Below are 57,671 nucleotides of genomic sequence, written 5' to 3' on the forward strand. Positions count from 1 at the left end.
ACGACGTGCACACACCCAAGGAAGCACCGCCAACGCAACGGCAAAAGAAGAAGACAACCACCCCAAAGCCCCGCCGCACACGTTAAAGATCAAGTCAGGCGTCTGGCCGTACGACTCCGAGGATGGGCATCGCGCCGGCACCCGAGACCGTCACCGTACGGCCGGGACGCGGGGCCTGGATGATCTGGCCGTCGCCGGCGTACATCGCGACATGACTGGCGTCGTGGAAGTAGATGATGAGGTCGCCGGGGCGCATGTCCTTGATGTCGACGTGCCTGAGCTCCTTCCACTGCTCCTGCGAGGTGCGCGGAATGGGATGACCGGCCGCCGCCCAGGCCTGGGAGGTCAAGCCGGAGCAGTCGAAGGAGTCCGGACCCTCGGCACCCCACACATACGGCTTCCCCAACTGGGCCGTGGCGAACTGCACTGCCAGCTTGCCTTGTGCGGAGGCCTTGCCGTCGATCTCCTTGAGGATTCCGGTGCCCAGCCAGGCTGTCTGCGCCCGGCGAGCAGCCTCCTGTTCCAACTGGGCCAACCGATCCTGCTCCCTCTTCTCCAGTCGGGACTCGAGCTTCTTGGCCTCGTCGATCTGCTGCTGAATCTTCTTCCTGGCCGCAGCCTTGGTCCTGCGGTCGTCCTCCAGCTTGTTCCGCTGCGCGGAGGCGTCCTCGGCGTACTGCTTCAAGTCCTCTTGCGTGCGTGTCATTTCGACGATCAGCTTGCTCGTCGCCCGCTGTCCCTGCAGCATCGCCCCGGCTCCGTCCAGGAATTGCTGCGGATCGTCGCTGAACAGGAACTGGGCGGTGGGCGGCAGCCCGCCAGTGCGGTACTGGGCGCGGGCCGCAGCACCGGCCGCGTTCTTCAAACCAGCCAGTTTCTGCTGCGCCTGGACGATTTCCTTGGACAACGCGTCGATGCGCGCTGACTGCCTCTTGTAAGCCTCCTGTGCGGCGTTGTAGGCATCCGTGGCGACGGCCGCGTCGTGGTAGAGCTGGTCGAGCTTCTTGCGGACAGCCCCCGGGTCCATGTTCTGTGGGGAGATGGCAGAGGAAATGGGCGCGGGCGACGCCGGCGTCGGTCCCGGACTCGTGAAAGCCGTGCCAGACGCCGCCACCACGGTGGCCACGCAGATCACGGTCACAGCCGTTGCGAAAATGCCACGCTCGCCCGGTCGCATGCCCCTCTGCCTCACATCCGGTTACTTTCAGTTACCTTATAGATGTGCACCAAGTGGGCCTATGACGGAACGTAATATGGCAGGGGTAGTCGGATGTCAGATTTCCCGCTTGGCCGGGGGAAGAGGCCGCGCTTGTGCGATGCCGCCCAACTGCGTTGAGGATCCTTCCCTACAGGGCCCCGACCGGAGAGACTGGGTTGTAGGCGCCATGCAGATCGGAGAGGCCGTATTGATCGCGGCCAAGCAACGCGTTGATGATGGTTGCGCTGCGCCAGGCCGCTAGGCCCAGGTTGAAGACGCCCGGCCCGGGAATGTCAATTTCCGCCTTGTGCACGAACAACGAACCGCTGATCTGCGGTGTGAGAGCGACTCGGAAGTGGGAGTCAACTGCATAGCGGCCGGGGGAATCCCACTCGATGAAAGAAACCAGAGGATCAAGGAAGGCGGGAGAGGTAGGCATGTCGCCTCTTTCGAGGACAATGCGGTCGATGGCGCAGCTGTCGTAGATCTCGGTAATCGTTTCATCGAATCCGCTGCTCTTGCCGTGCCGCCATTGCTCAGGGATGGGGACATTTCCGCCCTTTTGAGGCTGGGCGTTATCAGCGTTCACGTGGTGCGGCGAATCGCGCTCCGGCCTCTCCCATGAGCGCTTGAGGAAAACGTCGGCTGTGGCTGCGCCCTGTCCAGACGGCGGAGTCGCCACAGGCGCGGCCCCCGCACCGAGCACGACGTTAGCCGCGCGCTCCACGGTTTTTCGTCCGCACGAATCCATGTGCTCGACGTGAAAGAGCCGGTCCTCCGCGTCCCACCGAACAGACTGGACTGACCGGCCGAACACGCAAGGCGGCAAAGAGCCGACGACCCACCGACAATAGTGTTCGTACTCCTGACGAGAGATATGAGTCCGCCTCAATGAAAGAAAAGGAAATAGGAGATTGTTCGCCCTCAAGTACGAGACGAAAGACCATCGGCTGGTGGGATCCACAAGAGTCACCAGATCGCCGAGCAGGGGGATACAAGCCCGCACTTCCTCGGTGCGCAGGCCTACGTTCCAGGCGAGTCTGGATTTCGCCTCCAGAAAGAGGACACGCAGGTCGGACAGGGGTTCGGCAAGAGCGGCCAGGCTCGCATTGAACGAGTCGATCCCCACGCCAATCAGATCATACGGTTCGGCCGGCTCACTCATTTCATTCCTTACGCTTTTGCGATGTTTCAATTTAGTGCGGGCGACCGGGTTCAGTAAGCAGTAATGTACACAGAAGGGGACCTCTGGATACCCGCGGGATATGTCTCACATCTCAACCTTTGAGTCAGGGAGGCTTCTTGAGTGTGCCTGGTCCCAGGCGCCGCCCCGCGATGCAGCTGTCCACCTGTGAGGGTGACCGCCAGAGCGGGACACTCGCATGTGACCGGGCTCACCGTCACAGCCTCCGTCGCGTCGCGTCCAACCCATAAGAGGCACACCGCAGGCCGCCTTCACGAGAGGACCCTGCATGAGCCTCGGCCCGGGTGGCGCAACTGGTAGACGCAACCGCCTTAAAAGCGGCACAAGTGCGGGTTCGAATCCCGCTCCGGGCACCCACCACCACAGCCGGTGATGCCGTTTGCCAGGCATGCGGCAAGAGACCCGCTTGCGTACGGCGGCCGGGGCTTGCCGCAGGTGAGCCGCGATCAGTTCATACTCTCCCTCGAGGAATTCACGGTACGGCCTTCGGGGAAGGAACATCGTTGGTGGAACTGATCGAGCGCGTCGATCAACTCGCTGAGCTGGAACACTTGGCCCGCCGCGCACGGGGCGGAACAAGTGGCGTGGTTCTCATCGAAGGCTCTCCCGGCTTGGGGAAGACGGCACTGCTCCACGCATGGACCGCTCAGGAGCGCCTTCGCGGCGTCCAGGTTCTGGGAGCACGTTGTTCCGCTGACGAGCGACACTTGCCCTTCGGAGTCGTACGGCAGCTCTTCGAGGGGACGCCGGGAGCCGAACATGTCCCCCTGGCCGGAGCCGCACCGGCGCCGCCCATGCTGTTTGAGGTTTTCAATGGCCTGCACCAGACGATCCGGGGGCTGGGCGGGGACCAGGCGATGGTGATCGCCGTGGACGATCTCGAGCTGTGCGACGAGCAGTCCATCCAGTGGCTCGGCTACCTCACTCGCCGCCTCGACAGCGTACGCGCTCTCCTCGCGGTCACCTCTACCGTGGCCGGGACGACCACACCTGCCCCTGGGGGGTGGTTCGGTCACGAGGTGCTGAACCACCCTCGATGCCGGCGAATAGAACTGCCTGCGCTGTCCGTCGGGGGGATCGACCGGCTCCTCGGGCGGAGTATCGGCACGCAGCCCCACGACGGCCCGCCTGACTCGTACCGGGGCGACACCCGCCTCGCCGACGCATTTCAGGCCGCCACCGGCGGCAACCCTCGGCTGGTGCACGAACTACTGAGTGCCATGCGCCGTCCGCAGCCGAGCAGCAGGGGCTGCTCGCTGAGTGAACTCGCCGAGTTAGCAGGGCAATTGCGCGTCCGGATGACACTTGCCCGGATTCGCCGGGAGTCGGCGGAGACTGCGGCGCTGGCCCGATTGGCGGCCGTTGTCGGCGAGGCTGCCGACGCGCGCCTCGTCGCCGCTCTTGCGGGCTTCGACGAGCGAGCCGCGGCTGTAGCCCTCCAAGGTCTGGAGCGCATAGGAGTGGTGCTGCCCAGCGCCCCCGGCCTGATCTTCACCGACCCGGCCCTGCGCGCAGCGCTGGAAGACGAGGTCACCATGGCCGAGCGGTCCGCACTCCGGCTCCGCGCCGCCCAGCTGAGCCACGACGCCGGCGCCGGCAACGAGCAGGTGGCCGAGCATGTGCTGCGTGCTGCACAGCCGATTGCCGAGCCATGGGTGGTTCCCGCCTTGCGCGCCGCCGCGGGAGACGCCCTCCGCCGTTGTGCCCCGGACGATGCCGCGGCGTACTTGCGCCGCGCGCTACGCCAACCAGTCTGCCGGAAGGAGCGCGAACACCTGCTTTCCGACCTCGGCCGCGTACTTCTCTACCGGGATCCTGCCGTTGCCTGCAGGTACCTCAGCGAGGCCGTGGCCACCGCGGACGATCCCAACCGGCGTGGCCGACTGGCCGCTTTGCTGTCCACTGCTCACTTGCTTTGCGGGAGACTCGGCGCCGCCGTCGACGTCCTTGTCGACACCGGGGCCAGCCTCTGGTCCACGGTCGCCACTGACGAGGCGCCCGACAACGCTCCGCTTGTATGGCAGGAGATCGAGGCACTGTTACGTGTTCAGTGCACGCTGGCCCGGGCCACCGGGGCGCAGTACCGCCTGCCCATCCCTGCAAGCTCGCCGGACGCGACCGTCACGAAGGCCCCGCCTCGAGAGTTCGCGGCGGGTGCCGAAGCTCTGCGACTGGGTGTCCAAGCCCTGGAGGCGGCGCTGACCGGACGCTCGTCGTCACATACCCGGGCGTTGGCCACCCAGGCGTTCCGGTCCGGCCTCATGGTCCGTGAGGGCTGTTCCGAACTCGCCTACTTCGTGGCACTCGGCTTGGTTTGTACGGACAATCTGTCCGACGCGGAAAGGGTCTTCAACGACATCGGAACCGGAGCGGGACGCACCGGCGCACGCATCTTGCAGGCAGCGGCCGCGCTGGGCCGCTCCATGGTGCATCAGCGCCGAGGCGAGCTACGAGAGGCACTGGCCACTGTTGCCCCGGCGGTCGACGAGCTCTTTGCGCTGCCATCCAGCTGCTTCCGCACCAGTGCGGCCGCTCACATGATCAGCGTACTGCTGGACTGCGGCCGGACGGAGGAGGCGGCGGCTCTTGTCCACGCGACAGCCGGGTACCAGGGCGACGGCGACATGGACGGCTGGGAGGACGCCGTGCTCAGCCTCGCCGGTGGTCGGCTGCGGGCGGCATCCGGAGACCTGCAGGGAGCGCTCACCCAAGTACTGGAATGCGGGCGCCGGCTGCAGCGGCACGGGCTTGCGAACCCGGCACTGCTGACGTGGCGGTCCGACGCTGCAATCTTGCTCGCCATGTTGGGCGAGCGAGAACCGGCCCGCCGCCTGGTTGAGGAGGAGCTGCAGCTCGCCGAGCGGTGGGGCACCCCCCGGGTGGTCGGGCGGGCGCTGTGGGCGCTGGGCGTCGTCATAGGCGGCGAGGAGGGCCGGCGCGCGCTGGCGGCTGCGGTCGCGCGCCAGGAGGAGGCGAGCGCCAAGCTTGACCTGGTCCGTAGTCTGATCGACTACGGCGTGGCTGAAATAGCCCTCGGCGATCTCGTCCCCGGACGGGCGCACCTGCGCCGCGCGGTCGACGTGGCGCAGCAGTGCGGGGCGGTCAGATTGGTCGAGCGAGCACGTGCTGAGCTGACCAACTCGGGCGCCCGGCCCCGCAGTTTGGGCGGCGATCGCTGGTCCACGCTCACATCGAGCGAGCTCCGGGTGGTCCGTATGGCCGCCGCCGGCGCCCGGAACCGGGAGATCGCGGCAAAGCTGCACGTCACCGCGCGCGCCGTGGAGCGCCATCTGACCAGCGCCTACCGCAAACTCGGGGTATCTGGCCGGGCAGATCTCGGCGAGGTCTTCGACCGTGTCTGACTGGGAGCTGCCTCCGGCGTTGTGACGTTGTCCGCCTACGGACCTTATGGCCGAGTTGTGCTGTGACCGTGGTCTCCAGGGCCTTCGGCGTACGCTCCGGCGTTTTGTTGTTCGGTGACCGAACGGCCACGTGCCGGGGTGCCACACCATTTTCGGCGTAACTTGCTCGTGTCATTATCGGCATGGTTTCGTTCCCCCGCGACGCGTCACCCCGTTTCACTGCGTTACTTTCGAAGGGACGACCATGAGTTCGGCCTTGCCAACGTCACTGACGGCATATCAGCGAGACATATGGACCGCTAGTTCTCACATTCCCGATATGCCCAGTTTCAATATCGGCGGGGCCTTACGGATTTCCGGTGAGGCAGATTTCGGTGTCCTGAAGGCGTGCTGCCGGAGAGCCATACATCGTAACGATGCGTTCAGGCTGCGCTTCACAGAGCGCGAGGGAACCCCCGTGCAGTGGCTTGAGGACGACGTGCCCGAGATTCGGATTGTCGATCTGTCGGCGCAAGACAACCCACAGGCCGCTTGCCGGGCCTGGATGGAAAGCGCGGCCCGCCGCCCCTTCGATCTGGATGGTGGACGGCCGTTCGACATCGCGTTGCTCCGCGAGAGCGAGTCCGTCGGGTACCTCTTCTTGATGGCGCACCACATCATCGTCGACGGCTGGGGCATGGACCAGTTCATGCGGCAGATCCTCTCGGACTATGCGCACGTCATTCGCACCGGGTCCGCTCTGGAGATCACGCCACCCTCATATCTCACTTATGCCGAAGACGAGTCCCTTTACCGCAGTTCGGCCGAGTGGCAGCACGACCGTGACTTCTGTCAGGAGACCTTCGCGGACTTCTCCGCTCCGCTCTTTCCCACCAAGAGCCCGGACCGCACCTCGGGTGGTGTCCGCCGCAGCGTCCGCCACACCTTCCTGCTCGAGCGGAAGCTCATCGACCGGATCCGCGAACGGGATGGATCCTTTTTCGCGTTCGTCACTGCGACGTTCGCGACGTATCTCTCCCGGTTGCATCGCTGCGAGGAGGTCGGCCTCGGGATTCCGTTGCTCAATCGCCGCGGGATGGCGGCGAAGCAGACCGTCGGCCATTTCGCCAGCGTGCTTCCGCTCCGTGTCTCCGCGCACAGCGGACTGTCGATGCACGACATCGCCGACCAGGTCGAGACGTCTTCGTTCATGATGAAGCGCCGTGAGCGGTTGGCCATCGGGGATCTGTTGCGTGCTCTGCCGTCGCACGACACCGGTCCCCGGCGCCTCTTCGACGTGACCATCTCCTATCTGCGGCTGCCCGGCCCCGAGACCATTCCAGGGCTTTCGGTCGAAAGAGTCGCCCTGTCGAACGGTCTCACCCAGGACGCGCTGACCGTCTACGTCCGCGAGTTCGACGACGTCGGCGACGTCCAGGTCGACCTCGACTACGCACTTGACGTCTTCGACGCGGACTTCCCGATCGAGGCGGCGGCCCGGCACATCAAGACGTTGCTCAAGCAGGCGGTGGAACAGCCCGACGAGCCGGTGGCGAATCTGCCGATGCTCACCCCCGAGGAGCACGACGATCTCGTCCGTGCCCGGAACTCGACCGAGGCCCCGTACCCGAGTGACAAGACACTTCATGGCCTCTTCGAGGAGCAGGTCGCCCGCACGCCCGATCGGATCGCTGTCGTCGCGACCGCTGCGCATCCGGCGTTGACCTATGCCGAACTCGACGCACGTGCCAATCAGGTCGCCTGGAGACTGCGCGCCGAGGGAGTACGCCCCGATGACCGGGTGGCCGTACTCGTGGAGCGCGGCCCCGAGCTGCTGATGGCGCTGCTCGGGGTACTGAAAGCCGGTGGCGCCTATGTGCCCGTCGACCCGGCCTACCCGGCAGACCGCGTCCGCTTCCTGCTGAACGACAGCGGTGCCAAGGCCGTCCTGACCACCGGCCGGGTCACTCGTGGCGAGGGCGGATCGGCACTGTCGTCTGTCGTTACCGGTACTCGCGTGATCACTCTGGACGGTCTGCGGCGGGGTCCGGACAGCCCGCTCGAACCGGTGGCGGGACCGCGCAACCTCGCCTACGTCATCTACACCTCTGGTTCCACCGGTCGGCCCAAGGGCGTGATGGTCGAGCACCACTCGGTGGTCAACCGTCTGGCCTGGATGCAAAAGCGCTATCCGCTGGGTGACGGCGATGTGCTGCTGCAGAAGACGCCCAGCTCGTTCGACGTCTCCGTGTGGGAGCTGTTCTGGTGGGCCATCGCGGGGGCGCGCGTGGCCCTTCTGCCGACGGGCCAGGAGAAGGAACCGCAGGCCATCCTGCGTACGATCGCCGAACAGGGCGTCACCGTAGCGCATTTCGTGCCGTCCATGTTCGGCCCCTTCCTCGACTTGCTGGAGAACGACCCCGCTCTGCCGGCCACTGCCGAGCATCTGCGTTTCGTCTTCTGCAGCGGCGAAGCCCTGCCACCTGACCTCGTCGAACGGTTCCACCGGCTGTTCGCCGAGGCTGGCACGGCGGCCCCGCGGCTGGTCAACCTCTACGGTCCGACCGAGGCCACGGTCGACGTGTCGTACTTCGATCTCGCTCCCGGCCCCGAGGCCCCGTGGGCCACCGAGGTGGCCGAGGCCGTCAGCAGGGTGCCGATCGGCCGGCCGATCGACAACATCCGGCTCTATGCGTTGGGCCGGGACGACGAACCGCAGCCCGTCGGCGCACCGGGCGAACTCTGCATCGCGGGCGTCGGTCTGGCCCGTGGATACCTCGGCCGTCCGGAGCTGACCCATGAGAAATTCGTGGCGGATCCCTTCCATCCCGGGGAGCGCATGTACCGAACGGGCGATCTCGCCCGGTGGCTGGCGGACGGCACCCTGGAGTTCCTCGGCCGGATCGACGAGCAGGTGAAGATCCGCGGCCACCGCGTGGAGCTCGGCGAGGTGCAGAGCCGGCTGGCGGCCTGTCCCGGTGTGCGGAGCGCGGTGGTCGACGCCCGGACGTCCCGCGCCCGCGGCGTACACCTTGTCGGCTACTACGTCGCCGACAAGGACACCGACCCTGCGCTGTTGCGCTCCCATCTCGGCGCCACGCTGCCGGAGTTCATGATCCCGACGCATTTCGTACGCATCGACCGGATTCCGCTGACCCCGAACGGCAAGGCCGACCGTCAGGCGCTTCCTGCGCCGCCGCGTACCCGTGCCCTGGCGGATGCACGACCGCGGGATGCGGTGGAGACGACTCTCGCCGCTGTCTGGCGTGAGGTGCTGGATGTGGGTTCTGTGGGGATCCACGACAACTACTACGCGCTCGGCGGGGACTCGATCCTGATGCTCAGGATCCGTGCGGAGGCTGAGAGGCAGGGGCTGCACTTCACGCTCAGCGACATGCACCGCTACCCGACCGTCGCTGGGCTGGCCGCTCACGTGTCGACGGCGCCGGCCACCGCGGAGACGGCCGACCCCTGGCCGAAGCCGTTCGATCTCGTGCTCAGCGTGGACATGGCCGGGCTGGCGGAGGCCGAGGACGCCTACCCAGCCACGCGGCTCCAGCTCGGAATGCTGTACCACAGCCGCGAGCACGAGGAGACGGCCGTCTACCACGACGTCTTCCGCTACACCCTCCGAATGGACTGGGACGAATCCGCGTTCCGGCGGGCACACGAGCGGCTCGTGACCCGCCACCCGGTTCTGCGCTCCTCGTTCCGCCTGTCCGGCTTCTCCCAGGCGCTGCAGATCGTGCACCGCCAGGCCGACGCCGGAGAAAGCCTGCAGGTCGCCGATCTCCGCTCGCACTCCCCCGAGACGGCCGAGGCCGAGGTACGGGCGCACATCGAGCAGCGGCGCCATCACCGGTATGTGTTCGACAAGCCCCCGCTGTGCCTGTTCCGCGTGCACGTCCTACCGTCCGGCGCGGTGGACCTGGTCCTCAGTTTCCACCATGCGCTTCTGGACGGGTGGAGCGTGGCGAATGTGCTGTGTGAGCTGCTCCAGGACTACCTGTGCGCCCTCGGCAAGGACATAGCACCAGTGCCCGAAGCCCTGCTGCCGTCGTTCGCAGCCCATGCGCTCGACGAGCGACGCGCCCTGGCCTCCGAGGAGAGCCGACAGTTCTGGCACGATTCGCTCGGCGAAGCATCGCTCGCGTGCCTGGACACCTTCCAGCCGCACGAACCTCCCGGTGAGAGCGGTCTGGTCGTACGGCATATCGCCCTGCCCGACCAGCTCACGGCAGAGGTGCACCGTTTCGCACATACTCATGAAATGCCCGTCAAGTCCGTGTTGTTCGCCGCACACTGCCTCACACTGAAGCTGCTTCAAGGTTCGGACGGGGTCGTCACGGGACTGGTCACCCATGGACGCCCGGAGCACGCCGGGGCGGAGCGGACCGCCGGACTGTTCCTCAACACGCTCCCGGTGCGACTCAGCGGCACCGCGCGGACATGGCTCGAAGCCGCGCGCGAAGTGCAGAGCAGCGAGCGCGACAGCCAACCGCACCGGCGCTATCCGCTCAGCGCCATCCAGGCGGGTCACAACGGCGACGCCATGCTGCGGACCGCGTTCAACTACGTCAACTTCCATGTCCTCGGGCCATTGCTGCGCTCGGCGTACCTGCGCCTGGAGGGTCTCGAAGTCTGGGAGCAGACGGACCTCCCGCTCCTGGTCAACGCGATCACCGACCCCCGGGACGGGCACCTGGAGCTGCGGATCGACTGCGACGGCAGCGTGTTCACCGCGTCCCAGGCCGACCTGTTCGGCCGCCGGTACGCCGAGATCCTGCAACGGATCGTGCAGCACCCGTACGAAGAGGCCGGCTTCGGCTTCCTCACCGAGGAACCCGGTGACGTCGTGCGCCGGTTCGAGCGCCAGGTCCTGCGCACCCCGCGTGCGGTCGCCGTCTCCATGGCCGAAGAGCGGTGGACATACGAGGAGCTGGATCAGGCCGCCGACCGAGTAGCGCGACGACTGCTCTCCCTCGGTACGCCGCCCGGGGCCCGTATCGGCATCGCCATGGACCGCTCACCGGCGATGATCACCGCGGTCCTGGGCATCGCAAAGGCGGGTGCCGCCTGCGTACCGCTGGACGTCAGCTACCCCCAGGAGCGGATCGCCGCCATGCTCGCGCAGACACGGCCGTTCCGCGTCATCGCGCACGCCGGTCACGCCCATCTGGTGCCAATGGAATCGGACGTACTGCCCGTCGAGTCGCTCCTTGCGGGCGCAGGGCGCGGCACGCACACGAGCGAGCCGCCGTTGCCGCCCATCGCGCCGCGGAGCACCGCGTACGTGCTCTTCACCTCCGGCTCCACGGGCCACCCGAAGGGCGTGGCCATGCCGCACAGCGCCCTGGCCAACCTCGTGGCATGGCAGAACCGGGCACCGAGCGGCGCCGTCGGCGCCACCACACTCCAGTTCGCACCCCTCGGCTTCGATGTCTCATTCCAGGAAATCTTCTCCACGCTGTGCGGTGGCGGCACCCTCCTGCTGGTCCCCGACGAGCTGCGCCGCGACATGCCCGAGTTGCTGCGCCTCCTCGATCGGGAGGGCGTGGAGCGGGTCTTCTTCCCCTATGTCGCGCTGCAACAACTCGCCGAGGCCGCCGATATGCTGGGCCTGCATCCACGCCGCCTGCGGGTCCTGGTCTCCTCCGGCGAGCAGCTCCGCGTGACGGAGGAGATCCGCAGGCTGTGCGCCGCGCTGCCCGGCTGCCTGCTGGAGAACCAGTACGGGCCCACGGAGACACATGTGGCGACGAGTTACCCGATGTCGGGGGACCCGGCCCGTTTCCCGGCTCTTCCCCCCATCGGACGGGCCATCGACGGTGTTGAAGTGCGGGTGCTGGACGACCAATTACATCCGGTGCCCGAGGGCGGTAAAGGCGAGATCTACCTCGGTGGTGACTGCCTCGCCGAGGGCTACGAAGGACAGCCCCAGCTGACCCGGGAGCGCTTCATCCCGCATCCTCAGGGACCGGCCGCTGCCCGGCTCTACCGCACCGGCGACCTCGGTCGGGTGCTGCCCGGCGGCGCCGTCGTATGCCTGGAGCGGGCTGATGCACAGGTGAAGATCCGCGGCTTCCGCGTCGAACCCGGCGAAGTGGAGCTGGCCGTCAAGAAGCTCGCCGGATACCAGTCGGTCCTGCGCGAGGTCGCGGTCGTGTCCCGCTGCCCGAAGGGCGCCCCAGCCTTCCTCACCGCATTCCTGGTCGGCGACGAAGCCTCACTCGATCTCGGCGACCTCAGGCGGCGGCTGTGCACCGCACTGCCCGACTACATGGTGCCCTCGCGGTTCATCTGGCTGCCGAGCCTGCCACTGACACCGAACGGCAAGCGGGACGACGCCGCGCTGCGCGCCGTGCCCTTGGCGCCGGCGGCCGCGTCCGCGGAGCACGTCCCACCACGCGACGGATACGAAAGCAGCCTGGCCGAGATGCTCTCCGAGCTGCTGCACACGCCGACGCCGGGGGTGTACGACGATTTCTTCGAGCTCGGCGGGACCTCATTGACGGCCATGCGGCTCGTCACGATGATCGAGGAACGATACGGAGTGAACGTCCCGCTGTCCGCCTTCATCGAGGCACCGACAGTCGATGCGCTCGCCGACCGGCTGCGCTGCAGCAGCGCGGTGCGGAAGTTCGACCCCCTCGTGCCGGTGCGCAGATCCGGCACACGGCCGCCCCTGTTCTTCGTCCACCCCATCGGCGGCAACGTCCTGTGCTACGCCCGCCTGACGCGGCACCTTCCCGACGACCAGCCCGTCTACGCCCTTCAGGCGGCAGGAGCCGAACCGGGAACGGAACCGCTTCGCAGCATCCCCGACCTCGCCCGCAGCTATCTCGACGCGATCCGGAAGGTGCAGCCCGAGGGCCCGTACACGCTGGGCGGCTGGTCGTTCGGCGGCTTCGTGGCCTATGAGATGGCACGTCGGCTGAAGTCCACCGGGGCGGCTGTCGAACGCCTCGTGCTCCTCGATTCGATCACTCCGGGGACGTTCCGGAGCGTGTCCGAGGAGCAGCTGTCCGAGTGGTTCCTGTGGGAACTCCTCCGGCTGGACGGCGGAGGCGACGCTCCGGTGCCTGCCCTTCCCGCGGGGCTGAGCGAGCAGGAGCGGTTCGACCACATCCTGCGACGCGCGGTGGAAAGGGGTGCCCTGCCGCACGGCGCATCGACCGCCCTGGTACGCCGCCTGTTCCGAGTGTTCCGGGCCAACTGGCAGGCGCTGCTCGACTACCGTCCGGGCCTCTGCGACCAGGAGCTCACCCTCCTGCGTGCGACCGCGCCGCTGCCGTCGGTACTTGAGCGGGCGCACAACGCCGTCGGCAGCGCGCACCGCGACCCGGCAAACGGCTGGAGGACGTGGACCAGCGGCCATGTCGACGTCGTCGACGTCCCCGGTGACCACCTCCAGCTCATGGAGGAACCGTATGTCTCCATCGTCGCGGAACGCATCCGTGAGGTGACCAGGCGACCCGAGCGGGGACCGGAAGGAGAAACGACAGCATGAAGCGGGGGCGGACACCCAAGGCGCTTGTCATCGGCGCGGGGATCGGCGGCCTCACCACCGCTGTCGCCCTGCGCCGGGTCGGAATCGAGGTCGAAGTGTACGAGCGGGCCAGTGACCTCTGGCCGGCCGGCACCGGACTGTCGCTCATGAGCAACGCACTGACCGCCCTGCGCTCCATCGGCATCGACCTCGGGCTGGAGCGGCGCGGACGGGCCATCGAAACCTTCCTCTTCCTCGATGCCGCTGGACGCCTGGTCAGGAAACTGCCCCTCAAGGAGATCGGCGACCGGCTCGGAGTGCCGAGTGTCAACATTCACCGGGCCGCCCTGCAGCAGGCTCTCCTTGAGGAGCTGAGCGACAGGTCCGTACGCCTCGGCGCCTCCGCGGTGGACTACACATCCACGGCGCACGGTGTCCGGGTGCGGTTCACGGACGGTCACGAGGCACAGGGGGATGTGCTGATCGGCGCCGACGGCATTCGTTCCGCCATACGCCGTCAGCTGGCCGGGCCCGAGGAACCACGCGAACCCGGGTACGTCTGCTGGCTCGCGACAGCGCCTTTCTCGCACCGACGGTTCACCGAAGGCTGTGTCCGTCACTACTGGGGTTCCGGGCAGCGCTTCGGGCTCATCGACATCGGCCACGGGCACGCGTACTGGTGGGGCACGAAGAACATGCCGCCGGCGACCGCACGCGCGTGGAACGGCGGCAAGGGCGAGATCGCCCGGGCCTATCTGGGATGGGCGGATGAGGTGCAGGAGGCGATCCGGGTCACGCCCGAGCACGCGATCATCAGCGTGCCTGCCCAGGACCGTCCCTTTCTCGAGCGGTGGGGCGAGGGACCCGTCACGCTTCTCGGAGACGCGGCCCACCCCATGCTGACAAGTCTCGGTCAGGGTGCGGGCACGGCGGTGGAGGACGCCGTCATCCTGGCCCGCAGCCTCGCTTCGGCAACCGACCCCATACAGGGGCTGCGCACCTACGAGTCGATGCGCCGCGCCCGTGCCCGGCGCATGGTCCACCTCTCCCGCAGACTCAGCATGATCGAGCAGTACGAGCGCCCTCTGCCGCGCATGCTGCGCGACGCGTACCTCCGCTGGGTACCGGCGCCCGTTCTCTACCGTCAGAACGCGTCCCTGTTGACCTTCGCTCACGCCTGATGAGGCCAAGGTGGCTTTGGGTCAGCCCCGTCAGGTGCCCGGCTTTCGGCCGTACACGTATACGTCGTCACCCTTCTTGAGCAGCGCCCAGTACCGCCTGGCATCTTTGCGGGTCATGTTGACGCAGCCGTGCGAGCCCGGCGGGTTCCACATGCTCAGGTTGACCGAGTGAAAGGCCTGTCCGCCGTCGAAGAACTGGCTGTAGGGCATCGGCACGTTGTAGAGGGTCGAGTAGTGGTCGATGTCCCGCCAGTAGATCCTTTTCAGCCCAGTACGGGTCTCGTAGCCCTCTCGGCCGGTGCGCACGGGCACCGGCCCGTAGACGAGCCTGCCGCCGTCCTGGATCCAGCTCAGCTGGAAGGTGAGGTTGAGGCAGGCGATCCGGCCCTTGTTCACCGGGCACTTGCCGTCCTTGTTGGGGCTTTTCTCGACGGCCTTCTGCTTGTTCATCAGGTCCATCACGCCCCAGGTGACAGGCCCCGCATAGCCGATGTCGGGGGTGATTCCGTGTTTGTCCTGGAAGGCCTGGACGGCCTTGCAGTCGGCGGCGGACTGCCTGCCGTCGACCGGCCGGCCTAAGAACTTCTCCGCCTGCTTCTGGTACGGCCCCGGCATGACTGTACAGCTCACGGCCATCGCTGGTACGGAGCCGAGCGCGAGGGCAGGCGGTGCCATCAGTCCGGCGATCCCGAGAACGACGGCGCCTTTTCCCTGTATGCCACTCATGGCTGATCTCGCCTTTCGCGTGCACTGTTCACGTCTGTGGTCGTCCCTCACATATTAGATAGGGCAATGAGTGATCAAATACAGACAAAGGTCAGCGCTGCCGGGAAACCAGCTGTCTGCGGGCCAAGCGGAAGACAGCCTTGAGCAACTGCACGACGACCATGGTCAGTCCGGCAATCGGCAGAATCAGCAACACGATCTGAAGGGCGGACGCCCCCGCAACGACGTAGTCTCCGGAGGCAGCGGCGCCGGCCACCAGCACTCGGATCCTCTGCCAATCGACCCGAATGAGACCAGGCAACTGCAGGAGGACATATCCCAGCTGCAGGGCGAGTGCCGGAACAACACAGACCACCCACAAGGTCACCATCGCCTGGGGCCACCGTTTGAGGGCTCGCAGCCGCTCGTCCGGCGGCTGCCGGAACAGTACTCGCCTGATGATGGGGCCGATGTACTTGAACAGATCCGGAATGCCGACCAGATCAGCGATGATGTAGTAGCCGTCGAACCGGAGTGTGGGCAGAAGCTGTTGGAAGATTTCCAGGTTGACGGAGAGGATCGCCACGAGAAGGGGCTGGAACCCCGTCGCCACATAGGCCAGCACCAGGACGTTGACGAAGATGGCGTTGAAGTAGACGCCGCCCAGGTCGGCACGGATACGCCCACCGCGTCCCAGCCGGTAGGAGTTGGTGATGTCTGTATAGAAGGCCGGCCACACCAGGTAGATGCCGCACCCCATGGCACCGGGCCGTACCCCGCCGTACCGGCAGGCCGAGGCATGGCCCATCTCATGGAACACGCAGGAGACAATGGCCAGGAGCACCACGAGCAGAAAATTGGCCGGAGAGAAGAGAACACCCTGAAGTGCCCCTGCGGTGTCCTGCGCCCAGAACCAGACTTCACCCCCGAAGAAAGCCGGGATCAGCAGAAGGACCGCCACCGGGCGATGCAGCCACGCGAACAGCCCGGAGAGGAACCAAGTGACGCTCTCCGAAAGTACCTCCATCCGGAACCGGAACGCGAGGAATGGGTCGGCCTTGGTGCGGGGTGGAGGCGGTGAGCCGTCGCAGTACGTGGTGATTCCGAGGGGCGCGAGTTTCTGGTCGACGAGGAAGGTCACGTGCTCGGCGGTGTAACGCCGCCCGGATTCCCGGCTGAGCTCATCGGCGATCTCAGTCACGGTGGGACGGCCGGCGCCGTGCGGTTCGCCGTTGGGAGCGAGATGGCAGCCGCCCAGCATCTTTGCAATGGAGTACAACAGCGCGGGAAGGCGCACGAGTTGTCCATCAGAGCGCGATACTAACTGTGGAGGCTCACGATAACCCGAGCCGTCGAACTCACCGACCAGTTCCGTTCCTTCGACCAGGGCGGGCCTGGCTGTGCCGTTCATTCCAGACGGCTTCTCTTCGGGAGAGAGGGCGCCATTGGCGGCAGAGGTCAGTGGCCATTGGCTCATGGAACTCTCCAAAACGAGGCGTTGAGACATGGCGACGGCAGAACCAGCGAACACCTTCAATACTGCTTCCAGTCATCGCCGCTTGGTCTCCCGCACACTGCCCTGCGCGTACCGACGGTGGTCCAGAGCCACGGTCGGGCGGGGACCGGGTGCTGGCACGGAAGATGGAGCACTCCCGGCAGACGGCGGGGGCGGCCCTGACAAGACTTCCTCGGGTTCCACTTGCCGCAGACCGCGGCGACCGGGCGTCTGCCGAGCACGGCTCAACAGAAGTGTGGGCATCTTCCGCCCGCCCGTGCGCCTGTATCCAGACGTGACTGAGCACGAGGGCCGCGGATCCCGCGCCGGTGAAGCGGCGAGCCGAAGGAGCACGCAATCGCCGGCACGTATAGCGACATTGAAGTCGAAACCGAGCCTGCGCCCGATGTGCCACGATTCACGGCCGCCATGCCCCTCGTTGCCGGCAAGCCGTCGGACCTGGGCGTCCAGGACGCTGGTGAGGTGGCAGAGGAAGGACTTCCCCCTGATCACGGCGCCTTCCCCTTCTCCGTTTCCGGCGCTCCCCGAGAGAGAAGCAGTACACTTCCGGCACATCGACGCCGCAACGATGGCTGATGGCGTGAAGCCTCCAGCTCCCTCAATACCGCCCCCAGCAACATGTCGCTGGGGCGGTCGGCATCCCCGCATCACGCAACGGCATGACGCGGGGTGGCTTTCGAAGGGCTGCGGAGAACCGGGGAAGGACGGAATTCCAGACCTCCCCCGGCCCGTCGCCGATGCGAGGGAGCTAGCGGCTCAGGATCAGTAGCTCCTGACCGTCGCCGGCATACAGGTGAGGCTGGGCACCGTGCTCTGACCCTGGCCGATGGACTGGCAGGTCGATTGAACCGTGTCGCTGTGCTGGCTACCGCCGAACAGGCCGCCGAACATGCCACCGCCGAAGCCGCCGGCACCGCCACCACCGGCGGCAGCGGCGCTGGAGCTGCTCCCGCCGGCGTCAGCGTCAGCAGACTGATGGCCGTGGCCACCACCGAAGGCTAACGGGAGCATCACGTTACCCATGACAGTTCGCTCGGGCAGCACCTCACCCACGAGCAGGTCCAGTTCCTCAAAGCGGATTTCAGTTTCCATAGTTTCCTCTTCTTCTCGCGTTTTTACGCTTGCCCCCATTCTTAAGATACATCTGCGGCCAGATTTCGCCGCTATTGAAGTGCGAGGGCAAGTAAATCATCCGGTTGGACGGCACGGCTACTCCATTCGGGCCTTATCTCCGTCAGTAGCTGTGCGGCCACCCGGCGAGTCTGCGGCCTCCCTCACCGTTGTCGACTCAGCAATACCACCAGCTCGGCGGAAAGGCGAAGTCCCCGGGGTCACTCTGAGATGTGATCGCCGTGGCAATGCTGCACAGGTCTTTCGCTGCCGTGTTCGGGTCGACCTCACGGGTCTTTTGCTCGAATCGTGTGATGTCCGCACCAGTCCTGGAAATAAGTCCCAACGGTTCCGTACCCGGGCCCGACAGGCCTTGCATGCACTTCTGAGAGGTGGGGGGGCAGGCACTGATGGCCTGTTTGCCGCCTGCAGCGGCAGCACACGCCGGAGGAGCCGCGTGGCCCTTGGGCGGGCTACAGGGATCGTCGGCGTAGGCGATCGTCGTGGCAGGAACGGTAAGCGCGGCCAGTCCAACGGCAGCAGCCAGCATGCCGCGGGCGAGTGCAGATCGATACATCAATACTCCCAACGTGTCCAAGAGTGGTCTTGTGAAATTGCGGTAGCCGTTGCTGGCGGGGGTATCCGCGGTGACCGCGAGATGCCGTCGGATCGGAACCGCGGGAGATTTCCGCTTCGCCGGCACGAGATCACCACCGACAGGATGTGGCCACGCAAGGGGGCGTGAGCCCGTCACACCCTGGGCTGGTGCCCCCACCGCACGGCGAAGAAGATCGATCACTTTTTCCTGGAACGCACGGCACTTGATTTTTTCGGCTTCGTTGCGCGGAGCGGCGCGGAGCGTGCTGCAGGCCCCGCCCCGGCAGCGGGTCGGGTATCGAGGCAGGCACCCATTGGAGCAGTATAGGTTTGCGCTACAAAGGAGCTTGATTGGAGGATTGACGGCTCGTCAACCACGACGTTCTTGATGTACTTGCTTGTGCCGAGTGCCTTCAGCGTTCCTTTAACCCGGTGACCCATCTCCTGGTAACCCCAGATGAGCACATCGCCCGCCGGAGCGGTCGCTTCAACCTCGGTATCACTCCTGACACTATTGTCCCAGGTTCTGCTGTCAGTGCGACCCGCAGAATTCTCATATTCCTGATCAGACTCTTTACTGCCCGTACTCTCACTGGAAATTGAGCCGCTGAGCGTTCCCCGGGTCTCACTCTCGGTGCTGTTGGAAGAGGTCGCTTTTTGCATTTCCTCATTGTAGGACCTGAAATTTTTCCGGATGGTTTGACTTCCCTCCGCCGTACCAGAAAGCTCGACCTGCGAGGAGTTTGAAACCCTTCCTGTATCAGTCGCCCTGCCGTTGATTTCACCTTCAATGTTGTCCGTGATTCTCGGCCAGAGCGTAACGCGCCGTTGAACGCTGACGTCCTCGTCGGTGCAATTCAGGAAAGCGTTACCCACCGAAATAACGCCGCCTCGGTACTCCCGCACTGCATCAACGATGAATCGGCAGCCCTTACCTTGCTTGCAGAGGTCCGTGACCTCTTTAAGGGAAGACAGGGGCTTCTTGCCGTCAAAAGCCTGCGCCTTCGGCATGGCGCGGTCGTGCTTGTCCGCAGCACTCGAGGGTGCGGCAGCGAGAGATACTACGCTCATGGACATCAATGGGACCAGTAGCGTGTACAGAGCCTGAATCCGGAGCGGTGAAGTACCTCGCGACCGTAGTGTGCCGTTCAACCTGTTCTCCTTGCCATTCGCCTTGCTTGAATTCACTGCCACTGATGGCTAGCGGTCCTTCAGCTTCAGCAGGAAGCTTCTGGTCGCCTTCATCTCTGATTGCGGAGGCACAGCTACGGGCGCACTCCTCAGGTCTGGCGTAATGGCTGTCGGCCGGTCTGAAGTACACATGGCAAATTCGGCATCCGTCATGGGGCCTGTGCGCTGGTACCAGCGATCGGAGAGTGTTTCGGACGGGACATCGAACGTCGAGAACAGTCTGTAAGCGTTACGAGGGCTGGTGAAGTAGCCCACGACTCGCTGTCGGGCAGGCTCGAGCTCGACCCAGCTTGCTTCCCCGGGCTGAATCCGGGGAGCCACGGTCCTCTTCACATCTCTCTTCCAAGTCCACGGCGAATTGGTGGCTTGCTCAAACCCGCGATCGACCTGACTCGCCAACTTCGGCTTTCCCTGCGAAATGTCATCCGGGGGAATCATCGCAAGGTCGTTCTGTGCGTAGTACCGAGAGATACTATCGAAAGGTTTCTCCGAGTAATCCACTTCGCGCTCGTCGTCGAACGAATTCCTGCCGCAGTTAAGGTGCACCTCCCCGACCACCCTGGCCTTGTCATAGTATTTATAAGAGGATTGCGGATCCATTGTGAAAGAACATTGAGTGTCGCTGCCGCTGCAATAGTCCACCGCCGATTGAACCGAGAGAGGCTCATTCTCGTTGTAGGCTTGGGGAGCAGGGAGCGCCACCTTGGGGATCTGGGTGTCCGGGGGGGCTGGCAGTCGAACTGCACGCACGTTTGCCAACATGGGGCCGCAAGAGCCGCTTCCCTGCGGCATTTGCGAAGAGAACGTTACTTGCGTGTTGTCCTTGGCCGCGGTGAATGTGTATGTCTTGTCCAATTCCCAGTTCTGGGTACCAACCGCGGACGTGCCCTTTGTAGTCACTTCCTGGCTGTGCTGGCCGTCATCAATCGTGAACTTCTGGCCGTCCTTTACCTGAGCGAGAGTGCAACCCGTGTATCTGCTGGGGCTGTCGTCGAACGTAAGGGTGACTTTGTCACCAGCATGGACTCCCCACAGATTCGTATACAACTTGGCGGGGCCACCGCCGTAGTTGAGGTTCGCAGCCTGAAGCTGTTGGGGATGTTTGGCCGCATCCACAGAGATCGTTGTGCCATTCCCACCCCAGTGGGCCGGCGGCGCGAAATTCCAGTTTGTTCCGATGACATGCGGGGAGGAGAAATCGCCATTGGGTACCGGTACGGCTACCGATGACTGGGCCGAGGCGGGAGGCGCTGTACAGGGGAGTGCGAAAGCCAGGGCTGCACCCGCGCACGTCCCGCCCCGCAACCAAGTCGAAAGTTTCATGATCATCTTCCTATGAATAAGTAATCGGTACGGGCACACCCATCCGATCGATGACAGAAATTGACCCAAAGTGACGAAAGCCGTCCGGTCGCAGGAAATTCCTCGACAGACCCACGGATACACATAAGCGATACATATCGTGCCGTGGTATTCGGACGGCCTTAGCTCTTGCTCGAAGCCTGGATATCGGCACACCGCTGGCAATGAGTTGCGAAGGCGATGCACTCGCGCTCGCCCTGCTCTTCCACACAAAGAGAACCATCCGCCCACCCGCATCATGTGCCGACCGCCTCATGCACCGCGCGTCGACGACCGACCCATTCGAAGGATTCCTCTCTTGTACGCAGAGCGCCGCCAGGCCAGACAGCGATGGAGGCATGGGACGACGTCATTTGCCAACCTCTTGAACTGGCATATAGATGAGGGTGTGTGCGATGCGAGGCTGACGTGCTGCTCATCCGGTTGGACGCGCTACTCATCCGGTTGGCGGAGCGACGGTCTCGTCCCTATGACCACCTACGCGCGGTGTTACTTCGGCGACCAACGACCATAGGCCCTTGAGTACTTCCGCATACATGGTGCGAGCTCGTCCCAAGCTGCCGGGAATGGTCAGCAGGTAATTGCCAGACCTGATCAGCGGTCGCTGGGCCGGGTGCTTTCGCCTTCCGCCCGGCGTGCACACGAACAGGACCCCGGACAACACCTCCCGCGCGTTCGGCGCCCCGGGCCGGGCAGCCCTCGACCGGCTGGGTGCCGACTCCGGCTGCAACGGCTTGACCAGCCGGCTGCAGTTCGTCAGGGACGAACCACGTCCGAGACCGCTGCTTCCCCACGAGCAGACCAATGACCAGACAAGCCAACGGTCACATGATCAACGGCCTTTGTCAGCGCCAGCCAGTCACCGGCCGGACCTCGAGTGTTCGGCCCCCAGGATGCTATGGGCCCCAAGGAACCGGCAGACCGACGTGCCATACTCAGGAAACACCCGTACGGCAGACATCGGGATGACCCGCTTTCCCGTTGACTCAACTATGAGCCATCTCCTGCCTGACGCTCCTACCCCGATCTACGACGCCCTGTACGCCCAGTGGCAAGCGAACTTCCGTACGGTCCCTGGAGAACGAGGACCGGATGACCACTGGTTCCTGCCTTCCTTCCGAAACAGCACACCAGCTGAACTCCCGCCGCCGACTCCGGCGCGAGGCCTCCTTCCGGCGATGCCTTGGCAAAGGGCCAGCTACGGCGCTCGCACGGCCATCCCGGTGCCCGTTGCTCCGCTTGCGCTCCCAGCCGCCGGCTGGTGACGCGGAGCGTCTGACGAGCGATCGGAGACAGAAACGGTTCTCCTTCGAAGCCACTCCTCGTACACGCACTCCGGGGCCGGTTACAGCCTGGTCTTTGACCGGTCAGTGGATTTCCGTACACACGCCCGTCCGGCTCCGACCGCGGGCTTCCTCAGAAGCCCTGTCTGCGTACATCTGCCCTTCGTCGGCGTATTCGGCATGTGCATTCTGGGCGAGTTCAAGGGCAAGCGCCTGGTGGACGGTGCGGGTCTGCCCCAGATCCACGGTCGGGCGCGGGCGTTGAGCTGGGCTGTGGCCACTTCGGTGGCGTGGGTGATGTGGTCACGGTCGCCGAAGGAGCGTCCGGCCAGGGCGGTCTTGCGGAAGATGCGCCACCAGCCCTCCTGGAGGTTGAGCCAGCAGGCGCCGACCGGGATGAACACGTGCCTGATGCGGGGATGGTCCTCGAGCCAGGTCCGGGTCGGCACGCTGTTGTGCGAGGACAGATTGTCGGTGATCAGGTAGATGTCTCCGACGGGGTTGGCGTCCTCTACCAGCTGAAGGAGCTGCTGGTAGAAGGCGCTGTTGCGGGAGGTGGCGGTCATCGTGACCGCTTGACCGTCGCGGACGCGCAAGGCGCCGTAGACCCAGGTTTTCTCCGGTCCGCGGGAGTAGTCGATCTCGTTCTTGATGCGGTGCCCGTCCGGTGACCAGCCCGGCGCCGGCGGGAAAGCGCGGGAGATCACCGGCCCGAGCTCGTCGGCGCAGACCGTCGCCCCGGCGGACGGACTGGTGTAGAGCTCGACGATCCGTGTCCTTTTCCCTCGAAGTCCGCATCTCTCGAGCGCGTCCATGAGCGCGTGCGCCGCCAGCGCACGCCCTCGGCCAGCAGGATCCGGCGCACCTGAGAGCGGCTGACCTCGATGCCCAGGTCCCGGGCCGCGGCGGCCAGCGCGTCCAAGGTCCACTCCGAGGGACCTGCCTCGTCCGCGGCCCACATCTCGTTCGACGGCTGCACCTCCAGCCGACCTGGCGGCGTCAGCTTGACCAGGCCGACGATCCTCGAGCGTTCGGCTTCGGTGATCCTTCGCTTGCGGCCCTGCCCGCCCAGATCCTCCAGGCCCTCCAGCCCCAAGCGGTTGAAGCGGTGCAGCCAGCGGCGCACCGTCTTCTGACTGCACCGCAGTTCGTCGGCGATCTGCGGGACCAGCCACCCGTCCCAGCTCAGCTCCACCATCCGGCAGCGCTCCACCACATCCTTCGGCGCCCTTCTGGCCGACGCCAGGCGGTGGACCACCGCTTGCTCACTCTCGTCACGGCCTGGCCGTGCCCTCAGCACCATGACCCAGCACCCGCCCCCGAGCACCCGTAACCACCCGCTACCGGCAGCTTTACCCACCGAAAGGCGAATCCAGCACTAGGAATGGCTCGCTCCGCCCGACCAAGAAGGTAGGACGGTCCAAGTCCTGGCGGATCCTGCACCGAGCAGGCTGCTCCACCCGCCGCATCAGCCGCACCGTCCAAGCCATCCACACCCTCTTGAACTGCGACTATGCAGGATGAATGGCCATCCGCAAGGAACTCCTCGTCGTGCACGGTCAGAAGGCATCCGTACCAGGCCCGTCAGGGGGCTTTGGGTCCGGTCACCACCGGGCCGTTCTCGGCGTCCATGGGAGCCGTCACCGGTAGCGACGTGGCACCCGCGAGCAGTGCGCAACAGACGGCGAGGACGGGCAGAAGGACACGCGGACGGAGGTCGCGGGCCCTGATCGGCTGCTCGACCAGGGCATAGCTCAGCGTCGCCAGAGCGAGGGCCGCGGTGAACCCGGTTGCGGCGCGGGCGGTGTGGGAAAGTTCGGGGAATTCGATCCCGAGGAAAATCCAGACGGGCCAGTGCCACAGATAGATCGCGTAACTGCGCAAGCCCACCCATTGCAGGGGAGCTGCGCATAGCAAGCGGGAGAGCGCACCGGGAGTGGTGTGTGCGAGGGCATTGACGACTACGGCCGCGGCGAGGCCGGCGACCGGAAGCTGCCACATGTACAGATCCGCCGAGTCAATGTCGGCTGTGGCCCACTGAACCCCCAACACCGCGACGGAGACGGCGGTGAGCGCAGCGGTCAGGAAAACGGGAGGGCGGACCGGGCGGAGCGCGACGACGGCACCGAGCAGGAGAGCACCAGCCCGGGTGTCCGTACCGAGATACGCGCGCTCGGGAGCGCCTGGGACGTACCAGTGAAGGGCGAGGGTGTAGCTGGCGCCTGCGCCGATGACCGCGGCCACGGCGAGAGCACGGCGAGAGACCCTCACAGGGAGGAAGGTGAGTGCGGCGGCCAGGGCAAGTGGCCACACCAAGTAGAACTGCTCCTCGACGGCAAGAGACCACAGGTGGTTGAGAGGAGCGGCATCCAGACCCACGGACCAGTACCCGATGTGGGCCGTGATCGCATACCAATTGGAAAGGTAGGTGAGGGCTGCAAGGGTCTGTCCGTTGACTGTGGGCCGCAGGCCGGGAGGGTCCTGGATCAGCATCCACGCCTGTACGGCCGCCACCACGAGCAACATCGCGGGCAGGAGGCGTTTGGCACGGCGGTACCAGAAGTCGAGTCGTGCGGGGCGCAGATCCTTCTCCCGCTGGGTGACCAGCAGTCTGGTGATCACGAACCCGGAGATCACGAAAAACAGGTCTACGCCCAAGAACCCGCCCAATAGGGGCAGTTGGAAGTGGTAGGCGACGACGCCGAGAACAGCAAGCGCTCGCAGGCCGTCGATCGACGGGATACGGGAGGAGCCCTGGAGATCCGTCAGCGCATCGCGGGTGAACTTCCCCGAACGCACTCCCAGTTCCGTCAGCGGGGCGCCGGTTCGTGCCGACGCCGTCTTCATGGCGAACCTCATGCCACCGGCTCAGCTTTCAGCTCCGGGGAAGACGGTGTTCAGCGCCCAGGTGGCGATCCGGTCGCGGGCCTTGGAGGTCAGGTGCCGGGTCGGGTCGTACACCGAGATGCCGTCGATCACCTTCGGACATGAGGACTCGTTGCACAGCTGTCCCGCTACGTCGAGAATCTTGACGTGCACGCGGTTCTGGTCAACTTGCCGCAGTACCTGGTTCATCACCCGGGCGGACTCCCGGTAGGGGGAGTCGGCGACCAGTGGCGAGGTCATCAGGTAAACAGGCTTGCCGGATCCGGTGAGCAGGTCCACTGCCTGGTCGAGGCGCTTGGCAAAGGCTGCGCGAGCCGCCGGCGAGGTGAGGTCCTTGGGATTCTCGTGCGCATTCACGCGCTGCGGCTCGACGTCCCAGTAGCCGACCATGAGTACGGTGGCATCGGGCCGGAACGTCCTCAGATACGACGGCCATTTCTTCGGCCATTCACGGCATCGGGCAGGGGTCTCGTTGCCTTTGGGAAGTCGGATGCCGCAACCGCCCAGGCCTGCGTTGACGACGCTGGTGTGCTGGGAGGCGACGGCGCTCATGCCCTGGGCGAGGTTCGCGGCCCAAGAATCTCCGACCACCATGATTCTCTTGCCGCCTGTACCGGGGCCGAGGTGCCCGGGGGCTGTACCGAGCGGAGGCGTGCCCCGTCCGGAATGGGAACCGGCGGCCCGTTCTTCGGCCCGAGTGGTCGTTTGCATGGACTGCTGGCTCGAACAGCCCGCGACCGCGAAGCCCACCAGGCAAAGAGTCGCGGCGAGCACGCGGCCGGGACGGTGAAGAGTGCGGCTCATCAGTCGAACTTCACGTAACTGGTGACGTTGCCGGACATGTTCGGGGTCAGCGTGCCCACCTCGCCGGAACAGCCCCGTGAACGGTAGTAGTGCATGGTGCGGTTGGTGACGTTGATCGCGTAGTACGGGGGTTTATTGCCTCGCAGGAAGTAGCAGTGGCTGGACTGCGGATTCTCTAAGGAGGCGGACTGCACGGCACCGCCGGCCGGGCTCCAGTAGAGGCCGCCGGTGCCGGCCACGGCGTCGGTAGGCAGCAGGGCGGCGACGCCCATCGCGGCTACAGCAGCAAAAGCCTTGAGTTTCACGTCGGATACCTTTCGGCAAGGGAGATCTACATGAAGAGAAAGGAGCAGTGGTTTCTCAAGATTGATAGCGGGGCTGGAACATCTGGTTGAGAATCCAGGCGCCGAGCCGCGTCTCTGCTCCGTGGGTGGTGTGCCAGGTCCGGTCATACACCGGGATGCCGTGGATCGGGGACGGGCAGGCATTGGCATCGCACAGTTGATCACGAAGGTTCAGCACATGTACATTCGCATGGGCACGGGCAACGTTCTCGATCAGATCGTCCGCCACCCGCGCCGAGGCGTCGATGCGCGGGGCATTCATGACATAGACGGGGGTATTGCGCGCGGAGAGAATATCGACAGCACGGTTGAGATTCTGCGTGAAGCGCTCTCGCTGATCGGGGTCGGTCAGGTCCCGAGGTGGAGCGTCCCAGGTGACCTTCCGGGGCTGCGAGTCCCACTGCGCGACCATCAGGAGCACGGCATCAGGGTGGTACTTGTCCATCAGCTGCGGCCACAGAGTGGGCCATTGGTTGCAGGTGGAGCCCTCGTTGTCGGCCGTGAAGCGGATCCCGCAGCCGCCGCGGCCATTTCCGTAGACGATCGTTCCGGGTGAGGCCGCTCGCATGCCGGTCTCCATGTGAACCGCCCAGGAGTCCCCGACCGAGAGCACCTTCTTTCTCGCGGCGAGCGGGGTCACGTGGGCCGCGCCCAAGGGTGGCTCGGCGTGGATCCCGATCCGCGCCGCGCTCGCGCCCGGCAGGTGGCCTTCTACCGGCGTAGCCGAAGCGATGGACGCAAGTGCCGGCCAAAGGGCCAGACCGGAAGTAGCCAGCGCGATTCCCAGTCTGAACCTGTTCAGCTTCATGCCCTCATCCTTGGCTCTTCAGCGCCGAATTCTTCCTCGTAAAGTTAGTCAGCTGAAAGCAGGACTGCTCGCTTCGAGCAATACGCTGACTGCAGCAGACCGTCGCGTCGCCCGTCGGAATCTTGCGTGCACGATTCCGACGGGCGAAAACCCACGCTATAGACCCGCCGGGCGACTGCTGAGCGAGACACACCACGGATTCCGGTGAAAACGATCGTTGTCGTCGAGTATCAGACCAGGCCGGTGACGGTGACCGTGACGCGATGCCGCCCCCTGCTTCCGGGCGGGATGGGCACCACCCGTTCCACAGCGGCGCGTACCGCTCGTGTCACGTCAAGAGCGCGCTGACCGCGCCAGAGGACGACGCTGACGTCGACGGCCAAGGTCCCGGCGGCATCCCCGCGTCGGACGCGCACGGCGGACCTCGCGGTTTCCCCGTCGAACTTTCCGTCGCCCTTCGCCTGGTCCGTCACACGGCCCAGGACCGAGCCGCGCAGCAGCCCGGCGAGTCCGGGCCGCAGGAACGCGACACCGGGTACGTCGACGACAGCCCGCGCGATCCGTTCCGTCAACTCCGCGGGATTCCCGGCCGCCGTCACCTCGGTCCTCCGTACTGCGGGACCTCGTCGTAGACGTCAGCAACGGCCACGTCCACCGAGTCGACTTCCATGCCGAGCGCTCGTTCCGCGGTAGCCCGTACCCGCTCGCGCACCTGCTCCGCGGCCCGCTGGAGGTCGGCGGTCACGGCGACCACCACCTCGACGCTCACCGTCACCGGGCCACGTGCGCGCTGGGAAGCCGCGACGCCCGGACCAGTCGGCAAGACCCGGCAGCTGCCTGCACGGACGTCCGGCAGGGAGTCGACTGCCGCACGGAACACCTTGGCGGCCGCCGCCTCCACGATCCAGTGGTCCTCCGCGGGTGTACCCAACGGCAGTGTCCTGCCAGGGCGCAGTTCGAGACGTACGACGTCCATCACTCGCTCCACGAGCCTGCGGGCGTCGGCCTCGGGGGGATCCTCCGTCTTTGCCTGGCGCACGACATTCTTGAGCTGGTCGAGTTCACGCAGTGCGCCTGAGCAGTACGGGCATGTGCGTGTGTGCGCGTCTTCCAGTGCATCCTCCCACTGACGCCACACGTCGGCCAGTTCCCGGCCGCAGGGCAGCCGCTCATCATCGGAGCATTCGTCGCCGTCCATCCCGTTGGCCGAGTCGGAGTTCGGTTCGTTCATCGCCATGCGACCATCGCCTCCGTCAGTTGGCGCCGCGCGCGGAAGACGCGTCCACGGACCGCCTCCTGACTGATTCCAACGATGTCCGCCACCGCCTCGTACGACAACCCGTTCAGCTCCCTGAGCACCCAGCACACTCTCTGTTCGGGAGAGAGAACCGTCATGGCCTGCGCGAGGGCTTCAACGGCGGCCTGGCCCTCTACCGCGCGCGCCGGGGAAACCTGGTGATCGGGAGCAAGGGGCTCGGCCACGGCTTCCAGAGCGGCAGCCGGCCGCCGAGCGCGCAACAGGTTCAGGCACTTGTTGGTCACGATCCGGTACATCCACGTGCCGAATGCGGACTCCCCTCGGAACTCCGGTAATTTACGCCATGCACTGACGAAGGCCTCCTGCACCGCGTCCTCCGCCTCGGTCCTGTCGCCGAGCAGTCGTGCGGCCGTCTGTAACAGCATGGGTCCGTGATGGCGCACCAATGCTTCAAAAGCCTCCTCGTCTCCCTCTCCTGCGCGCACAGCCAGCAGGGTGTCCTCGTGCCCTTCACCCTCCGTGGCGTCAGGCGGTCTGTCCCACTGCCCTGGCACTGATGATCTCCTCTCGCTCACCCCGGCTCCGCCGGTCTTGTGTCCGACCCGGCGGACGGCCGGGCGTGGACCGGGGCAGCGGCACGTTATCCACGGAGTGGAAAAACCCAGCATCGCGTAATGAAGCAGTGGAAAACGTGTCGAAATAGGTGACCGCGTGCAAAGCCATTTATCCAGGAGGCACACCGATGAAGACACCGGAGCCGAACCCGGCGACGACGGCCGGCGGCGGCCGGGTGGCGGTGCCTGAGGGCACGGCCGTGCCCGGAGGATCCCGCAATGCCACGGAGACCGCAGACGCGCGGGGCAGGACGACCATCGCTGACGTGGTCGTCGTGAAGATTGCCGGCATGGCGGCCCGGGAGATCTCCGGGGTGTACGACATGGGCGGCGGCCTCTCCCGCACGATCGGCGCGGTGCGTGAGCGGGTGCCGGGCGGACGGCCGAATGTGGGGCGCGGGGTGAAGGTCGAGGTCGGCGAGCGACAGGCTGCCGTCGACCTCGACCTGGTGGTCGAGTACGGAGTACCGATTCCCGAGATCGCGCGTGCCGTGCGAGAGAACGTGATCTCCGCTGTGGAACGGATCACCGGCCTCGAAGTCGTCGAAGTGAACGTCAACGTCGACGACGTACGCCTCCCGGAGGACGAGACGGGCGCCGCGGTGGACTCGCGCGTGGAGTAGGGCGTACAGGCGTTGAACAACATATGGCCGGCGATCAGGAGAGACACGGCCGATCTACCGGAGACGATTGAGAAGAAGTGAGGAGACCGGTGAGCAGAGCCGAAACAGGTCTGCTGGTGGGCATGTCCCTGGGGTATGCGGGCTGGTTCGGCGGCTTCACGGCGTTCCTGCTGGTGGCCGCGTTGGGGGCGGTTGGCTGGACCGTGGGCCGTCTTGTCGACGGTGGAGCGAGTCCGTGGGAGTACTTCGGGCCCCGCGACGGTCGGCGTGACGAGTCGCGCGGCGACGCTGGTACCGGGCGGCTGCCGTGAGCACGGCCGAGGCCGGAGCAGGGGCGGTGGCGGCCGCCGAGCGAGGCCGGACCATCGTCGCCGACCGGGTGGTGCGCCGCATCGCTGAGCGGGCCGCCGCGGAGGCTCTGCCGCCGGGAGACGTCGGCGCCATCAGCGCGAAGGTGGCAACGGGCGGCGGCCGGGCAGAGCTGGCTATCGATCTCACGCTGCCCTATCGGGCTGCGTTGGGGAGGGCCGGCGACCAGGTCCACCACTATGTGGCCCGGCGTACGGCGATGCTCACCGGCCTCAAGGTCTTCCCTGCGCGCATCCGGGTGCATGGTCTGACGCTTCGCGTCGAGCCCGGTTCCGGTGCGGCGACTCCGGTCGTGTCCTCGCCCATCCAGGACATGTCGGGACGGCCGCCCAAGCGGATATGGTCGGAGCGCTGTCTACCCGCCACGCTGGCGGCGATCCTGGGCGCAGCGGTCTGTGGGGCGGCGCTGTACGAGGTCGTGTCCGTGCACGTCGCGGGGGATGCGCCCCTTTCCCTGTGGTCCCGATTGCTGTCTTGGCTGTCCACTCACGGCCCTGGCGACTCCACGCTGGCGCTGGGCGCGGTCACGCTGCTGCTCGGCCTTGAGCTGATTCTGCTTGCGCTCACGCCCGGGCGGCGCCGCTCACTCACGATGAGGACGCCGGACCGGCACATGCGCGCGGCCCTCAACCGAGCAACGGCCGAGTCCCTGGTGCGTCACGCGGTGGCGGACGTGTCCGGGATCTCCCACGCCCGGGTGCGCGTCAGAGGACACCGGGCAAGGGTTCGGGCCACTGTGGGCTTCGGGGATCGCGATACCGCGCACGAGGCGGTGACGACGGCGGCTCACGAAGCCCTTGCCACCTGCGGACTGAAGCACACGCCCCGCCTGCGGGTCAGCCTGCGTACCGCGGCGGGTTGGCAGCCCGTCGAGCCGCAGGACAGTTCGCCGCAGAGCCCCACGACAGAAGGGGAATAGCCATGAACCGACTGCGCGGAGGCATCAACAGAGCCGCTCTGGCCTGCACCGGCATCCCTCTCGCGACAACGGGCGTCGTACTCGGGGCCGCCGATGTCGTCGGCCCCGACCGATTACCGCCCTGGTGGCCTACGTTCGCTCCCGGCTCGGTCTGGGTGGATCGCGGAAGGCTGGCCCTCTGGCGCGACCACGGCTGGTCGACACCGGCGGTGGTGACCGTGCTTGGCATCGTCCTTCTGCTGTGCCTGGCCTGGTGCGCACTCCAGGTTCGCCGCGGCCGGCTGCACATCCTGACGCTCGGCGTCGCCGGCGTCACCCTCTCCGGCTTCGCCCTCTCCGACGCCGTGGAACGCAGGACGCGGAACCTGCCCGGCGTCACGCAGGCACGCGTGCACCTCCTCGGCCGCCCGGACCGACTACGACTCCGGGTCCATGTCGTCCTGGCACCGGGTGCCTCACCCTCGGCCGTCCTTTCACACTTCAGCGCACGCGTCCTGGCTGAGGCGCGCGAGGTGGCCGCACGGCGCATTGACGCGGAGGTGCTCCTACGGACACGCCGACACGAATTTCGCCGCGTCCACTGACGGAGGCTCGTACGGCCACGGCCACGACATGGCGAAAGCAGTACCGCGCGGAGGCACCGGTGATCGAATATCCGCCAACGGCACACCACAGCAATCGTTCGACAGGTAATAACACCGATTTGTTCCCTCGAAAGCCTGATGTCTTACTGTGCGTGACACTCGTTAGGTGACCGTGGCTTGGAACAAAACGGCTCCGACCGAGAAACAAGCGTTCATCTCACACCGGACAGAATCCGATACTCAGGAAGCGGGGCTGCTTGAGTCGACCGCGCCCAACCTTTCTGGCAATGCGGTAACTTGGCTCGACCTTGCCGGGGGGCGAGCGTGCATTCAGCATTGTGCAGATCTACTTGACGACGTCCTCGAGGAACTCCGCCACGCCGAGGCCGAGCACACGCACACGGAGGATCTATCCCGTGACAAAATGGGAGGAGTCGAGCATGGATGAATTCTTCCTGAGCAGGCGCGATCCATATGACTCACAATTCATCGAGGGCGCAGGATACGACGCACCGCAGCGCCATCACTGCGCTGAGTGCAGCGCATATCAGAGACACCATTGCTGGCACAGCCTGGATGCAACAATGGTAGGAGGTGGATGGGATCCGGATGAGGAATTGGCCCAGTTGTTGAATATGGACCCCAGCATGAATTACACCTATTCACCCCCTGTCGGACAGGGCGTGCACAGGCCTCCAGTAGACCAACGACAGTCCCTGCCGCGATACCGCAGCCATGCAAGCAAACGGCGAATTAGACCGACCGCTATCCTGATCGTGGCCATCATCGCATGCTCCGCGGTCATGCTTGGCTGGTCAATTTCCTATTCGTACGATCAGCTTCGCGCCGTCGCCGCGTTGTTCATGCCAGAGAAGCTGGCTCGTTGGTGGCCCTGGATGCTGTACGGGCCGTGGCTCGCAGCGGGCATGTCCATCATGCGCGCTTCCCTCCAGCATCGGACTGCTCGATGGTCCTGGACCGTCATCGTGACCGCTTCCGTGGGGGCAGTCGCCCTGTGCGTCGGGAATTCTTCAAAATCTCTTCTGATGATGACTGTCTCCGGAATTCCTCCCATCACCGCCCTGGCCTGCTTCCAGGAGCTCGTCACACAGTTCTCAGATCGCTACCGCCCCCAGCACGCCATGCATAGCCCAAAGCGATCCGCACAGTCATAGAAGGGTCGCCGACGCACAATGCGAGCGGGACCCAGCCCCGACCAAAGGGAACAGCGGAACAACGGGAACGTACCAGGTCAGACCGGCAACGTTCCGAACCGTCCCACCCACTCATGCGTGACACCGATGGGGAACGACACCGACTGAGCGACTCACAACCCTCAAGACGGTGACTGCCGGCGGCTGCCCAGCAGCCACGACGGCCACTCCACAGTTAGCGGAACACGCACAGTATGAAGCGGCACAGATTCATATATGTTCAAGTTTTTGCGCAACGTAAGGCTCCACCGACCCGCCGGAAAGCATCAGCGATACACTCGCCCGCATTGGGAAGGGCACGGGTCCAGTACGGACGGCGGAACGATCAGCCAGGCCACCCGGGTCAGGCTGACCGCCGCGTTTAACCAGCAGATCTCGGTCCCCGTGATCCTGCGTTACAGCTCCACCGACCCGCTGGCGGTCCACGTCGATTTCCCTGCGCTTGTCTCCAGCGACGGTACCGACATGACCTGGTCCTTCGACCGCGGGTTGCTGGCAAACGGCCTTTGCCGCCCCACTGGCATCGGGGACGTCCGTATCTGGCCCTCCGGCCGCGTCTATACGATCATTGAATTCCGCAGTTCCGAAGGCAGAGCCTTCGCCAAGTTTGACACAGCCGCCCTGATTCGTTTTCTCCTGCGTTCATACGTATTGGTCGAGCATGGCAAAGAAGATATGGGCCCAGCCATCGAAGGGGGGCTGGCCACCCTGCTGGACGAGGTCTGAGGACGTCATGGCCACCTTCGCTGCACCCGGACGTCCCGAATCAGGCCTGAATCTCTCGTTCCCGTCCTTTGTGGCAGGAGGAGCCGATGAGCGTCCCAGCCCCTCACGGCCTGAGCTCGTGTGTTCCCGTTGTTCCACTGTTCCCTTCGATCGATGCGGGCGCCTCTACCGAAATACGCACGCAGTCGACACAGCCATGTGAAAGTCACAGCATCTGCATAGCCCGGTGGCCCGGAGACATGGATGTCTCCGGGCCACCGCCTGCGGAACGATGCCACTGCCGAGGAATCAGGGCAACCGCTCCTCTTCCCTGACACAGCCCCTTCCCAAACGCCGAGCCAGGAAACCCATCCGACTGATTCTCCCTTCACAGATTGCACCCACAAAATGCCACGCATTTCATGGGTCCTGCGCAATCATAGCCCGGGAACCGAGCCCAGACTACCAGCGTCAAGCAGGAATCCGAGCAATACCCGAAAGGTTCTTGTAAGATGGTCGGATAGAATCGCAAATTCGATTGATCTCCAGTAAAGCTACCTCCGCCTCAGGCGATCAGTTGCCAATAGTCTTGCTTTGATCGGGACGCCTTTCCATACGGTGGCCTGGGTGCCCCTGACTCAAGTCCCTACTGAACACCTTCGTTGCGGAAAACTAATATCCGAGTACCCAAGAACCGCAGGACCGTGGCCAGCGCCATGCCGATTAAGGATCCGGATAAGGTGTCTGCACGCTGGGAGGTGAACCCGAGGCCATAATGGCTGATGGCGAGACAGAGAAGTTGAACCAGGGCTCCGGCGATGCTCACTACGACGTACGCGACGTAAGGGCGCATGCCACTGGCCTGCACGTGACCGTACGTGTATCGCGCATTCCCCGCGTAGGCCAGCGTGCATCCCGCCACGAACGCTACGGTCTTGGAGGTCAAGGGGTCGAGGCCGGCCGGGCCTCGCAAGTAGGTGAAGGCAGCCAGGTCGATGGCGTAGCCGAGGAAGCCCACTGCGGCGAACGAAAACAGCTCTCGTGGCATTGAGGTTCTCACTGGTGGGCCACCGCCAGCCCGTACATCGTCACCCACAGCACACCGATGACAGCGAGGACGCGGTCGCGCAGGACGACGTCCTCGGGTTCGCCGGCGGTACCACGGTCGGCGAAGACGGCGTATCGGAGGATCGCAAGGATGAACGCGACCATGGATAACTGTCGCCAGGGCAGCACATTGGTGTGCGGAACGCCCGTGTCCTCCAGCGTCCACAGACAGTAGGCGAGGACGGCGACTCCGGCTGCCATCTGCCACACGAAACGCAGGTAGCCGACGGTGTACTCGGTCAGCAACGCGCGCGTGGCGCCCGCTTCCCCGGCCATCTGCACGGCTTCGGAGTAACGCTTGGCCGATACCATGAACAGCGCCCCGAACCCGGCCGTGATCAAGAACCAACGCGACAACGGGATGCCAAGGGCGAATCCGCCGATCACCGCGCGCATCAGGAAGCCGCTCGTGACGACGACGAGATCGACGACCAACACATGTTTGAGCCGCACGCAGTACGCCAGTTGCACACCGAGGTACACGATCAGTACAGCGGCAACGAGGGGCGGAACCAGGAGCGCTGCGGCGACGAGAGCTAGAACGGCGAGGCCGCCACCGACTGCGTACGCGACAGCCACGGGAACCTCTCCCGCCGCCACCGGACGGTGGCACTTGGTGGGATGTGCGCGGTCGGCCTCGGCGTCACGGGCATCGTTGACCAGGTACACGGCTGCTGCGCAGGCGGTGAAGAGGACGAAGACCAGCGCGAGATGGGTGAGCGCCGACACCGATAACAGCCGGCCTGCGGCGGCGGGAGCGGCAACGACCAGGACGTTCTTGATCCATTGTTTGGGACGCGCGGCTCTGAAAAGCCCGCCTAAGAGACCGCCTCTCCGTTGAGGTGCAGATTGTGGAGCGTACGCCGCCTCCTCGAGCCTGATCAGATCAGTCACTGAGAGCTCCCCTCATCCAGCGCACGCCGACGCCCGGCGTAGCCACCCCGAGGACCGCGCCCGCTGCCACGTCCGAGGGATAGTGCACACCCACGACCAGACGCGAGAGACACATCGCGGCAGCGAGCGGCGGGACGGCGTATGCCCCCAGCCCGCCGTAGAGAACGGCGGCGGCCGCAGCAGAGGCCGCATGGGAGCTCGGGAAGGAGTGCCGACCGGCCGTGCGCACCCGGGGTGCGATATGCGCGGGGCGCGGACGGCGCACCACCCTTTTCACGCCCATACTGAAAAGGTGCGCGCCAGCGGTGAGCACTGTGCCCCGCAACCATGCGCCGCGCCGCGAACTGTCTACGGCGGCCCCCGCAAGGCCTGCCATCAACCACACTGCGCCGTGCTCGCCGGCCCGGGAAAGCGCGCGTGCCACACCGGCCACGCGCGGGTCGCCGCCGCGGGCGTAGACCGCGAAGAGCAGGCGGCGGTCGACAGCCCACGCGCTTCCGCCCATCTCACCAGGGTTGTGGTTGCCGGAGTTGAGGTCTAAGTGGTCCATGTCGACACACTGTTCACGTCAGCACCAGCAGAGCTCTGGTAATACTCACCGAAATCGCGCTAATCACCCGTTCTGTGCATCAAAGCAATGTTTAGCCGCTAAATACTTGTCTCTGGACGATACGGTCATCCGTATGTCCGCCGAGACCGTGTCCGTCATCGGACGGGACCGCAGCGCCTCCACCCCCGTCCACCTCATCCGGCTGACGGGCTACCCTCACCGGCTGACGAACGCGATGCAGCCGCTCGGCCGCTGCAACCCGGCATCGACCTGGCACGCGATACGCGACTGCCGGCAGATGGTTTTTTTGATGGGCCTCATAGGATGATGCGATCTTTCATCGCCTCAAAGAGATCAACCTTCCACCGAATGCGTGGTGTGGATTAGCGCCACGTAGAGCCCCAGGCTTTATAAAGGGGGTTGCAGTCCTTCACGCGTTCATTGGAGCCCTACGCTGATGCCCTGGACCGACGTGTCCCTTCTTCCAGGCGTGCTACTGGGCTCCCATAGCCATATGGAGCAGTCCACTTCCTCGCACGACCCTTTCCAGGAGCATCACACTGAAGTCTGCTCGGGCCACTCCCTATCTAATCATGTGTTGAAAGCTTATGAAGCGCGGTGCCGCCTACAGGTATGCCCTGGGCCCTACATACACCCGGGTTTACGTCGTTCCTGCCGTTTCCTGAATATGCGAAGCGCCTGAAGAACACGAATTAGCCTACATACAGGAGCCGTCTTGTCTTCATCGACCAGGCATCACACAACACCCGCCGCCCAGCCAGATAGGCAGGATGCTGGTCCTGCGACGGCACAAATCAGCGATCAAGAATTGACTCAATTAGTAAGGAACGGTGACACCGAAGCCTTCGCTGAACTCTTCAATCGTCACCGGGGTGCAGCCATCCGATTGGCCACAATGCATGCAAACGACGCATACGCGGCACAGGATTTTGTCGCCGAAGCTTTCGTCCGTGTACTCCAGGCACTCAAATCTGGCGGCGGTCCTTCCGCCTCCTTTCGGAGCTATCTGCTGAGGGTCTTGCGTAATCTGGTGACGGAATCGGCGAGGAGCACGGGACGCCAGGTTTCCGTGCCGGATGTGGGAGTTTACGAAGAGGAATACGCGGCCCCTGCAGGGAACGAGGCGCTCAAAAAATACGATCAGGGATTGGCCTGGGAGGCGCTTTCCTCTTTGTCAGAGCGATGGCGAACCATCCTGTGGTACACGATCGTGCACTCACAGCAACCGGCCGCCATTGCCGACGTGATGGGAATCAGCCCGAACAGCGTCGCGGCTTTGTCCTACAGAGCCAAAGAGGGTCTGCGGCAGGCTTATCTCGCTGTGCACCTGAACCAGAAAAACTATTCTGTCCACTGTTCTTATTATGTGGGCCGCCTCGCCGCGTACTCCCGGGGGCGACTTGGTAAATACGGATCAGAGGAGATGACGCTACATCTCAAGGAATGTGACATCTGTTCCATCCTCTATCGGGAGATCAACGAACTGAATCAGCTCCTTCCAGCCTGAGTCCATCCATCACCGGCGAGGTGTCCCTTATTTGTTCATCGGCCTGCAAGAAAATCTATGAGTTTGATCCACCTGGCGATCCGTCAAGCCCTCAAGTCGGAATGCCGCCACAAAGTGGGAGCTGTACTTGCCGCAGGCAGCCGCGTCGTCGCTGCGAGTCCCAACAAATACCGGAACTCGCCACTCATCGATCACCGCAACAGCACGTTCCATGCGGAGGACGCCGCACTCCGCCGCGCCCGGGGGGCTCCGGTGAGTATGGTGTTCGTGGCTCGCGTAAACGCAGCGCGTGTGCCCATGCTGGCACGGCCTTGCCCCCGCTGTATCGTCAAGCTCGCTCGGGCTGGAGTCATGAGAGCCTATTACACCGCCGGCCCCACCATCATCGAGGTGTTGGAGATCCCGCCGATGTATCACCTGACCGGATGATCCCAGCCGGCGCTCTCCCGCACCTTGTGCATGCCGGAGAGCTCCCCGCGCGGCGTACTGGGTGACACTGGATATCTGCCGGGGCCGTCATGGCTCAGGAGTACCGACACTGTGGTCAGCGCACCCTGACGCCAGTACCGTATCGGCCACGCCTCGAAGCGACCGCAGCGGACTCACCTGACCGGGATGACGGTGGAGGCCAGCGCACAGCCGCACGAACACGAGAGTGAGGCCAGTCACCACAAGAGCTCTATGCCGAGTTCTTGCATCGCCGGTGAGGGAGGGCCGCCCTCGGAGCGCTGCGTCTTTCGGCCTTTGTCCCTGGGAGCGAGGGTGCGCGGGTCGATGGCCTCTGCGGGAGCGCTGCTGGCATAGAGGCCACCGGGGACGCTGTCCCGGTCATGGGGCAGCAGCCAGAAGACACGGCGCCGGAAGGTCCCGGAGGAGCGCGAAGGTCTTGCCCTCGGACCGAGTTGGGCATACCCGACCATACGGCCGTCCCTGTAGTAGGCGGGCCTACCCCGACGCGTGGGAAGCCTGTCGAGGCTTTGGCGCACATAGTCGAGGCCGTTGACGTCCTCGAGCCAGACGAGCTCTGTTTCGTGGCTGATCTCGTCGTCGTCGATCAGTGAACTCATGTCTTCACCTCATCGGCGAGTAATCCGATGCCCGGGTAGTACTTACGCGAGTTGGACAGGATCATCTCCTTGGGTGAGGCAAGTCCGGCTAGCTCACGGGCTCGTTGAGCGAAGGCCCGGGACGAGATGGCCGTGGCTCCTTCATGAACGCACCAAGTCCTGTAGGCCGCATACAAACTGGCTTGTTCGACCCGATGGTCGGGCCCGAGGATGCAGCACTCGTCGAAGAACCTCCCTGCGTGGTCTTCGGTCTCGGCGTACGCCGTGGTCGCGATGCGGACTCGTTCGGGACCGGTCAGGTCTCTGTCACCACCAAGGTAGCGGCGAGCACCGTCAATGAGCCAGCCGAGGATGCCTGGCCCCTCCTCGGTGACAAGGATGTCGGCCAGATTATCGATTTTTCGATCGTCGGAGACAACACGCTCGAACGGGATCAGACGCATCCGGCGCCAGAAGGCGAAGCCGCCGGTCCCGACTTCCGGCCGATGGTTGCCCAACAGCCATAGTTTGTGCGTGGGTTCGAAGCTGAAGAAATCCTGACGCATGCGGCGTGCCTTGATCCGGTCACCGCCGGTGAGGAGTTTGACACGGGCTTCGTCGAACCTGTCGCCGGGCTTCACCTCGGAGCAGACGATGACGCGCCTGCCATGCAACTCGGCCAGGTCGGTGGGGTGGCCTTCGTAAGGACGTGCCATCAGAAAGCCGGGTGGTGCTGCGTCGGCGTAGTCCCCCAGCAGTTTCATGAGCACATCGAGCAGGACGGACTTACCGTTTTTGCCCGCACCGAACAGGAAGGGCATGACCTGGCCACCGACGTCACCAGTGACGGAATAGCCCAGCAGCAACTGGAGGAAGTGAATCATCTCCTGGCCTTCGTCGTCATCACCGAAGGTGTCGGCCAGGAAGCGCTGCCAGCGCGGAGTGGGCACCTGCTGGGGACCCACAGTCGTGGAGCGGGAATGAAAATCCTTGTTCGGATCAGGTCTCTTCACGGCGCCAGTACGCAGATCGACGATGCCGACCGGCGTGCACAGGGCATAGGGGTCGGCGTCCAGAAGAGCGGCGTTCAGCACCATGCCAGGGGCGGATTTTGCTTGGGTGAGCATGGCATTGATGCCGGAAGTGGACAGCGCTCGGCGACGGTGCTGTTGGAGCGCTTGAGTGGTGTGGAGGCCGCGGGGATCGGTGACGGCGATGTTCTCGGCGAGGTCTCCGGCAGCCCACAGGACGGTGTCGTCCTCGTCGGCTTGCCAACGAGTACCGTCCCATCGGTACCAGCCCAGTCCGGGTACGTGTTGGTAGTCGCCGGCATAGAGCTTGACGAAGAGCTTTGCCATGCCGCGATCGGTGAGCGTGTCGGGGAGCAGGCCATTGCCGGTCACCTGGCCGGCGGTGGGCTGGTGATCGGCAACCGGCAGGGTGGCCAGGGAAGTCGGTTTCTGCGCAAGGATCTGGGCGGCGACCGCCTGGGGATCGAAGCCGAACAGGACGTTTTCGTTGCCGGGAACTGTCACGAGCGCCTCCCGACGTAGAGAGGACGCTGAACTCCGGCGGACAGGCCGTGGCGAATGATCCCTTCTGCGCGCCGTTCCTGACCGGGGCGGGCGGTGGCTGCCACGTCACGCAAGACCTGCTCCGCTTCACTCCAGGACAGGTTTCCGCCAGCCACCAGTCCTCCGATGGTGTAGGCAGCACGGTTGAGCGTGCTAGAGAAGCCGGCGCCTTCGCTGACCCTGCCACACGCTGCTACATCATTCAGTACCGATCCGAGCAGGCCTCGCAGACGGTCGCGTCCTCCGTCGGCAGTCATGACGGCCTGTTGGGCACGCGGCGGTACGGAGCGGGACGCGCTGATCTGTCGAGGGGTACCCACATGACCGGTACGTTCCAGTTCCTGAGCAAGCCAGGCCGGCAGTGGCGCGGGATCGCGGGCGCCTTCAAGCGGGGTATAGACACCCGCGCGGGTGCTCGTACCCGGGGCGACGATGTAGCCCCCGTGGGCGCGGACGTCGACTTGCCAGGCCAGGGCACGCCCCCCGCTGGAACCGGCGGAGCACAGCCAGCGGCGTGTGTCGGCGACCCTGTACCAAATGTGGAGACCTCCGGAAGGGGTACGCACGCGTAGAGTGCCGGCGTCGTCGGCCGGGGTCGGCTGATTGCGCAGGGCTGCCAGCACAGCCAGCGTGTGGAAACCGTTCCGCAAGCCGGTGAGATTGACCTGGCTGCCGATCTGGATGCCGGGCAGCAGCCGGTCGCGGGCGGGAGCCTGCGTGGGGTGGGCATCCACGTCGATAACCACGAGGCGGGCCGGCCCGCAGGCCACTCCGACCCCGAACTCCGGGTGCGCGCCCCACCAGTTGTCGATGCGTCGGAGGTCCAGGGTGGCGGCGTGGAAACCGTGGCACCAAAGGCCGGCGGCAAGGCAGGCACATCGTGCTGCTGTATGCCCTGGCTCTCGGCAGGCGGTGCAGTTGGCAGCCGGTGTCTTGCGTCCGGGAGCAAGGGGGTGGACGGGCCAGCCCTGATGGACACACCATCGAGCGACCGTCAGCGGATGGCGGGCGGCGACTAAGGCCCGCGCGGGCTCCTGCCTCGAGTCGCTCGGGGGAAAAGGCAGCTCACCAGGCATGTAATCCCTCTATCAGCGACCGAAGCGACTCAACGACGGACGCAGATTAGCGAAACCGGGGTGAAAGTGGCGCGGACCGGGTACAACGGAGCCGCCACGTCGATAGTATGATCAACGGTCGACTTTTTCAGCTACTGAAACCGGATGCAGTGACCCACACTCCCTCGGTCACTGCATCCGGTGCCGAGGAGAATGCCCAGATCAGAGCATGCGTTTGGGCCGCAGCAGCGACTGAAGCGACTGAAGCTCCCTATATATGAACGCGCGCGCGCACAAGCGATGTCTTCATATACTGAAACTCCAGTCGCTTCAGTCGCTGTCAGAGAATCGACCTCCCTTGTGACCTGCGAGTTTCCTGTCTCGCAGGGCCAGCTACCGAGCGCTCCGCCCGGTAGCTGGCCTTCGGTTCCTGCGTGAAGCAGCGCCCCATAGGTCAGGGACCGAAGTCCGCCGACCCTTGCATCGCTTAACCGCATGGATGACGAAGACCACTCCATAGGGCCAAGGTCGAATGGCTGTACTCGTACTGGCACATGGTGCTCGTCTCCTGCAGTTGGTACGGCCACGCGGGGACTGTGCTGGACGACCACGGACGACCTCTACTCAGGGCACTGTTCCACTGGTCAGGGCCTCTGACACCATCTCAGCGAACCTCACCCTGGGCAAGGATCGACTCCCCCGTCGGCCGCTGCAGCAGTTCCGGCTTTGCCGCTACCCTTCGCCGTCGCTCTGAAGCCACTCAGTTGACCTGGCTGTATCGACGACACGCGCGTGTGCCGGGCGTCGGCTTACTCGGCTCGGCCACTCGAATCACTCTTCGCCCCACATGAAGGCAGTGCAACACTGGATAAGGATCACCAGATGGATCGAGTGGCTGTTCCCGTTCCCGTTCCCGTTCCCGTCCCGGTAGGGTGATGAGCTGGCCACTCCCATTCAGGCCGTTTCTTGAGTTCCTCCGCCGCAAGTCGCAAGCATATGGCCAGCTCCCCCGCTTATCAGATGCTCGATACTCGTGTACTGCAGAGTTATTCCTGGACTGCGGACGTCTCTTCACCTCTGCCGCAGCGGTGAAGGCAGCAGGTAGACGTGGCCTTCTCCTCCGGACTGCTCTATGTCGAGGGTTGGGCTTTTGATGCCAGGCGTCCGGTGATCCGTTCTTGGAGCGCAATCGCCGGTGGCCTGGCCCAGGACGTGACCTGCCGCCGCCTGACACGCGCCTATCTTGGGCTCCCCCTCAAGGTTGAGGCCATGGTGACGCTTATGCTGCAGCAGAACGTTCCCTTGGTACACGGGAACGGGATACTCACCCCTACGGCGCTGCAATGGCTGCGCAACGGCGTACCGGCAGGCGCACTGGCGGGTGTCGGTCGGCGTGTGCCGGGCGGTGCTGAAGCTCTTTGTGATTGAGGCCGGGGGCTGATCACGGCAGAGGTCCACGGGATGACATCCCAGGGACCTCTGCCGCTTCTGCACTAAAGCGGTGACACTTGACACGACGAAGTTGTTTGCTGAATTACCGCCGTTTCTCCTATAGAGGCCGCGTATGTTGGGTAATCCTCTTCTCCCTGCTCGTTGGAGCCTTCTATGTTCGGCATCCACCCTCAATCGTGGTGCGCTGAGCGGTGTTCGTCGCATTCACGCGCCGTCGGAGTGCTAACAGTCGCGCGGCATCCGACGAACCCCGACACGAGTTACCCGGCTACTGCTTCCTTACGAGAGATGTCATGCCGCCGCGCGGCCGGCGCACCGAACGGCAGACCAGACTTAACGCCGAACGCCCGGACCGGAGGACAGAGATGACGACTTCTCCCCCGGCCGGAGAGACCGAACAGGTATCGCAACCCGCGAGGGACGAGTCGTTTGGCGCTGGAATGGCCTTCGGCTTTCTGCGCACACCGGTGGAACCGGGCGCGACTCCCGCGCCCAGGGACCTTGCGCAGGTCGGCGAGGTCCGGCGTATCTGCGACGCGAAGTTACGGGGTTGGGGGCTCCCCCAGCACTGCATCGACCCCGCCCTGTTGCTGCTGACTGAACTGGTCACCAACGCGATCTGGCACGGCTCCGGGCACACGATTGGCGTGCGTCTGTCCTGCACGGCTAGTGAGGTGAGGATCCAGGCGTGGGGTGGGCCGGTGAGCGCGCTGACGGCCCGCGCACCGGGCTCCCTTGACGAGCACGGCCGTGGCTTGTTACTCGTCGACACGATCGCGGATGCCTGGGGCGTCAACGATGCCGGATGGGTCTGGTGCAGCATCATGATTAATTCCGCAGTGAACTGACGAGGCCCAAGGCCCTACGAACCCCCCAGGAACTCTTCCCAGTACCAGCCGTTTGCCCCCCTTGACCTTCTCCCACAAAGTCGGCAGTTCATGAGGCGTCACCTGTTCAGATGACCCGTTCGTCACGCTAAAGGGACAACGTGCTCGTAAACGCAGATATCCCTTTAGAACAGACAGGTGAGGCAAGACAGATGAACAGGCAACTCACCAAGCGACTGCTGCTGGTAGGGCTCACACTCTCGGTCGGCGGTGTGGTTGAGGCCGCGCTGGGGCTGGTGGGCGCTCCGCAGGCCATGGTGACGGCTCCGGATGGATTCGCGTGTGACGGGCAGATCTTCCAGCCCGCTGGGTCCACCGCCGCGGTCAGGCTCTACCAGGGCACAGAAAGGCCAGGAATCATCGCCTTCTCCAAGCTCGGGCCAGCCGGCCCCGGCTATAACGCGAGCGGCGTGGATCCCAAAACCCGGTACATCTTCGCAATCAACCGCAACACCGATCACCTGCTGCGGATCAACAAAGCCGGTTCAGTCACCGATCTCGGTGCCATCGCCGGCCTGCCCAGCGGGCCGAACTACCACATCGGCGCGTTCGACGCCAAGGGACACTTCTACGTCGCGGGAAGCAAGACTCCCTTATATAAGATCGACGTAGGAAAACGGAGAGTCCTCTCCAGGACCCAGCTGAGCTCCCCACTGGGTAAAGGTGCGGGCGATATCACCTATTCTGCCGGGTATTTCTGGACTGCGACGGCTCACGGCAAAGTTCAGCGCGTCAATCCTTCTACCGGAGGCGTGTCGACCCTCCGCAGCCCGGCGCCGTTGTCCCGCAGTAAGGGGGTGGAGGGCGCCTTCACCTACGGAAACAATGATCTGGGGTTCTTCGGCAACGGCGGCACTCTGTACCGCATCGCCGTGAAGAACCCGCGCAGGGCGGCACCCACCTTCGTGGTGCTGTCCTCGCAGAGAGTGGCCGCCACTCGAGCTGTGGACGCGACCGCATGTTTCGTGGCACCTGCGGACCTGGCAGTGGCAAAGGTAAATCCGACTCAGGTCGACGCACGTGGCTCGATGAGCTACGACATCAAAGTGGCCAACAATGGCCCGGCCGAGTCGTCGGGTTGGACTGTCAAGGACACCCTCCCCAAGGGCCTGCGACACCCGGCCGCTTCCAGCCTGGGCTGCAAGATCTTCGGAGGGCAACTCTCCTGTACCGGTGGGAAATTGGCAGTTGGGGGCAGTGCCACCGTCACCGTGACGGGCGCCGCCCCCCGATCCAGGTCTGGAGGCGTACGACTGGACAACGTCGTCACCGTCTGGGGTAACGACCCCGACCCCAAGCCCGAGAACAACACCACAGCCGCCAACACCAAGGTGATTGCCGTGCCGCTGATCGACCCGCCCGTCGGCGCGGCCACCAGCGCAGCAGTGAGCGCCTTCGGCATTGGCATCGTGCGCCGCCGCCGCGCAGGCAAGATGGCGTGCTGACTCGCCCCTAAAAACCCATTGAGGGGCAAGGTTGGAATTCGTGCCCCGGACCGTTGGGTCGTAACGGGTGCCCCTTCTCCCTGACCGCCGGGGGTCTGCGCTGACATGGATTTGTCGATTTATTCCGGGATCATCCGCGCGATCCGCACAGTTGGACCTCCAACGCCGACATCGATTCGCGACATATGCAATCCGCAGGGATATATGAGCATATGCCATTGGCGATCTTCGGCGAGGCCGAAAGTTTAAAGCGGTTGGCTCGTAACCGTGGGGTCTGCGACGCGTTGGTCCGTTCATGAGGGAATTGAGGGGATCCCCCCAAGACGTGTCGAGTATGACCATCTTGTTTTGCCAAGGCACGGTTCCAGCAGTCGTGGACTGCCGTATCACCCGCTGGAAGGTTCGGCTCTGACGGTGGCTTCCTACAACATGATCCCATGTCCTTCGGCTCGACGTAATGGTTCCATTGCCAGGCTGCGGTGCGGGCACGCGCGCCCGGTCGGGGCACTGCCATTTCTCTGCGGCGCCAGCTGTCCTCGAGCAGTTCTCGCTTCTCAACGCCATGTGAGACACCGGTGTCACATGGTGGAGTGGTCCCGGCGTCACGTCCGGAGCTCCCGAGGGCGGTGACAACGGGGGTTCGCGCGTCTTCAGCGCCCAGGTGATGATGGAGGTTGCCCCGCGCGGCGCCTCAGAGCCATGAACTCCTCGTTCCAGCAGCCTCAACCCGCAGCAAATTCTCGATGGCCTGCGCCCGAGCTTGGTCGGGCTGCGGACCGAAGCGGACGCCACGCGCGCTGACATGGGCGCGACGGCTGATCTTGCACACGTGTGCCGAGCATGAAAGTGCTGTCAGTGAACTCACACCCCGCCCTGGGCGGAACAACACCGCCACCAGCCTGGTCGACACGTTCCCCGGCCCGTGGCCGGCTCCATCGCCGATCTCGCACCGCGACCGCCGCCACCAGCGAGGGGCAAGACCCACAATCCAAAGGCGCTCGCAGTGCCTCGCTCGGACTGCCCGTTCATCGATCGACCGGACGCATGGCAGGAGGGCTCCATGATTGAGGCCACGAAGAACTCGGGATGGAGAGAGCTCAAGAGCAAGTTGGAATCGAGAGTCGGTCACTACATGGCCGCCGTGGCAGAACGGCTGCTCTCTGACGGGCACCCCGTCAGCTCTCTTTATGCCTACGCCGCTTACCGCGAGGACGAGATCAGCGGCGACGATGTCGAGGGCAGCATTCACTTCAACAGGGCCTTTCAGGTAAGCCTTGACCGTTCTTCAGAGTCGTTCCTCCACTGGCACGGCAGGTCAGGGTGGTGTTATCGGACCATCCCGGAGCCCACGAGCACTAGCTATTCTTCTGAGTACACACGCTGGCTTTGTGCCGGATTGTTGCCCTCTCCCGAACGAGTGGCCGCTTTCGTCTCTGCTGTTCGCGTCGCCCCGGACACGGCAGGAAGCGAAGAGCGTCCCTTCTACCGAGCTGCATGCGACCAACTCCACGAACTGACAGCCGATTTCCTGAGGTATGCTCCGGGACCGAGCCACAGTCCGCTTGCCCATGTCAACTACGAATACCGCTTCGTGGAGGCGCAGGGAGCCGCCTACCGTGACCGCGTTCTGAAGGCACTGCGATCTGGAGATGACAGGATCCTTTTCCTGCCTATCAGAACCAGCGAGCTGCATGCCCTGCGACATTTATTGGACTACACCGAAGCCGTCGGACCCCTCACAGGACCTGACGACCTTGCGCACTGCCTCGCACAAGACCTGTCTCACCGGATTCCGGGCGACCATCAGAGCGTGCATCGATACGGCGAGGCGCACGCTCTGGCCAGCCTGCCGGACGACCATGATCCGCCCGCGTAATCAGGGGATTCCGAGGCCCATGTGCACGGACACAGCGTTCGGATCTGGCTTCACTCAGCAGCCCTGGCCGAAGGAACGCCCGATGTCTCTGACGTCAGCTCCGTCAGCCTCTTTCCGGCCCGCATCTACATCCGTCAGACAAACGGTCTGTCTCACAGCCGGGCGCTCCCGGTGACGCCCTCCAAGTCGCCGTACACCAGGGACGACCGCCGACAGAAGTCCGACGACGCCGTGGCGCTGGCTGCGGAGAGTCCGACGTGTAGGGGCGGTTGTCCGGCGCAAAACCTGGTCGCCGAAGGAGCGCTTGATAGCCGACACGCTGCGCCTAGCTGTCATAAGCAAGTCGGATGAAAAAGGCGGTAGTAATATCAGAACCTCTCCGCTGCCTCGGACACGGCGAAACGCCAGTACGTCCGAGACCAGGTGCGTCCTTATTTAAATGGGTTCACCACCTTCGAGCACAGGCGGATCATGGAGCGTACGATGCCTGACACTTCCCAGCAGAATAATCGACCACCTGAGCCGCTACGGCAGACCCTCGATAACGTATGCGTCTGGCGGATCCATCGTCGCGCCTTCTGGACGCATTTACTCACAAGGGCGAGCGGAGCTAAGGGAGCATGAGTGAATACCAAGGGCCGGCACCGGCGGGACTCCGACGAGACCCCACCCGCCCCACCTATGCAGGATGTCCAGAGTGCGCCCAGGACGCGCCGCCGGTGGTTCTTCTGGGTCTTCCTGGTTGTACAGGTAACTTTTCTGTTATGGATTGTCGGAGGTGCCCGCACAGGCGCAGGAACGCCACACCACTGCGGTATGCTAAGTCAACACGACTGCAATACAGCCCAGAACTTGGGCACGGCGTTCGGCGTTGGCCTGGTCATCGTATTCTGGGCGATCGTGAACATTATGATCGGCGTCACCTTCGGCGTAGTCCGATTCACCCGGCGCCCGTAACCCCCCGGAAGTGGGAACAGGGCCCCATACCCGCAAGCTGGGAAGGGGCCCTGCTGCGCCCCGTACGGCGGCCGGAGCAACCCACATGTTACTGATCAGTGCTGCCTTCGTCATGCCCAGGACGCAAGAACGGCCAGTGCGACCAGGTCGCTCGTCAACAGGCCCGGCCGGGTGGAAGCGGGCCCTGATCTTCTTCAGAAGTCCCAGATCAGTTCCGGCTTCAGGAGCAGGAGGCGGAGATTCTCTGTACCAACACGCACACGGTGCGAGGCGACCCGGTCCTTTTGACTGGTGTTACGCAGGATCGCGTCAGCCTGGAGTAGAGCATCAGGCAAGGAACGGTCGACGTAGCAGTTCACTCGGGAATCTCCGCTTGCCTTGAGCAGCATGTTGAGGTTTTTCGTGGTGATGCCCAGCGCCGGACCGCGTTGAGGCAGCCAGTACGCCGCGGGCCCCTTGCCTTCCCATCCACTGCCGTCACGCCTCCGGGCCAGGCCCTGATCCTGCTCGACCTGACCGTCGACGGCGGGTCGCACGACACCCTTTTCGTCGCGAATGTGCAGCCGCCCACGGGAAAATGCTCTGCGCAGGACTTCTCCCACCGCGGTCGCCACCCCGTCCTGGGCGGTGCTCTGCGCTTCCATGCATGCCGCCTGCCGAACGAGTGACGCGGCGAGCGGAGCTGCCACGACGTCAACGAGCTCGGACATGCTCATCTCTGTGACGGCTGCGACGAGACCAAGGCCGGAAAGCATGCCGGCGGCGGCGGTGATGACGCCGTCCATCGTGTCACCCGGCTCCGGCAGCACTGCTTCCACGTGGGCACCGAGCTGTTCGAAAGCCCTCCTCTCAAGATCCGCGAGGTAGCCGTCGGCGTCCGGCAAAGCATGCAGATGAGCAATGACCTTGTCGCCAATGGTGCGAAGGGGCACAGTGAGGCTCTGTCCTCCCCCGGCCTTGTACCAGCGCCAGTCGACCTCGCCGCCGTCCCGCGAAAGGTAGATGACGACCGAACGTCGGTACAAGGACTCCTGCATGGTGGCAGGGAGCATCTGGGCGGCGATGACAGGGATGGACCGCACTCGGTTCGCTGGCTTGGCCGTCAGGTCGCGGTTGCGACGCCCCTTGATCTCTGTCGCGTTTCCCGCCGCGCGGATGACAAGTTCGAGCTTCTTCTCCATCTCACGCACCTGCGAAGCGGACGAGGCTCTGGTGAGAGGGATGTCGTCGAGGAGCGTCGGCATGTCCCCCTCGAAGTCGAGCGCGCACTCGATGTCCGTGGCGGTACTGCTCATGCCCTTGGTGGGGACAGGTGGCCAGGCATGGGGCCGTGGCGTGAGCAGGAGGCTGCGAGCGGTGTTGGCGGCCGAGGTTTTACCCGAGTTGGGTGCGGCGTCAAGGACGAATGCCGCCGACACCGGACGCAGTGAGTACGCGAGGGAACGCGCGCCAACTGCCAGCGCCATCAGGGAGGCCCAGCCGTGGCAGGCGATGTCGGCGACTGCCCGTCGGCACTCGGCGTCCGTCGCGGCGCGCTCAAGGGGGACTGCGGCCTGCCGTACGGGCTCCGGCGCACCGATGAGGCGAACGGAGCGGCCGCTTGGATAGCTGCGGCCGTCCGCGTACACGTAGGTCAGACCAACGTCGGGCAGACGGTGCCAGCCGGTGTGAGCCACCACGGGCGTACGGGGAAGGCGCTTGCCCTGGTCGGTGATGATGTTGATGAGGACTTCGCGAATAGCGCGCGAAGCAGCACCGCTGTCATCGCTGAAGTCGTTCCAGCCATCGGCCGTGCGCAGGTCCGACAGGCTCTTGGTGAGGGTGTCCGCACCGATGGTGATGGTGTAGTAACGGCCGGCGGACTTTCCGTCCTCGCCGATCAGGACCAGGCGCTCGGAGACATACGGCGCCCAGTCCAGAACGACGTCCCAGCCGCCTTCTTTACCGCGGTTGACCTTCCAGACTGTGCCGTGATCGTCATTGGCCTCGTAGTACCAGCCGGCGGACCCGATGACTGGCCGGCCCGGAGGGACTGCCGTGTCCTGCAGTGGCTGCTGCGGTGTGGGGTCACCGTTCCGGAGGCCAGGTTCACCGGGGTGCTGGTGAAGGTATCCCACGGTCCCGGTCGAGAGAGGTCCTCCCTCGATGCCCCGCACATGCCGGGGCGCTACCGACACACTGCCGCCGAGGCGGACTTGGGTTGTCGTCACTGATCTCCCTCCCAGAACACGATCCGGGGGAGCTGCTGCGCCTGGGCCTGCACGATCTCGGTCAGGAGGTCCTTGAACGCGAGGGATTCCCAGAGATCGATCGTCGTGAACTGTTCCCAGCCCTTGCCCTCTGGAAGATCCCTGTCAGAGAGGAGAGCCAACTGCTGGTTCACGCGAACTACATAGTGCTGCCCGCAGCAAGTGCCATCGGCATTGAGTGCTGTAAGCCTGGCAAGGACCTCTGGGCACCAGGACAGGACTTGCCCTGCGTGATCTTCACGTCCATTCCAGATGCCGCCCTTCTGACGTTGTGTGGGGACTGCGTACCACCACCCGATTGAGCCGGGGATGGCCGTCAGAGCAGGTGGAGCTCCGTCGTTGGGCGGAGAGGAGGTGGAGACGACCCTATGGAGACTTGGGTGTCGGCTCCACCGAGTTACCGCAGACATGGGTATTCTCTTTCTCCTAGCAGTGCGTTCGTCACGTTTGCGGCCGATGAGCGAACATGGCCCGATTGACGAACTATCTGGTTGGCACCGACCCGACATGCTTCTTGGCGGAGGTGCGACGGGTCGGTGCTCTTCTCAGCTAAGCAATAGCCGTTGCATCGTGGTTCCCATCCTCGAGTCTGGCGCGCATGATTTCCCACACCAGGCTCTGAAGTTCCTGCGCTGCCCTGATGACCGCCTGGGGATCTTCGGCGATGAATCGCGCGGACCGTTCGGTCAACAGTCCAACGGACATGGCAGCGGCCATCCGTCGTCCGTTCTCCTGGGAGATCCCCCTGCGGACTGCATGCCCCGGGACTCCAGCGGTTGCTGCGACCGAAGCCACCGTGGGGCGTGTGACCGTACCTGACAGCTGGGCGATTTCCCCTGCCGTGAGGCCTGGTCGGCGGTCAGGACCCCGGTGTGATCTGCTCTCCAAGGTGTCTCCCCCTCAACTCCGATGGAAAATTGGGCAGACATCAACCTACCGTCCAGGCGCACACCTAAGGGCCGAGACCCACTGGATTACGCGACAAGTTCACCGTATCGGGTACAACATGTCTTGAGTAGCGGCGATTCTTGTGTTCGCGCTCAACGACACACCGGCCCCCTTCCATCACAATCGGACAAGCCGACCACATGGCTGACCATCTAAGCCAACCGCATCTTTTAAGCTATTTTTTTACCTTTGGTTTCGGGGTGTTGTTGTCCTGAGGGAGCGTGCCCAGCCACCGGCTGGACTATGTCCCGAATGAAGGATGGGTGACCACCGGTAATTGCACAGGTCAGTAGCCAGTCCAGGCGCACACAGAGGTACGCCGCAGGGGAAGAAAGATCAGGCCACCAGCCGCGCCAGAGTCCACCGCTCGCTTCTCTGGATGGCTAAGCCTCACCAAGAAAAGAGAAGCCCGCTGGGGCAATCGATCAGTAGATGCAATGGAGTAGGAGTGGAGGGACTCGAACCCTCACGCCATAAGGCACCGGAGTTTGAATCCGGCGCGTCTGCCAGTTCCGCCACACTCCCCCGGGGTTCGGCTAGCCTACGCTTGCTCCAGAGGTCAGCCGAGCAATATATCCGAGCTGCGCCACATTATCACAAGCGTCCGAGAAAGAGGGGCGACAGCTGCCGTAGCGTGAGGCTACCTTTCTTGAAACTCGAACCAATGGCTAACACGTCAAGAGATGGTCCCTCACAGAACTCGGCGCGTGGTAGAGCGCAATGAAGCACTGTCAGGAGCACGAGGAACGGTTTGCGTGCGCGGTCGCGCATGGGCGGTGCTGAAAGAGCCCGCGTAGTGCGAGCGGGTAAACGGCATGGCGCCTTCCCCAGCCCTGCCGCCCCAAGGCCAGGGCCTCAGGTCCGCCATGGTGTCCGACACTGACGCCGGCTAGCGCCGACACCGCCACCGTGAGCCTTCAGCCGATGGCGCAGCTCACCTCACGGGGTGACAGACGCTATGGCCGCGGGCCCACTCTGGGACCGAGGCGTCTTCGCGCCCGGCTTCTTAGGCTCGATGGTGCGGGGGTCGACAGCTTCTCCTGGGGCACCTTCGCGGTACAGGCCGTGGGGCAGGCTGTCGCGGTCGTGCGGAAGCAGAAAGAAAACACGACGCTTGTAGAGCCCGCTGTCGGGGTCAGGTTCAGCCTGATCGTCGAGCTGGGCGTAGCCGACCATGCGGCCGTCTCGCTCGTAGGGTGGTCTGGTGTTGCGTCGCTTGGTTTTATCGAGGGCCTGGCGGACGTAGTCCAAGCCATCGAGGTTCTCCAGCCAGACCACGCGTGCCTCGTGGGTGAGATCGCCCTCGGTCAACAGCGAGCTCATGGCTGCAGCCCCTCCTTGGTTAGCGTGTGGCCGTGCCAGTCCTGGTGTGTACGCGCGGTGGTACTCACACACCGGCTGATGTCTGACGGCGATGTCAGGGCCGCCGTAAGCGGGGGCCTGGTGTTCATCCTAGAGGTGCCTTCGGCGGAGGTGTAGGCCGAGCGGTGCGGTGTCCGCCATACTGAACGGTATGTAGTCATTCGTTCACTACCAACGCGATGTTGGGATAATACTTACGGCCGTTGGACTTGATCATGTCGGTTGGTGAGGCGAGGCCGACTTCCTGGCGGACTCGGGTGGCGAAGGCACGCGGGCTGGCGGGGCGGATGCCTTCGCCCGCACTGCACCACGAGCTGTAGGCCGTATAGAGAAGACCCTGTTCGACGCGGAGGTCCGGCTGGGTGTCGGTATCGCGAGTACAGCATTCCGCCATGAAACGGCCGATGTGGTCTTCGGTATTGGCGTAGGCCGTGGTGGCGATACGGACGCGGTCGGGTCCCTCTAGGGGGTCGCGGGTGGTGAGATAGCGGCGCGCTCCTTCGATCAGCCACTGCAGGATGCCGGGACCTTCGTCACGGACGAGTTCGAAGGCGAGGTTGTCGATTTTACGTTCGTCGGGAACGACACGCTCGAAAGGCAGCAGTCGGATGCGGCGCCAGAAGGCGAAGCCTCCTGTGGACACCTCTGGCCGATGGTTACCCAGTAGCCAGAGGTGGTGAGTGGGGGTGAAGGAGAAGTAATCCTGCCGCATCCGGCGGGCCTTGATCTTGTCTCCGCCGGTCAGGAGTCGGACACGGGCTTCGTCGAACTTGTCGTTGGGCTTGAGCTCGCTGCATACGATCAGCCGGCGACCGTGGAGTTCGGTGAGTTCGGTGGAGTGCTCGGAGAAGGCGCCGCGGTCCATGAGGAAGCCGGGCGGAGCCGCATCCGCGTAATCGCCCAGGATCTGAATCATCGTATCGAGCAGGACCGATTTTCCGTTCTTGCCCTGCCCGTGGAGGAACGGAAGGACCTGCGCGCCGACATCACCCGTGACCGAGTAGCCCAGGAGGAGGTGCAGGAAATCGATCATCTCCCGCCCTTCGGCTTCCTCACCGAACGTGTCGGCCAGGAAGCGGTGCCAACGGGGGGTCTCCATCTTTTCAGGGGCGACGCTGGTGGCACGGGAGTGGAAGTCGCGGGTTGGGTCGGGTTTCCGTAGCTGGCCAGTGTGCAGATTGACGACACCTGCGGGAGTGCACAGGGCGTATGGGTCGCCGTCGAGGGTGTCGGGGTCAACTGAGAGGTCTGGGGATGCCTTGGCCTGAACCAGGAGCGCCTTCATGCCGGTGGTGGACAGAGTGCGCTTCTTGTGGAGCAACAGCTCTCGATCGCTGAACAGACCACGCGGGTCGCTTTCGGGCATACCCTCAGCCATCTCACCGGCTGCCCAGAGCGCGGCCTTCTCTCCTCCGGTCCGCTTCCAGCGGTAGCCGTCCCATGCAAACCAGCCGAGGCCTTCGACATGGCGGAACTGGTCACGGTACAGCTTGATGAACAGCCGGGCGTTGCCGCGGTCAGTGAGAGATGGCGGAAGTTCACCGTCCGACTGCCAGCTCGCGGGGAGTGCAGCGGGTGAAGCCTGGGCAGGCAGCAAGGCGGCGGATCGTTCCGCGGCCTGGAAGTCGAGCATCTGCTGAGCGGCAGCATGTGCGTCGAAGCGCGGTGTGCTCTCGGCGCTGCTCATGAACGTCCTTCGAGATGGAACGGGCGGGCGGCCCCCGCAGAAAGGCCGTCTTCCATGATCTTTTCGTTGCGGACGGTCTGCCGGGGGCGAGCTCGGTTGGCGGCTTCGAGCAGGAGGTCGCGAGCTAGGACCTCGTCGAGGTGGCCAGCAGCCACAAGTCCTCCTGCGGTATAGGCGGCCCGGTTCAGCTTCTCAGTGAAGCCAGCACCTTCAGGCACCGTCTCACACTGCGTGACTTCCGAGATAAGCACGGAGAGTGCGCGGTGCGCCGCGCCAGGCTTACGGGGACGACGACCGTGAGCCACCACACCGGACTGCTGTGGTGACCGGGGGGCTATGACGTGGCCAGTGCGGACAAGTTCCGTCCGCAGCCACTTCGGCAGGGGAGCCGGTATCCGGGTGGGGCCCTCGGGTTGGTAAGTCCCGTGGCTGGTGCGCGTGGTGGGAGCAATGATGTAGCCACCATCGGCCCGGACGTCGACCTGCCAGGCGAGAGCAACCTTGGTACTTGAACCAGTTGAGCAACGGAACCGGACAGCAGGGTCAGGGTTTCGATACCAGACGTGCAGACCACCCGAAGGCGTGCGCACACGCAGGGTGGTGTCGTCATTCGCGGGATCCGGCTCCTGCCGGAAGGCGGCCAGCAGGGCGAGTGTGTCGAATCCCGACGCAAGGCCGGTGAGATTCACCGCGTCTGGGATAGGGATGCCTGGGAGCAAACGCCTGCGGTCCGGCACTGGCGCCGGGTGCGCATCGATGTCAATGACGACAAGGTCTGCCGGACCGCAGGCAACCCCCACACCTGAGGCAGGGGTGTCGGTCCACCAGCTGTCGATGTACTGCGGGTCGGTGGTAGCCGCGTGGAAGCCGTGGCAGGGCCGTCCCACGGAGAGACAAGGACACGTCTTCGGGTCGTGACGCCGGTCCTTGCAGTCGGGACAGTTTGCCGCCGGCGTTTTGCGGCCGGGAGCCAGGGGATGAACGGGCCAGCCCTGGGCCGCACACCAGCGAGCTACGGCGTGCGGTGTCGTAGGCCTTGCCCGGGGGGCAGGCGTACGGGTGTCACCGAGGCGCGCCACTGAGTCGTCCTTGTCTGGTTCTTATCTGTTCGGTCCCTGGGGAAAGCACCAGGCCACAAGGATGAATGATGCTATCTCAGGGACCGAAGGGACTGTGTTTTCGAAGAGAGTCTAGGGCCGCGTGGGCGCAGGACTGTGGTAGCTCCCGCACGTATCCGTTTCTATCAGCTCCGCTAGTCCCTTGAGTCCCTTCGATCCCTATGGCGGGGCTTGTTTCTTCCCAAAGGACACTGTTTGTACCAATTTAGGAGCGACTCAAGGGACTCAGCCTGCTCAGGGGATGCAGCCTGGTGCGGGCGCGGGGGTCCCTGCCGGACAGGGACGGAAAGGGACTCAGGGACTGAAGCACATGGTCGCTGCAGCTCGCTTCTGGGCGTGTCAGAAAGGCCGACTCCTCAAAGACGCCTGCCCCTGGGAGTCAGGGACCGACGCTCGCGTCAGTCCCTGACCCTTGAGTCCCTGAGAGTCTTTGCAGGTCAGAGCCATAGAGGCGGCCTCGCAAGGGACTGGAGGGACCGAGATCCCTAATTATGTACTGAACCTGATGCAGGGGGCATGCGCGTGCGCGCGTACGTATCCATGCTCTGGTGCCGTAATAATTAGAGAAAACAGTCCCTTCAGTCCCTAGAGAAGGACTTGGGGGGACGGTGGGCAGTCGGCTCGCGGGCAGGCCTCAGTGTGGATGGAGCAGGACGCCGTCTCCGGCGAACAGGGGCCAACCAGGGTCTGCGCTGCCCGGGAGCGACTGCGGAGTCAGCCATCGAAGAAGTAGAAGCTCTTGTGACGGGCTCCTACTCGTAACTAGTCTCCAGACTCCGGCTCCAGAACTCCTCGAAGGCAGGTTGTTCCGACTGGAGAGCCTGCAGGTACGTGGCTAGGCAAGCGCTGATGATCTCGAACGGTTGAGTCTTCAGGTCGGGCATGGTCTTAAGGATGTCCATCATGCGGCTGACCCGCTGGTTGACCCGGATGCGCAGAGGGCACTGTGCGCGCGGCTTCTTCAAAGATGCGACGGTGGGGTCAGCGAAGATGTAGTCCCGATAAGACAGGCCGTCATGGGCCAGTTCCCAGATGATGTCCCGGTCAGTCTCCAGAGCATGCACGTTGGTGCCCTGGGGGTTGAGAGCTCCAAGCGCCCGTTCGAGGACTGCGTCGATGTAGTGGGCGGGCGTGAACCGCGGTGTCGGAAGGTTCACTGCCCTCATTACGGCCTTGTCGACAGTGATTCTGTCGGCGAGCTCTTGGGCAGTGAGTCCATAGAGCTGGATGTTACGTTTCTGATAGGCCTCCTTCCCTGACTGGGCAAGGGTGTACGACTCCAAGAGCGAGGCATAGCAGGGCGCTTTGGACAGCAGCTCCTTGAGCCGTTCCTCTCGACGAGACCGAGTTTGGGCGTTTTCGAACGCATGGCTAGCTGCCCGCCTTGGGCAGCGTGCAGGGCCCGCTGAGCCAGCAGATGTGGTGCTCCAGGGCCGGGTCTCGTGGGTCCCCGTGGCGTTGGTCCGGACTGCAGGGCTGACGCTGGTCGGAGCGGCGCTTCGCCTGCTGGTAGCGGTGATGTCACCAGCTGTGGGCATGGTGTTCGGCTGCCACTCGGTGTCCTGCGAGGTAAGAGCTTTCAGCGGCTTGGATGTACTGACAGCCGGTGCCGCAGGTGCTGAGAAGGGCTGTTGTGCAGCAGGCGGATCGACTTTTGCCAAGGCGGCTGGCTCGGCGCTGAGTGAGGTGGAGCTGCTCAGAGAAGGCAAGACTGAGCCTGCGGGGGGTTCTTCGCGCCTCTCTCGGCTCTGATCGGGGGTTGTGACCGTGGAGTCCACGGATCCGCTCGGCTCATGACGCAAGGCGGCAGGTGGCTGGGCATGGTCTTGCGTGGGCAGGAAGGGTGCCGTCACCGACTCCATCGCCCCGGCGGCGGGTTGTTTCGAAGTGAAAGAAGCGAGGTCCAGTGGCGGAAGCTCATCATCCACGTCGCCGCCGAGTCCTTCCAGGTCAACCGTCGGCATCAGAAAATGCTTGGGGGATGCCTTGGCAGCAGCGTTCTTCTTCGGAGTGCCCTTGGGTGTGACCTTCGAGCGCGTTCCTTGTGAGCGGCTTGCAGTCATGTGGCTCTGCCTTCTTTCTGGGTTCGACCCAGCCATTCGTAGTTTTGCGGCACCCGGAGGAGCTGGGTATGGCTTTCATGCGGCTGTCGGCAGGGGCTCGGGAGGCTTGGCTGGCAGCCGGCCCACGATGAACCCGAGTTGCTGAAGCTGCTGGGGGACGCCCTGGTCCTCGCCGGGGGACGGGATGTCCCCTGGGCGCTGGCCATGGCTGCCGACGGCCCTGGCCAGCTGAGCGCCCTGCTGGTCCCCCGGCCAGGAGCTGGTCCCCATCCCTGGCATCGTGGCCAACCGGGCTTCCGGCAGTTACCGAGGCGCGGGCAAGCCCAACGCCTGGGACGCGCGGTGATCGCCGACCGGGTGGGCATGCGGCGCGGCTAGTAGCCGATCGGGTTCGGCGACGACGCGAGCACCGAGCTGAAGCTGCTGACCGAGTGCCGCGTCGGCCTTTCCGACGACCGCACCCGCACCACCAACTGGCACAGGGTCTGCTGAACAACCTGTTCCCGGCTCTCGAAACGCGCCCTGGACATGGGGCAGCACCGGAGCATTGCTGCTGTTGACGGGCTAC

General features: G+C 64.6%; 45 protein-coding genes, 2 tRNA genes and 1 pseudogene. 18 read left to right on the forward strand and 30 right to left on the reverse strand.

From position 1 onward, the window contains the following. Positions 1-94: 94 nt before the first annotated feature. Together ABZ624_RS35360 and ABZ624_RS35365 are read right to left on the reverse strand one after the other, a co-directional pair. Entirely contained in the window at positions 95-1,177 is a 1,083-nt protein-coding gene (locus ABZ624_RS35360; protein ID WP_360098446.1) for an NlpC/P60 family protein, read from the reverse strand. A gap of 169 nt (positions 1,178-1,346) precedes the next feature. Then, a complete protein-coding gene (locus tag ABZ624_RS35365) occupies positions 1,347-2,363 on the reverse strand; it encodes a SidA/IucD/PvdA family monooxygenase (protein ID WP_360098448.1) in 1,017 nt (338 codons plus the stop codon). 317 nt (positions 2,364-2,680) lie between these two features. On the opposite strand from ABZ624_RS35365, the gene ABZ624_RS35370 reads away from it, so the two are divergent. The 4 genes from ABZ624_RS35370 to ABZ624_RS35385 all read left to right on the forward strand — a co-directional run bounded on the left by ABZ624_RS35370 (position 2,681) and on the right by ABZ624_RS35385 (position 14,413). Continuing rightward, positions 2,681-2,755: transfer RNA gene (locus tag ABZ624_RS35370), tRNA-Leu, on the forward strand. Between the two features lie 153 nt (positions 2,756-2,908). Further along, positions 2,909-5,764 carry an AAA family ATPase gene (locus tag ABZ624_RS35375; protein ID WP_360098450.1) on the forward strand — a complete coding sequence of 952 codons (2,856 nt, stop codon included), beginning with the start codon at positions 2,909-2,911 and terminating at the stop codon, positions 5,762-5,764. A gap of 244 nt (positions 5,765-6,008) precedes the next feature. Continuing rightward, positions 6,009-13,253 (forward strand): amino acid adenylation domain-containing protein, encoded by a 7,245-nt coding sequence (locus tag ABZ624_RS35380; RefSeq protein ID WP_360098452.1) that lies wholly within the window; start codon positions 6,009-6,011, stop codon positions 13,251-13,253. After that, positions 13,250-14,413, forward strand: coding sequence for an FAD-dependent monooxygenase (locus tag ABZ624_RS35385; protein ID WP_360098455.1), 1,164 nt, complete (start codon positions 13,250-13,252; stop codon positions 14,411-14,413). Before ABZ624_RS35380 ends, ABZ624_RS35385 begins: the two co-directional genes overlap by 4 nt. A 30-nt stretch (positions 14,414-14,443) precedes the next feature. Here ABZ624_RS35385 and ABZ624_RS35390 read toward each other — a convergent pair whose 3' ends face one another. The 7 genes from ABZ624_RS35390 to ABZ624_RS35420 form a co-directional block, all read right to left on the reverse strand. Beyond that, positions 14,444-15,139, reverse strand: coding sequence for a L,D-transpeptidase family protein (locus tag ABZ624_RS35390; RefSeq protein WP_360098457.1), 696 nt, complete (start codon positions 15,137-15,139; stop codon positions 14,444-14,446). Positions 15,140-15,230: 91 nt separating this feature from the next. Further along, positions 15,231-16,595, reverse strand: a complete 1,365-nt coding sequence (locus ABZ624_RS35395; RefSeq protein ID WP_360098459.1) for a hypothetical protein — start codon at positions 16,593-16,595, stop codon at positions 15,231-15,233. 801 nt (positions 16,596-17,396) lie between these two features. Continuing rightward, on the reverse strand, positions 17,397-17,726 hold the full coding sequence (locus tag ABZ624_RS35400) for a hypothetical protein (protein WP_360098461.1): 330 nt from the start codon (positions 17,724-17,726) through the stop codon (positions 17,397-17,399). An 813-nt stretch (positions 17,727-18,539) separates the two neighbouring features. Then, positions 18,540-19,352 carry a hypothetical protein gene (locus ABZ624_RS35405; protein ID WP_360098463.1) on the reverse strand — a complete coding sequence of 271 codons (813 nt, stop codon included), beginning with the start codon at positions 19,350-19,352 and terminating at the stop codon, positions 18,540-18,542. Between the two features lie 189 nt (positions 19,353-19,541). Further along, positions 19,542-20,855: a hypothetical protein gene (locus tag ABZ624_RS35410; protein WP_360098465.1), complete on the reverse strand. Its 1,314-nt coding sequence runs from the start codon at positions 20,853-20,855 to the stop codon at positions 19,542-19,544. Between the two features lie 1,384 nt (positions 20,856-22,239). Further along, positions 22,240-22,884, reverse strand: coding sequence for a transposase (locus tag ABZ624_RS35415; RefSeq protein WP_360098467.1), 645 nt, complete (start codon positions 22,882-22,884; stop codon positions 22,240-22,242). Then, positions 22,881-23,480, reverse strand: coding sequence for a helix-turn-helix domain-containing protein (locus ABZ624_RS35420; RefSeq protein ID WP_360098469.1), 600 nt, complete (start codon positions 23,478-23,480; stop codon positions 22,881-22,883). Before ABZ624_RS35420 ends, ABZ624_RS35415 begins: the two co-directional genes overlap by 4 nt. A 113-nt stretch (positions 23,481-23,593) precedes the next feature. Between ABZ624_RS35420 and ABZ624_RS35425 the strand changes: the two are divergent. Further along, positions 23,594-23,701, forward strand: a pseudogene (locus tag ABZ624_RS35425) (IS5/IS1182 family transposase); the annotation flags it as partial. 60 nt (positions 23,702-23,761) lie between these two features. On the opposite strand, the gene ABZ624_RS35430 reads toward ABZ624_RS35425, so the two are convergent. The 7 genes from ABZ624_RS35430 to ABZ624_RS35460 form a co-directional block, all read right to left on the reverse strand. Then, complete coding sequence (locus tag ABZ624_RS35430) at positions 23,762-25,024, reverse strand: acyltransferase (RefSeq protein ID WP_360098471.1); 1,263 nt, start codon at positions 25,022-25,024, stop codon at positions 23,762-23,764. Positions 25,025-25,045: 21 nt separating this feature from the next. Then, positions 25,046-25,867, reverse strand: coding sequence for an SGNH hydrolase domain-containing protein (locus tag ABZ624_RS35435; RefSeq protein ID WP_360098473.1), 822 nt, complete (start codon positions 25,865-25,867; stop codon positions 25,046-25,048). Then, a complete protein-coding gene (locus ABZ624_RS35440; RefSeq protein ID WP_360098475.1) occupies positions 25,867-26,172 on the reverse strand; it encodes a hypothetical protein in 306 nt (101 codons plus the stop codon). Before ABZ624_RS35440 ends, ABZ624_RS35435 begins: the two co-directional genes overlap by 1 nt. A gap of 55 nt (positions 26,173-26,227) precedes the next feature. Then, positions 26,228-27,019, reverse strand: coding sequence for an SGNH hydrolase domain-containing protein (locus ABZ624_RS35445; RefSeq protein ID WP_360098477.1), 792 nt, complete (start codon positions 27,017-27,019; stop codon positions 26,228-26,230). Between the two features lie 230 nt (positions 27,020-27,249). Beyond that, positions 27,250-27,618, reverse strand: a complete 369-nt coding sequence (locus tag ABZ624_RS35450; RefSeq protein WP_360098479.1) for an Asp23/Gls24 family envelope stress response protein — start codon at positions 27,616-27,618, stop codon at positions 27,250-27,252. Continuing rightward, positions 27,615-28,256 (reverse strand): Asp23/Gls24 family envelope stress response protein, encoded by a 642-nt coding sequence (locus tag ABZ624_RS35455; protein ID WP_360098481.1) that lies wholly within the window; start codon positions 28,254-28,256, stop codon positions 27,615-27,617. Before ABZ624_RS35455 ends, ABZ624_RS35450 begins: the two co-directional genes overlap by 4 nt. Then, positions 28,247-28,831, reverse strand: coding sequence for an RNA polymerase sigma factor (locus tag ABZ624_RS35460; RefSeq protein ID WP_360098483.1), 585 nt, complete (start codon positions 28,829-28,831; stop codon positions 28,247-28,249). The genes ABZ624_RS35455 and ABZ624_RS35460 overlap by 10 nt, the downstream gene beginning before the upstream one ends. A gap of 188 nt (positions 28,832-29,019) precedes the next feature. Here ABZ624_RS35460 and ABZ624_RS35465 point away from each other — a divergent pair, with 188 nt between their 5' ends. The 6 genes from ABZ624_RS35465 to ABZ624_RS35490 all read left to right on the forward strand — a co-directional run bounded on the left by ABZ624_RS35465 (position 29,020) and on the right by ABZ624_RS35490 (position 33,326). Further along, positions 29,020-29,514 (forward strand): Asp23/Gls24 family envelope stress response protein, encoded by a 495-nt coding sequence (locus tag ABZ624_RS35465; protein ID WP_360098485.1) that lies wholly within the window; start codon positions 29,020-29,022, stop codon positions 29,512-29,514. An 89-nt stretch (positions 29,515-29,603) separates the two neighbouring features. Then, positions 29,604-29,825, forward strand: coding sequence for a hypothetical protein (locus tag ABZ624_RS35470; protein WP_360098487.1), 222 nt, complete (start codon positions 29,604-29,606; stop codon positions 29,823-29,825). Beyond that, on the forward strand, positions 29,822-30,802 hold the full coding sequence (locus ABZ624_RS35475; RefSeq protein WP_360098489.1) for a DUF6286 domain-containing protein: 981 nt from the start codon (positions 29,822-29,824) through the stop codon (positions 30,800-30,802). Before ABZ624_RS35470 ends, ABZ624_RS35475 begins: the two co-directional genes overlap by 4 nt. 2 nt (positions 30,803-30,804) lie before the next feature. Beyond that, complete coding sequence (locus ABZ624_RS35480; RefSeq protein ID WP_360098491.1) at positions 30,805-31,386, forward strand: hypothetical protein; 582 nt, start codon at positions 30,805-30,807, stop codon at positions 31,384-31,386. Positions 31,387-31,826: 440 nt separating this feature from the next. Continuing rightward, positions 31,827-32,561 (forward strand): DUF2637 domain-containing protein, encoded by a 735-nt coding sequence (locus tag ABZ624_RS35485; RefSeq protein WP_360098493.1) that lies wholly within the window; start codon positions 31,827-31,829, stop codon positions 32,559-32,561. Positions 32,562-32,816: 255 nt separating this feature from the next. Then, the gene (locus ABZ624_RS35490; RefSeq protein WP_360098495.1) at positions 32,817-33,326 is read left to right on the forward strand and encodes an SsgA family sporulation/cell division regulator; all 510 of its coding nucleotides are present in this window, start codon (positions 32,817-32,819) and stop codon (positions 33,324-33,326) included. 625 nt (positions 33,327-33,951) lie between these two features. Here the strand turns inward: ABZ624_RS35490 and ABZ624_RS35495 are convergent. Genes ABZ624_RS35495 through ABZ624_RS35505 form a run of 3 tightly spaced genes read right to left on the reverse strand, consistent with a single transcriptional unit; the run spans position 33,952 to position 35,811 of the window. Next, the gene (locus tag ABZ624_RS35495; protein WP_360098497.1) at positions 33,952-34,353 is read right to left on the reverse strand and encodes a GtrA family protein; all 402 of its coding nucleotides are present in this window, start codon (positions 34,351-34,353) and stop codon (positions 33,952-33,954) included. An 8-nt stretch (positions 34,354-34,361) separates the two neighbouring features. Then, the gene (locus ABZ624_RS35500; RefSeq protein ID WP_360098534.1) at positions 34,362-35,297 is read right to left on the reverse strand and encodes a decaprenyl-phosphate phosphoribosyltransferase; all 936 of its coding nucleotides are present in this window, start codon (positions 35,295-35,297) and stop codon (positions 34,362-34,364) included. A 1-nt stretch (position 35,298) separates the two neighbouring features. After that, positions 35,299-35,811: a phosphatase PAP2 family protein gene (locus tag ABZ624_RS35505; RefSeq protein ID WP_360098536.1), complete on the reverse strand. Its 513-nt coding sequence runs from the start codon at positions 35,809-35,811 to the stop codon at positions 35,299-35,301. A 178-nt stretch (positions 35,812-35,989) separates the two neighbouring features. Here ABZ624_RS35505 and ABZ624_RS35510 point away from each other — a divergent pair, with 178 nt between their 5' ends. The 3 genes from ABZ624_RS35510 (at position 35,990) to ABZ624_RS35520 (ending at position 37,813) form a co-directional block, all read left to right on the forward strand. After that, positions 35,990-36,184 carry a hypothetical protein gene (locus ABZ624_RS35510; RefSeq protein WP_360098499.1) on the forward strand — a complete coding sequence of 65 codons (195 nt, stop codon included), beginning with the start codon at positions 35,990-35,992 and terminating at the stop codon, positions 36,182-36,184. A 408-nt stretch (positions 36,185-36,592) separates the two neighbouring features. Then, positions 36,593-37,384 carry a sigma-70 family RNA polymerase sigma factor gene (locus tag ABZ624_RS35515; RefSeq protein WP_360098501.1) on the forward strand — a complete coding sequence of 264 codons (792 nt, stop codon included), beginning with the start codon at positions 36,593-36,595 and terminating at the stop codon, positions 37,382-37,384. 57 nt (positions 37,385-37,441) lie between these two features. Continuing rightward, a complete protein-coding gene (locus ABZ624_RS35520; protein WP_360098503.1) occupies positions 37,442-37,813 on the forward strand; it encodes a hypothetical protein in 372 nt (123 codons plus the stop codon). A 236-nt stretch (positions 37,814-38,049) separates the two neighbouring features. On the opposite strand, the gene ABZ624_RS35525 is transcribed toward ABZ624_RS35520, so the two are convergent. The 3 genes from ABZ624_RS35525 to ABZ624_RS35535 are packed head-to-tail and all read right to left on the reverse strand — an operon-like array spanning position 38,050 to position 41,080. Further along, positions 38,050-38,451: a DUF6009 family protein gene (locus ABZ624_RS35525; RefSeq protein ID WP_360098505.1), complete on the reverse strand. Its 402-nt coding sequence runs from the start codon at positions 38,449-38,451 to the stop codon at positions 38,050-38,052. Beyond that, positions 38,448-39,965 carry a phage/plasmid primase, P4 family gene (locus ABZ624_RS35530; RefSeq protein ID WP_360098507.1) on the reverse strand — a complete coding sequence of 506 codons (1,518 nt, stop codon included), beginning with the start codon at positions 39,963-39,965 and terminating at the stop codon, positions 38,448-38,450. Before ABZ624_RS35530 ends, ABZ624_RS35525 begins: the two co-directional genes overlap by 4 nt. Next, positions 39,962-41,080 (reverse strand): bifunctional DNA primase/polymerase, encoded by a 1,119-nt coding sequence (locus ABZ624_RS35535; protein WP_360098509.1) that lies wholly within the window; start codon positions 41,078-41,080, stop codon positions 39,962-39,964. Before ABZ624_RS35535 ends, ABZ624_RS35530 begins: the two co-directional genes overlap by 4 nt. 1,086 nt (positions 41,081-42,166) lie before the next feature. Here ABZ624_RS35535 and ABZ624_RS35540 point away from each other — a divergent pair. The 4 genes from ABZ624_RS35540 to ABZ624_RS35555 all read left to right on the forward strand — a co-directional run bounded on the left by ABZ624_RS35540 (position 42,167) and on the right by ABZ624_RS35555 (position 46,719). After that, positions 42,167-42,487, forward strand: coding sequence for a hypothetical protein (locus ABZ624_RS35540; RefSeq protein WP_360098511.1), 321 nt, complete (start codon positions 42,167-42,169; stop codon positions 42,485-42,487). Positions 42,488-42,876: 389 nt separating this feature from the next. Then, positions 42,877-43,359 (forward strand): ATP-binding protein, encoded by a 483-nt coding sequence (locus ABZ624_RS35545; RefSeq protein ID WP_360098513.1) that lies wholly within the window; start codon positions 42,877-42,879, stop codon positions 43,357-43,359. 191 nt (positions 43,360-43,550) lie between these two features. Continuing rightward, a complete protein-coding gene (locus ABZ624_RS35550) occupies positions 43,551-44,843 on the forward strand; it encodes a DUF11 domain-containing protein (protein ID WP_360098515.1) in 1,293 nt (430 codons plus the stop codon). 1,060 nt (positions 44,844-45,903) lie between these two features. Then, positions 45,904-46,719 (forward strand): hypothetical protein, encoded by an 816-nt coding sequence (locus ABZ624_RS35555; protein ID WP_360098517.1) that lies wholly within the window; start codon positions 45,904-45,906, stop codon positions 46,717-46,719. A 1,151-nt stretch (positions 46,720-47,870) separates the two neighbouring features. Here the strand turns inward: ABZ624_RS35555 and ABZ624_RS35560 are convergent. The 8 genes from ABZ624_RS35560 to ABZ624_RS35595 form a co-directional block, all read right to left on the reverse strand. Continuing rightward, positions 47,871-49,793 (reverse strand): hypothetical protein, encoded by a 1,923-nt coding sequence (locus tag ABZ624_RS35560; RefSeq protein WP_360098518.1) that lies wholly within the window; start codon positions 49,791-49,793, stop codon positions 47,871-47,873. An 89-nt stretch (positions 49,794-49,882) separates the two neighbouring features. Beyond that, entirely contained in the window at positions 49,883-50,059 is a 177-nt protein-coding gene (locus ABZ624_RS35565; protein WP_360098520.1) for a hypothetical protein, read from the reverse strand. 1,257 nt (positions 50,060-51,316) lie between these two features. Then, positions 51,317-51,398, reverse strand: a tRNA-Leu gene (locus ABZ624_RS35570). Positions 51,399-51,812: 414 nt separating this feature from the next. Beyond that, the gene (locus ABZ624_RS35575) at positions 51,813-52,196 is read right to left on the reverse strand and encodes a DUF6009 family protein (RefSeq protein WP_360098522.1); all 384 of its coding nucleotides are present in this window, start codon (positions 52,194-52,196) and stop codon (positions 51,813-51,815) included. A 196-nt stretch (positions 52,197-52,392) separates the two neighbouring features. Next, positions 52,393-53,922, reverse strand: coding sequence for a phage/plasmid primase, P4 family (locus ABZ624_RS35580; protein WP_360098524.1), 1,530 nt, complete (start codon positions 53,920-53,922; stop codon positions 52,393-52,395). Further along, positions 53,919-55,001: a bifunctional DNA primase/polymerase gene (locus ABZ624_RS35585; RefSeq protein WP_360098526.1), complete on the reverse strand. Its 1,083-nt coding sequence runs from the start codon at positions 54,999-55,001 to the stop codon at positions 53,919-53,921. The genes ABZ624_RS35580 and ABZ624_RS35585 overlap by 4 nt, the downstream gene beginning before the upstream one ends. A 791-nt stretch (positions 55,002-55,792) precedes the next feature. Continuing rightward, positions 55,793-57,103 (reverse strand): hypothetical protein, encoded by a 1,311-nt coding sequence (locus ABZ624_RS35590; RefSeq protein WP_360098528.1) that lies wholly within the window; start codon positions 57,101-57,103, stop codon positions 55,793-55,795. Between the two features lie 75 nt (positions 57,104-57,178). Continuing rightward, complete coding sequence (locus ABZ624_RS35595) at positions 57,179-57,373, reverse strand: hypothetical protein (protein WP_360098530.1); 195 nt, start codon at positions 57,371-57,373, stop codon at positions 57,179-57,181. Between the last annotated feature and the right edge of the window lie 298 nt (positions 57,374-57,671).

Source organism: Streptomyces sp. NPDC007205, assembly GCF_040634095.1.
GTDB lineage: Bacteria > Actinomycetota > Actinomycetes > Streptomycetales > Streptomycetaceae > Streptomyces.

Coding starts and splice junctions, on each gene's coding strand:
- ABZ624_RS35360 (WP_360098446.1), bottom strand. CDS start 1,177: ATGCGACCGGGCGAGCGTGGCATTTTCGCAACGGCTGTGACCGTGATC.
- ABZ624_RS35365 (WP_360098448.1), bottom strand. CDS start 2,363: ATGAGTGAGCCGGCCGAACCGTATGATCTGATTGGCGTGGGGATCGAC.
- ABZ624_RS35380 (WP_360098452.1), top strand. CDS start 6,009: ATGAGTTCGGCCTTGCCAACGTCACTGACGGCATATCAGCGAGACATA.
- ABZ624_RS35385 (WP_360098455.1), top strand. CDS start 13,250: ATGAAGCGGGGGCGGACACCCAAGGCGCTTGTCATCGGCGCGGGGATC.
- ABZ624_RS35390 (WP_360098457.1), bottom strand. CDS start 15,139: ATGAGTGGCATACAGGGAAAAGGCGCCGTCGTTCTCGGGATCGCCGGA.
- ABZ624_RS35395 (WP_360098459.1), bottom strand. CDS start 16,595: ATGAGCCAATGGCCACTGACCTCTGCCGCCAATGGCGCCCTCTCTCCC.
- ABZ624_RS35400 (WP_360098461.1), bottom strand. CDS start 17,726: ATGGAAACTGAAATCCGCTTTGAGGAACTGGACCTGCTCGTGGGTGAG.
- ABZ624_RS35405 (WP_360098463.1), bottom strand. CDS start 19,352: ATGCCGAAGGCGCAGGCTTTTGACGGCAAGAAGCCCCTGTCTTCCCTT.
- ABZ624_RS35410 (WP_360098465.1), bottom strand. CDS start 20,855: ATGAAACTTTCGACTTGGTTGCGGGGCGGGACGTGCGCGGGTGCAGCC.
- ABZ624_RS35420 (WP_360098469.1), bottom strand. CDS start 23,480: ATGGTGCTGAGGGCACGGCCAGGCCGTGACGAGAGTGAGCAAGCGGTG.
- ABZ624_RS35430 (WP_360098471.1), bottom strand. CDS start 25,024: ATGAAGACGGCGTCGGCACGAACCGGCGCCCCGCTGACGGAACTGGGA.
- ABZ624_RS35435 (WP_360098473.1), bottom strand. CDS start 25,867: ATGAGCCGCACTCTTCACCGTCCCGGCCGCGTGCTCGCCGCGACTCTT.
- ABZ624_RS35445 (WP_360098477.1), bottom strand. CDS start 27,019: ATGAAGCTGAACAGGTTCAGACTGGGAATCGCGCTGGCTACTTCCGGT.
- ABZ624_RS35455 (WP_360098481.1), bottom strand. CDS start 28,256: ATGGCGATGAACGAACCGAACTCCGACTCGGCCAACGGGATGGACGGC.
- ABZ624_RS35465 (WP_360098485.1), top strand. CDS start 29,020: ATGAAGACACCGGAGCCGAACCCGGCGACGACGGCCGGCGGCGGCCGG.
- ABZ624_RS35480 (WP_360098491.1), top strand. CDS start 30,805: ATGAACCGACTGCGCGGAGGCATCAACAGAGCCGCTCTGGCCTGCACC.
- ABZ624_RS35485 (WP_360098493.1), top strand. CDS start 31,827: ATGGATGAATTCTTCCTGAGCAGGCGCGATCCATATGACTCACAATTC.
- ABZ624_RS35490 (WP_360098495.1), top strand. CDS start 32,817: ATGTTCAAGTTTTTGCGCAACGTAAGGCTCCACCGACCCGCCGGAAAG.
- ABZ624_RS35495 (WP_360098497.1), bottom strand. CDS start 34,353: ATGCCACGAGAGCTGTTTTCGTTCGCCGCAGTGGGCTTCCTCGGCTAC.
- ABZ624_RS35505 (WP_360098536.1), bottom strand. CDS start 35,811: ATGGGCGGAAGCGCGTGGGCTGTCGACCGCCGCCTGCTCTTCGCGGTC.
- ABZ624_RS35510 (WP_360098499.1), top strand. CDS start 35,990: ATGTCCGCCGAGACCGTGTCCGTCATCGGACGGGACCGCAGCGCCTCC.
- ABZ624_RS35520 (WP_360098503.1), top strand. CDS start 37,442: ATGAGTTTGATCCACCTGGCGATCCGTCAAGCCCTCAAGTCGGAATGC.
- ABZ624_RS35525 (WP_360098505.1), bottom strand. CDS start 38,451: ATGAGTTCACTGATCGACGACGACGAGATCAGCCACGAAACAGAGCTC.
- ABZ624_RS35535 (WP_360098509.1), bottom strand. CDS start 41,080: ATGCCTGGTGAGCTGCCTTTTCCCCCGAGCGACTCGAGGCAGGAGCCC.
- ABZ624_RS35545 (WP_360098513.1), top strand. CDS start 42,877: ATGACGACTTCTCCCCCGGCCGGAGAGACCGAACAGGTATCGCAACCC.
- ABZ624_RS35550 (WP_360098515.1), top strand. CDS start 43,551: ATGAACAGGCAACTCACCAAGCGACTGCTGCTGGTAGGGCTCACACTC.
- ABZ624_RS35555 (WP_360098517.1), top strand. CDS start 45,904: ATGATTGAGGCCACGAAGAACTCGGGATGGAGAGAGCTCAAGAGCAAG.
- ABZ624_RS35575 (WP_360098522.1), bottom strand. CDS start 52,196: ATGAGCTCGCTGTTGACCGAGGGCGATCTCACCCACGAGGCACGCGTG.
- ABZ624_RS35580 (WP_360098524.1), bottom strand. CDS start 53,922: ATGAGCAGCGCCGAGAGCACACCGCGCTTCGACGCACATGCTGCCGCT.
- ABZ624_RS35590 (WP_360098528.1), bottom strand. CDS start 57,103: ATGACTGCAAGCCGCTCACAAGGAACGCGCTCGAAGGTCACACCCAAG.
- ABZ624_RS35595 (WP_360098530.1), bottom strand. CDS start 57,373: ATGGGGACCAGCTCCTGGCCGGGGGACCAGCAGGGCGCTCAGCTGGCC.